This window comes from Enterobacter cloacae complex sp. IR5384, assembly GCF_049237265.1.
Classification (GTDB): Bacteria; Pseudomonadota; Gammaproteobacteria; order Enterobacterales; family Enterobacteriaceae; genus Enterobacter; species Enterobacter cloacae.
On the sequence record NZ_JBMKHJ010000001.1, the window covers coordinates 223,161 to 280,831 of the forward strand.

A 57,671-nucleotide genomic window follows, 5' to 3' on the forward strand; every position below is an offset into this window, starting at 1 on the left:
TCATCAGAATGATTTTGATTATGAATTTAATACCACTTTTATTGATGGTTTGGAATTCGCTATCTACGAACGTGTAGATAATTATTTTGTTCTGGTTGATTTTTTCAAGTCATATGAAGAGGCATGTGATGATGCAAAAAAAATCATAGATGACCATCCTGATATTAAAAAAATGTTTTCTGTTAGCTAACTAACGAATTAACTAACTAACTAAATTAATCACAATTAACACCTTTTAGGGTGGGGAAAAACTCACCCTGAGGAAATGAAAATGCAAAATTCCGTCGCAATTAATCAGCCATTTAAAACGCCTCAAATGCTGTTCGGTTCTGACAACATTAATGACTTTGGCAACCGCGTACAAAGCTGCCGGATGGAAGGTGATTCAATGCAGCCGACCATCGAACCATGCGAGGTTGTGGCTTTCGTTGATTGCGGTGGCCGTGCGCTTACCCCGGGCATTTATGTTTATACGATGGATGTATTTGGTCGTCCTTGCCTTTTTATTAAGAGAGTAGAGCCATTATCTGATGGCTCATTAAAAATCATCTCTGATAACCATCATTACGAAACTTTCACCCTTAACACTGATGAACAGAAAGAAATCAAAATTCACGGTCGGGTAGTAGCTTCTTTAGCTGTGAGGCGCTTCGTATGACTTTCATCATTGATAAATCGGCATATAGAACAGCATGCCTTTATGCGGCCTGCGGTTACGAGGTAATCGCTCGTCTTTATCTTAAAAAAGCATATGGTCGTTAATTATGGGTGTTTTAAAAAGACAGGATATTCAGGAAGTGAATATCAAAGCGGAGAAGTTGTCAGGCTTGACGCAAACATTATTTGAATATCACGACAAACTGGACCATTTCCAACTTAAAACTATTTGCTCTCTTGTTTATGACATTGCTGGCGAAATTCATGACTGGACCGAAAAAGAAGAGGAAATAGTTATGGGTTTGGAGGAGGAAAAGCGCAATGGATAAATTAATCGAGACATATCGACGCCGAATTTTAAAGGCAGCTTTATTACGCCACCAGCGAAAAACGGGCAGTAACTGCCTTGTTATTAAGCTCAATAAAGGCGGCATTAACACGGTCGAATTAACAGAGATTTTACTTGATGGATTATTACGAAAATTCGAAAGGCTTGCGTTCAGTGAGTACGGAAATGTCGATGGTGTAAAAGCCATCAGGGGAATTTACAGCGGCGCTGTTGATGTAAATGGCAGCGGTGAATTCCTTACGGATAGCGGAAAGGAGTTAATCGACGAGCTCATTTCTGAGCTGGTCGAGTTCGTCAAAAAACAAAAAGTGGAGGCTCCGAAAACGGAGGGTCATGAAATGGGGGGATCTGATGGCACTTACAGCGATACGAATTCCTGAGTGGGTTCACCTCAAAGCAGCACACGTTTTAAGCCAGTTCAGAACAAGGCGCATTCACCCCTGCCGTATGCACGGCTCCGGTAATTTGAGCCTCAAGGTTAATCACCGATGGCGGCTGCTGTCCCGCGATGGCGGCAAGAACTGGGAAGTCATGAGTCACGAACGATACAGCAAAGTTAAGGACCGGAAATGAACGATAAACGCATCAGCACCACCTCAATTGACAGCGCCTTTGCCAAGGAGCTGCAGCCCGTTTACGTCGTATCTCGACACGGCTACTCGCGCCGTTTCCTCAGCAGGAGCGCAGCGATCAGTAACCTTGCTCACTACATGGTAACCAAAACTTTTCATCGTGCCGGTTTGAACACCAACGAACCAGACGAACCTGTTTTCAGCAATGGTGTGCTCGTCAACCGCATGGGCCAGCACACACAGCAATATCTCTTTGCACATAACCGATGCATGCGGCGCATTCGCCGAATTCTGGAGCGTAAGCGCGAAGCACGTAAGTGGCTCGGAAAGTGGGACGCCATGCATGACCGATTCGTGAGAGAGCAGGCAGAACTGCAGGCCTGTAAACCAGAGGGGCTGCGCTGATGATTGCTTACTTACGCGTTGTTCTCTCGCTGGTAATTGTCGCCAGCGTTTATGGCCTTTTCGTTCCGATCCTCATTTCGATGAAGGACACCACAGCAGTGTTATCCGGTTTTGCCCTGGCGATCATGACCCCGCCGTGCATCTACGCCATTTGTAAGGGTCTTGTTGTAACCGTAACTAAGGAAAAGAAATGAAAAAAGCAATTATGGCTTCAATTATCGCGCTCTCTGCCATCGGTCTTGTAGGTTGCGATCGTGTCGAGCCCGGCAACGTGGGTATCAAGGTGAATAAGCTGGGAGACGACAAAGGTGTCGGAGAAGTGGTTGGAGTAGGCCGCTATTGGACCGGCTGGAACACAGAGGTCTACATCTTCCCAACCTTCAAACAGATGAAAACCTACGACGACGCATTCAATTTCCAGATGAGTGACGGCACTACGATCGGCTATCACATTGGTGTCGCCTATAAAGTTGATCCAACCAAAGTGACGACGGTCTTCCAGACCTATCGCAAAGGTGTGGACGACATCACCGATACCGATCTGCGCCAGAAGATTGCCGATGCCCTTAATCGTCTCGCAAGCCGCATGAGTACCGATAAGTTCATTGACGGCGGGAAAGCTGAGCTGCTTGAAAACGCTCTGAAAGAGATCCAGTCCGACATGGGGCCGGTAGGAATCCAGGTTATCAGCCTTTCTTACGTCGGCCGTCCTGAGTACCCGCCGACAGTTATCGACAGCATTAACGCCAAAGTCACCGCCAACCAGAAGACCCTGCAGCGCGAGCAGGAGGTGAAACAGCGTGAAGCCGAAGCAAACATGCTGCGCGCTGAAGCGGATGGCCAGGCAGACGCAAAGTTGAAGTTGGCGGAAGCGGAAGCGAAGTCTATCCAGATTCGTGGGCAGGCCATGCGCGAAAACCCTGAAGTGCTTCAACTGGAGGCCATCAACAAATGGAACGGCACTCTGCCCCAGTACATGACCAGCGGCGCCAATACTCCATTTATCCAGGTTAAGTGATTCACCAGCCCGGCGTAAAGCCGGGCACTCAGAAGGATATCGAGCATGAACACAGTAACGATCAATAACAAACGGCTGCCGGCAGTCGAATATCGCGGTCAGCGCGTTGTGACGCTGGCGATGATTGATGAAGTCCACCAGCGACCAGAAGGCACCGCCCGTGCAGCATTTAATCGCAATAAAGACCGCTTTGTTCGCGGTGAGGATTATGAAGAATTAGGTGCAGACACTATACGTACGGACCTTCCCGTTGGAGTTTTTTCGAAATTTGCGCCATCAGGAATTGTCCTCTTCGAATCAGGGTACCTGATGCTGACGAAACCATTTAATGATGATCTGGCCTGGAAAGTACAACGCGAGTTGGTAAGTGGTTATTTCCGTCATCAGCAACCACAACCATTGACTGAAATCGAAATGATCGCCGCTATGGCCGCCGATGCCGTTCGCCAGCAAAAACGCCTGAATCATGTTGAAGAGCAGATCGAAACGGTCACCGAAGCGGTGGAGAACATCAAGCGCGGCACCATGCGCGCCGGATATGTCGGTTACCGCCAGGTGGTAGCCAAAAGCGGAATGAGTGACGCGAAGTGCCGGAATTTGGTCAATGCCTACCGCATCCCGACAGACACGCACGAATTTATGACTCCAGACGGGCTTTTGTCACGTAGGGCTATCGTCGAACTGGAGCCATTCATGACCGCGTTTCGCCAGATGATGTCAGAGGCTGAACCGCGCGGCACCCGCTGGTATCACCCTAAAATGGGTCTGTTCCAGGCGATTGGGTGGGAGGGTTAATAATGCACAAATTCTACGTCGAGACAGACAATCTGAACACAATCAGCGAATGCCTGCAGCAGCTCGTTAACGCAGAAGAAGCGCAGCTCAGCATTGAAGAGCAGCTGGCGAGATCGAACAGCTGCAGTGACTGGAGCGCATGGCGGAAAAAGGCAGAAAACGCGCTACGGGTGATCAAAGGTAAGCGCCGCATCATCACAGCTCGTCTGGCTGTCCTGCGCCATGAGGAGAAGGAACGCAACCTGCAGCTGCACCAGCAGCACAATGATTTTCTGGTTCAGGCTCTTCGCGAAATTGTAACGCCCTCTTCTTTCGCGCGGTGCGTTCGCCTGGCTAAAGAAAAAGTGGAGGAGAACCATGCAAACCAGTGCTGAAATTATTCTTCTGGTGCCGAATGACTGGGTTAGCGAAAAGGTTCTGATTGCGGTTACCGGGCTTAAGCCCGGAACCATCACCCGAGCCAGAAAAGAATCCTGGATGCTTGGCCGCGAGTACCTGCACATCTCACCCGATGGCAATCCAAAGCCTTCGAGCGAATGCATGTACAACAGAAAAGCCGTTGATCAGTGGATCGAGGCTCAGAAAAAAAATCAACCAGGTGCGAAGACAGCATGAAAAGCAGTACACTCGTCAACGCTCCTGGACGTCAGGAGGGATTAATGGCTAATGCATCATACCCGACAGGCGTCGAAAACCACGGCGGTTCACTTCGCATCTGGTTTGTATATAAAGGCAAGCGAGTCAGGGAAAACCTCGGTGTCCCTGATACTGCCAAAAATCGCAAGATAGCCGGCGAGCTTCGTTCTTCAGTTTGTTTTGCGATAAGGATGGGGAATTTTAACTATGCGGAAAAATTCCCAAACTCACCGAACCTTGCCCGGTTCGGTCAGGATAGAAAGGAAATTACTGTGCTGGAGCTTACCGAAAAGTGGTCTGAGCTGAAGAGGATGGAAATCAGCTCTAACACTATGAGTCGGTACGAATCCATCATAAAAAACATGCTTCCGCGCATCGGCGAAAACAAAATGGTTTCTGCGGTGACCACTGAGGATTTGCTGTACGTGAGAAAGGAGTTGCTGACGGGTTTTCATGTAATGAAGAAGGATCACCGGACACAGGTTAAAGGCAGGAAGTCTTCGACCGTGAATAATTACATGATGCTGATGGCCGAGATCTTCCAGTTCGGAGCGGATAACGGTTACGCAAAGGAAAACCCGTTTAGCGGAATTAACCGCCTCAAAAAAGCGAAAGGTGAACCAGATCCACTCACGACAGAAGAGTTTATCCGGTTTATCCAGGCTTGCGGCCACCAGCAGATGAGAAATCTCTGGTCGCTGGCAGTCTATACTGGAATGAGGCATGGGGAGTTGTGCGGTCTGGCGTGGGAAGATATCGATCTGCATGCCGGAACCATCACAGTGAAACGCAACCTTACCCAGACGAATGAGTTCACCCTGCCAAAAACCGACGCAGGCACTGACAGGGTGATTTATCTCATTCAACCAGCTATTGATGCCCTGAGGAATCAGGCCCAGCTGACGCGCCTTGGCCGGCAGTATGAGATTGAAGTGAAATTGCGGGAATATGGCCAGTCAGTCATACACCCCTGCACTTTCGTTTTCAGTCCTCAATGCGTCAAGCATGGGCCTCGTAGAGGATATCACTACGCGGTTAATTCGATTAATAAAATTTGGGCCCCGATAATCAAGCGCGCCGGAATACGGTACCGCAACGCCTACCAATCACGACATACTTATGCGTGCTGGTCATTATCAGCTGGGGCAAACCCAAACTTTATAGCAACTCAGATGGGACATACCGATGCACAGATGGTTTACAAGGTGTATGGAAAGTGGATGTCAGAGAAGAGTACCGAACAGGTTTCCCTGCTCAACCAGGCGCTTTCACGCTTTGCCCCATCACTGCCCCAAAGCATGGTAGTAGCACAGTAGTAATCTGTAAATTCAAGTGGTTAGCAGTCATATAGCTACATTTGTATAACACGGGGCACAAAATGCCCTCGACCATAAAGAGCGCTTATGTTGTGATCGGGGTTCAATAAATCACTAAACAAGGTATACTCCGGAGTTGTTTATTGTACTAAACGCTCCTGTGAGAGGATGCTACTGCGCACCTATGACTCGATTCGCTTCTCCTGTTCTGCATACGTTGCTGGATACCGACGCGTATAAACTGCACATGCAGCAAGCCGTTTTCCACCATTACTATGATGTTGATGTTGCGGCGGAATTCCGCTGCCGTGGCGACGACTTGCTCGGTATCTACGCAGATTCCATTCGTGAACAGGTCGATGCTATGCAGCATCTGACGTTGCAGGACGACGAATACCAGTGGCTTTCCGGCCTGCCTTTCTTTAAAGCGGACTATCTGAACTGGCTGCGCGACTTCCGTTATAAGCCAGAGCAGGTCACCGTCACGAATGATAACGGCAAGCTGGATATTCGCCTTGAAGGCCCATGGCGTGAAGTGATCATGTGGGAAGTTCCGCTGCTGGCTGTGATCAGCGAGCTGGCTCACCGCTACCGTTCGCCGGAAACAGGGGTGACTCAGGCACTGGCCGCGCTGGAAAACAAACTCTCAGGGTTTGCCACCCTGACGGATGGGCTGGATATGTCCCGCTTCCGTCTGATGGACTTTGGCACGCGTCGCCGTTTCTCCCGCGACGTTCAGCAGGCCATTGTTCAGCGTCTGCAGCAAGAGTCGTGGTTCGTGGGCACCAGTAATTACGATCTGGCACGTCGTCTGAACCTGACACCCATGGGTACCCAGGCGCATGAATGGTTCCAGGCGCATCAGCAGATCAGTCCAGATCTGGCCAACAGCCAACGCGCCGCACTGGCCGCGTGGCTTGACGAGTATCCGAATCAACTCGGCATCGCCCTGACCGACTGCATCACCATGGATGCGTTCCTGCGTGATTTCGGCCCTGAGTTCGCTGAGCGTTACCAGGGGTTACGTCATGACTCCGGGGATCCGGTTGAATGGGGTGAGAAGGCGATAGCGCATTACGAAAAACTCGGCATCGACCCGATGAGCAAGGTGCTGGTCTTCTCCGACAACCTCGATCTCGCGAAAGCGGTTGAACTCTATCGCCATTTCAGTACCCGAGTGAACCTGAGCTTCGGGATTGGCACCCGTTTAACCTGCGACATCCCTCAGGTAAAACCGCTGAATATCGTGATAAAACTGGTGGAATGTAACGGCAAGCCGGTAGCCAAGCTCTCCGATAGCCCGGGTAAAACCATCTGTCATGATAAAGCGTTTGTCCGCGCGTTACGCAAAGCTTTCGATCTCCCTCAGGTCAAAAAAGCCAGTTAAGCGCTTAAGGGAGCCAAATGGCTCCCTACTTCTTATTTATTTCTTAATTCTTCTCTTTTGACTGCGAAATTTACTTGTCTGATAGCGGATGGCAGGTAACATAGATATCCCCCCATTTGGGTGGACAAGTGTTTATTTTTTCCGACTATTAACAGAGAGAATATTATGAGCGTTGTGCCTGTAGCCGACGTACTCCAGGGCCGTGTCGCCGAAGACCTAGAAGTCACCGTGCGCGGATGGGTGCGTACCCGCCGAGATTCTAAAGCTGGCATCTCCTTCCTTGCCGTCTATGACGGTTCCTGCTTTGATCCTGTACAGGCCGTCATTAATAATTCTCTGCCCAATTACAATGATGACGTTCTGCACCTGACAACCGGTTGTTCCGTAATTGTTACCGGCGTGGTTGTCGCATCACCGGGTCAGGGTCAGAGTTTCGAAATTCAGGCCACTGCCGTTGAAGTAACTGGCTGGGTTGAAGATCCTGATACCTACCCGATGGCCGCAAAACGTCACAGCATCGAATATCTGCGTGAAGTGGCTCACCTGCGTCCACGCACCAACCTGATTGGTGCGGTGGCCCGTGTCCGCCACACGCTGGCGCAGGCACTGCATCGCTTCTTCGATGAGCAGGGTTATTTCTGGGTATCTACCCCGCTGATCACCGCCTCTGATACCGAAGGCGCTGGCGAGATGTTCCGCGTTTCTACGCTGGATCTGGAAAACCTGCCGCGCACGCCAGAAGGTAAAGTGGACTTTGACAAAGACTTCTTTGGTAAAGAAGCCTTCCTGACGGTATCCGGCCAGCTCAACGGCGAAACCTACGCCTGTGCGCTGTCTAAAATCTATACCTTCGGCCCAACCTTCCGCGCGGAAAACTCCAACACCAGCCGTCACCTGGCAGAATTCTGGATGCTGGAGCCTGAAGTGGCTTTCGCAGATCTGAACGATGTCGCTGGCCTGGCGGAAGCCATGCTCAAGTACGTCTTCAAAGCGGTACTGGAAGAACGTGCTGATGACATGAAATTCTTCGCTGAGCGTGTCGATAACGAAGCGATTGCACGTCTGGAGCGCTTTGTTTCCTCCGACTTTGCCCAGGTGGATTACACCGATGCGGTCGCTATTCTCGAGAAATGCGGTGAGAAATTTGAGAACCCGGTTTACTGGGGCGTGGATCTCTCTTCCGAGCATGAGCGTTACCTGGCTGAGAAGCACTTTAAAGCACCGGTTGTTGTGAAAAACTACCCGAAAGACATTAAGGCGTTCTATATGCGCCTTAACGAAGACGGTAAAACCGTTGCCGCAATGGACGTACTGGCGCCGGGCATTGGTGAAATTATCGGTGGTTCCCAGCGTGAAGAGCGTCTGGATGTGCTGGATGCGCGCATGCAAGAGATGGGGCTCAATCCGGCGGATTACAGCTGGTATCGCGATCTGCGCCGTTACGGTACTGTGCCACACTCAGGCTTTGGTCTGGGCTTCGAACGTCTGATCGCCTACGTCACAGGTGTTCAGAACGTACGTGACGTTATTCCGTTCCCACGTACGCCGCGTAATGCCAGCTTCTAAGTAACCAAAATCATAATGGCCAGCATTTGCTGGCCATTATTTTATTCTGCTCTGTCAATTTTCGTCAGCGTAAAGTAAGCACCTTTCAACTTTAACCCCGTCACAACCACTAGTTGTTACGTTTTGTTTCCACGAAATATCTACGAACAAAAAAAAACCCTATTCTTATTGCGATTATTTAATCCTCAATCAATAGCACAAATTTCAACCAAAATCACAGCCATCCAGAAGTCCTTTTTGGGTCATAAGAAAAAATGAGTCGTTGAAGGTGCGCATATACGAATTGCCTTTATCTAAATTAATTATAAGTAATTCATATATATAGGAATCTACTTGCCGTTTAATTCGCCAGGTCTTTCTGAAATTTGAGGTGGTTCACAAAGTTCCGAAAAATACACATTTAGTTACATATAATTTCTTTTTGTTACTCAATCTTGAAAACTGTAGCACTTTCAGGCTAGCGAAACGGTTCTATGAATGGAAAGATGCCTGACAGATACATAAAGACACCAAACTCTCATCAATAGTTCCGGAAATATTTATTGACGGAATTTATTGGCGGCAGTGGCGAGTGTCATAAAAAAACCAATGAGGGTAATAAATAATGATGAAGCGCAATATTCTGGCAGTGGTAGTCCCTGCCCTGCTGGTAGCCGGTGCAGCTAACGCTGCAGAAATCTATAACAAAAACGGCAACAAACTGGATCTGTACGGGAAAGTGGTTGGTGAGCACGATTTCGTGACCTCCGGTGACAACACAGACAGCAGCGATGCGACCTATGCTCAGATCGGTTTCAAAGGCGAAACCCAAATCAATGACCAACTGACCGGTTACGGCCAGTGGGAATACCGTGCTCTGGCAAGCCAGCCAGAAAGCAGCCAGACTCAGCGTACCCGTCTGGCGTTCGCTGGCCTGAAAGCTGGTGATGCAGGTTCCATCGACTACGGCCGTAACTAAGGTATCGTTTACGATGTAGAATCTTACACCGATATGGCGCCATCCTACTCAGGTATGACCTGGGCTAACTACTCTGATAACTTCATGACCGGCCGTACCACTGGCGTTCTGACCTATCGTAACTCTGACTTCTTCGGTCTGGTTGATGGTCTGAGCCTGGGCCTGCAGTATCAGGGTAAAAACGATCGTACCGACGTTAGAACCGCTAATGGTGACGGTTTTGGTACCTCTGTTGGTTATGAATTCGGCGAAGGTTTCGGCCTGATCGGCGCATACAGCAACTCTGACCGTACTAACCTGCAGACCGCTGACGGTAAAGGCGAGAAAGCGGAAGCATGGGCTGTTGGTGCTAAGTACGACGCGAACAACATCTACCTGGCAACCACCTACGCTGAAACCCGCAACATGACCCGTGAAGAAGACGGTTCATTCGCAAACAAAACTCAGAACTTCGAAGTTATCGCTCAGTACCAGTTCGACTTCGGTCTGCGTCCATCCGTGTCCTACGTTCAGTCTAAAGGTAAAAACCTGGCTCAGCGCGGCACCTTCGCGGGCGGCGATGCTGACCTGCAGAAATTTGTTGAACTCGGTGCGACTTACTACTTCAACAAAAACTTCAACATCTATGTTGACTACCAGCTGAACCTGATCGACGACACCGACTACTCTCGTAGCGTGGGTATCGTGAACGGTAAAGACGACCAGGTTGCAATGGCTGTAACTTACCAGTTCTAATCAGTACACCACTTTGTTATATGCTTAATGAACAGGGCTTCGGCCCTGTTTTTTTATGCCTGACAGAAAATAATGGCGACTTTTGAAAAGCCGCACGCTTTTCGTCGCAAACGGTTGGCATTTTGTAAATCTACCGTTAACCTGATAGCGGATTTCACTTCTGTAATCACAATGGAACTTCGTCATGTTTGAGAACATTACCGCCGCTCCTGCCGACCCTATTCTGGGCCTGGCCGATCTGTTTCGTGCCGACGACCGCCCTGGCAAAATCAACCTGGGTATTGGTGTATATAAAGATGAAACCGGCAAAACCCCGGTACTGACCAGCGTAAAAAAAGCTGAGCAGTATCTGCTGGAAAATGAAACCACCAAGAACTACCTCGGTATTGATGGTATCCCTGAGTTTGGTCGTTGCACGCAGGAGCTGCTGTTCGGTAAAGGTAGTACAATTGTGAGCGACAAACGCGCGCGCACAGCACAAACGCCTGGCGGTACCGGCGCACTGCGCGTGGCGGCGGATTTCCTTGCAAAAAATACCGCTGTTAAGCGCGTATGGGTAAGCAACCCAAGTTGGCCGAACCATAAGAGCGTCTTTAACTCTGCGGGTCTGGAAGTGCGCGAATATGCCTACTACGACGCCGCAAACCACGCTCTGGACTTCGACGGTCTGCTGGCGAGCCTGAGTGAAGCCCAGGCGGGCGACGTGGTCCTGTTCCACGGCTGCTGCCACAACCCAACCGGCATTGATCCGACGCTTGAACAGTGGGAACAACTGGCGAAACTGTCTGTCGAAAAAGGCTGGCTGCCGCTGTTTGACTTTGCTTACCAGGGCTTCGCCCGTGGTCTGGAAGAAGATGCTGAAGGTCTGCGCGCTTTCGCAGCCGTCCATCAGGAGCTGATCGTTGCTAGCTCCTACTCCAAGAACTTTGGCCTGTACAATGAGCGTGTTGGTGCCTGCACGCTGGTCGCAGCAAACGAAGAGACTGCCGATCGTGCGTTCAGCCAGATGAAATCAGTTATCCGCGCTAACTACTCTAACCCACCAGCACACGGTGCCTCTGTCGTTGCCACCATCCTGAGCAACGATGCGCTCCGCGCGATTTGGGAACAAGAGCTCAACGATATGCGTCAGCGTATTCAGCGCATGCGCCTGCTGTTTGTGAACACCCTGGCAGAGAAAGGTGCAGACCGTGATTTCAGCTTTATTACTAAGCAGAACGGTATGTTCTCTTTCAGTGGCCTGACCAAAGAACAGGTTCTGCGTCTGCGTGAAGAGTTTGGCGTGTACGCCGTGGCCTCTGGCCGCGTGAACGTTGCAGGTATGACCCCTGACAACATGGCGCCACTGTGTGAAGCGATTGTCGCCGTACTGTAATGTAATTAGCGCCCACAAAAAAGCCTGCACTATGCAGGCTTTTTTTATTATCCGGATTTACCAGACAGGCATTTCATCCTGAAGGAAGGGGTTATGCACCCGCTCGTAGCCCAGCGTCGACATCGGGCCATGTCCAGGGATAAACGTCACGTCATCACCCAGTGGCAATAACTTCTGTTTAATCGACTGGATCAGCTGTCCGTGGTCGCCACGCGGGAAATCGCTGCGTCCTACGCCACCTTTGAAGATCACATCGCCGGAAATCAGCAGACGGGACTGGTCATCAAAGAAGACAATATGGCCTGGCGTATGCCCAGGACAATGCAACACCTGTAAAGTCACATTCCCTACGTTCACACGCTTTCCTTCGTTTAACCAGCGATCGGGCGTCAATGGCTGACACTCATCGAGGCCAAACATGCGGCTTTGGGCTGGCAATCCCTGCAGCCAGAACTCATCTTCTTTTTCCGGACCGATCACCGGCACTCCATAGTGCTGTGCCAGCTCCGCCGCTGCGCCGACATGGTCAAGGTGACCATGCGTCAGTAAAATCTGCATCAGCGTCACACCGCTTTCTGCAACTTCCTGTTTGATCTTCTCAGCGTCACCGCCGGGATCGACAAGCGCGGCCAGTTTGGTTTGCTCACACCAGATCAATGAACAATTCTGGGAGAACGCCGTAACCGGAATAATACGATAGTTCATACTGCTCCTGTGTTTCGTTATTACCAGTGCCGAACTGGACCGGTATCAATATGCACAAAGTTACTACTTGGGTAATATCCTACACCACCTGCGCGCATAGATAACGCAGCTTTGCGAATATTGGCTAACGAAACGCCTTCAATATGGAAATCCATTGCCTGTCCCCTGGTGTGATAGCTTTTTTTCGCTACCCCACGGCTGCGGGCGCGCAATTCATTATTGGTATCAATGGAACGATAACCGGAAATGAGTTGCACCGGCTTGCTGGTACCCAGCAGGCCCTGAAGGCGGAACAACTGGTCAAATAATCCTGGGTCGATGGCTTTTACTTTATTCGCGCGGAAATCACGGAAAAAATGGTTAAGTCTTGCTAATTCATCCTGAATATAGCCTCTGCCATCGAAGAATTCCGCTTTTAGCGACTCACCAGTATGCAGATTGTTGAGCGTTAAAATACGCGGACGAGGTGTCGAGAGGGTGGCAAATGCTGGCGTCGGCAGGATGGCCGCTGCGCCGAGCGCAACGCCACCTAACGCCAGCAGTTTGCGGCGATTAGCGTCAAATTTGTCCATGATAATCAGGTCTACAGGTCAAAGAAATCGTAATATGCTTAGCGCACGAAGGGCACCTTAACTGGCAAAGCCGACGACGTCAAGGCACCCAACCCCAGCAAACACGCGGCTTCCAGCCATATCGCCACGTATTTGCCCTAACTTACGACAACCTATTTTCCCGAACTGCTTCATTTACCTGATTAATTGTTCAGCTTTTGGCAAAATTTGTGCGCCGGATCGCGCCGTGAGATCATAATTGTAAATATCTGTACGATACTGGGTACGTCCATCTTCGCCAACAAACGCCGTCAGATAGTAAAGATTGACCGGTATATTGTGTCGAATGTTAACGTAACGGGTGTCCCCCTGCTTGAGGGCATCGGAAATCCGCGTGTCGTTCCAGCCCGCATCCTGCAACAGCATATTCGCCAGTTCCGATGCCTTATTCACACGAACGCAGCCTGAGCTGAGCGCACGGGCATCTTTCTGGAACAGGTTATGGTTCGGCGTATCATGCAGATAGATAGCGTCCGAACTTGGCATGTTGAATTTATAGCGCCCCAGCGAGTTATGCGCACCCGGTGCCTGCTGGAAACGGAATGGCAGGTTCGACGGCGTAATTGTTGACCAGTCAACCATCCACGGATCGATCGTCTCTTTGCTGTTCCAGCCGCGGATCACCGTATAGTTATGACGCTCCAGATAGCCAGGATCGTTCCAGACCTTAGGCAGAATATCCTTGCGCGCCAGCGTCGGTGGCACGTTCCACGGCGGGTTTACCACCACGTTATTCAGGGCGCTGCTCATCATCGGCGTTTTACGGTCAGGACGTCCGACAATCACGCGCGACGCCAGCACTTCGCTACCGTTCTGATAATAAACCAGCGAATACGCTGGAATATTCACCATAATCCCGGTCGACAGTGTTCCCGGCAGAAGACGTAAACGCTGGATATTCAGCGCCAGCACCCCAGCACGCTGGGCAGGCGAGACGTTCAGCCAGTCGCGGGTTGATGGACCGATCACCCCGTCTGCGCCCAGCCCCTGCGCGGCCTGGAACTGCTTAACCGCCGCGACCAGTTCGCGATCGTAGGCGGCGGGTTTGTTGCTCTGCGCAACGGCCTGTTTCTCTTTTACCGGGGCCGACGGGCTGACGACCGCGCTTTGCGTATCGTCGCCAGGCAGCGCAATCTTAGGACCGCTTTCGAGAATGCCGGAGCGTTTCATAATTTCGCGGATCGCCGGGACATCGCTGCTCCACTGTCCCGGACGAAGCGTGGTTGTGCCACGCACCTGAGGCCACGGGCGGGAATCCGCAACCAGCTCAAGCAGCGACTGATGCATGGTGGCATACTGCGGATGGGCCGGTGCCAGGCTTGCGATAAAGCGCGGCAGGTCACCGTTATCCAGCGCCAGTTGCCACTGGTTAATGACCGACAGCGCCGGCGTCGCCAGCTTGTACGGTTTTTGACTGTATAACCAGCGGTTGCCATTGACCGGAATGCCCGCCACGAACTGGAGGTAGCCCATCATGGCATCAGACAGCACCACATCACGCGCCTGACCGGTAACGGCTGGATCGGTAAGGAGCTCAACCCAGGTGGTGAATTGCGGCTGAAAACCTGCAATGGCGACTTCCGCCAGCTGCTGCTGAAAAGCGCGCACGGCGTCCCGGTTTTCCCACATCGGCTTCATATCACGCGCGGCATAAAGCAGCGTAAGCTGGTTAATGTAAGCAGGCGTGTATCCTGCAGGAAGCCCGGTAAGAAGCTGCTGGCGGAGCGCGCCGGTGTCGATACCTTCGGGTAGCGGTCTGGTACCCGCTAAAATGGCCGTCGCCGGAGATTGATCCAGCGGTTGTGACAGCGACGTCGGCTGCGCACCCATCGTCGCGGAACTGTCTGACGGTACAACTTCAGGCTCATCGGCCTGAGCGCTTAACAGTGGAGCAAACATCACCGCCAGACACAAACTCAACGCTGACAGCTGATGACCACGATTTTTCTTTAGCAACATCCCTTGCCCCCTGTTTTCTCACGACATGCCCATCACACTGGGGCTTTTATTCATTATAGGAAGGCACAAACGCAGTTGCCTTACCTTATGTAAAGAAGTTTAAAGATAACGCAGCCGTAAGCATAAGTTAAGCGTAAAAAAAAGCGGCGCTAATGCGCCGCGCTTTGTAACAACACGCCTCAGGAGGCGTCTGCCGTGCCCGGTAAGGACTCCGGCGGCTGCGGAGCAAAGCCACGCAGGCCTACAACGTGAACGTGCTCGCTGTTCTGGAACACTTTACGCACCAGTTTATAGGTTGTGCCTTTTTCCGGACTAATATTTTCCGGTGCCGCAATGATGAGCTGCATATCCAGACGTTCGCAGAGCTCAAACAGCGTGGCGATGGAGCGGGCATCCAGACGCGCTGCCTCATCAAGGAACAGCAGACGGCAAGGGGAAATATCTTTGCCGCGCAGACGACGCGCTTCATCTTCCCAGCTCTGTACGACCATCACCAGAATCGACATCCCGGTACCGATAGCTTCACCGGTCGACAGTGCGCCGGATTCCGCACGCAGCCAGCCGTCTGAACCACGGTTAACCTCAACTTCCATCTCCAGGTAGTTACGGTAATCCAGCAGCTCTTCACCGATGGTTTGCGGCGTACGTTGCCCCATATCAATCTGCGGATTCAGACGCTGATACAGCTTCGCCAGCGCTTCAGAGAAGGTCAGACGGTTGCTGTTAAACAGATCCTGATGCTGTTCATGCTGCTCAGAGAGCACATCCAGCAGCGTAGAGTGCGCTTCACGGACGTTTACATTCAGACGTACGCTGTTCACCTGACCAAACGATACGCTCTGCAGACCCTGGTTCAGCTGGCGAATACGGTTCTGCTCGCGCTGAATGGTCTTGCGGATGATGTTCGCCACGCTACGGGAGCTGATAGCCAGCTTCTGCTCACGGGAGGTTAGCTCTTCCGTCAGGCGCCCCAGTTCAATTTCCATCTGTTCAATGGCTTCGACCGGATCGTCGGTACGGATGATGTCCTGACGAATACGCTCACGCAGATGCTGGTATACCGCAACGAAGAACTGAATTTTACGCTCAGGACGCTTCGGATCTTCAGACATACGCAGCACATCGCGCAGATGTTCGTTATCGGCCACCGCCAGACGCAGCGCACCCAACGCCTTATCCGACATGGATCGCAGTTCATCCGCAGAGAGGTACGCCAGTTCACGACGATGCAGACGGCGTTCAACATTATTGTCTTTCACCATGCGCATCACCGCGCACCAGCCAGCCTTCGCAGATACCACCTGCTCACGCATTTCATGGTAGTCGCGCTCCAGCTTGCGCAGGCGGCGGGTCAGGTTATCCATCTCCGCTTCACAGAAGGTCAGCGCTTTTTCCAGCTGATTACGACGCGCACGGTTATTGCTCAGCTGGGCATGCAGCTCATCACGACGAACACGCGCCCGCTCTTCTGCCCCGCTGTCGGCACGGACGCCGATGTCCTGCAGCTCTTTTTGCAGATCGTTTAACAGCTCTTTCTTGGTATCAAAGGAGCTTTTTAGCGAGGCCAGAACCTGGTTGTACTGGTTCAACTGGGCCGCGTGGCTACGCATCGCTTCACGGGCACGCGTACGTTCCGCTTCAGCCTGCTCAAGGCGCTGGCGTAATTTCTCGTTCAGATCGCTGTTACCGCTCAGCATTTCCGCCGAGTCAGAGTAGCCGAAGTGAGCGCGACGCTGCACTACTTCCGTCAGGGCAAACGCCTGCTGGCGTGCTTCACGCTGCACCTGCTGGGACCAGGCATAATCTTCTTTTAGCTGCTCAAACTGCTCTGGATCGCTCTGAAGCACCGAAACGACCGGCTCCAGCTTCGCCAGCTGATTACCGTGTTGCTGCACGAAGCGCGCAGCCTCCTGCGCTTCATCCAGACGTTCCTGGATTTCATCCACACGGTCAGCCAGCGTATCGTCCGCCAGCAGATTCAGACGCGGCAGAATGCGGTTAAGGGCAGCAACGCCCTCTTTCGCCTGTTCAAACTGAACGCGGCTCTGCTGGTTGTCATTTTCATGGCTGGCAATTGCGCGCTCAAGCTCGCCACGGCGGGTGTTGAGCTTGCGAATTTCCGCTTCCGGGTCAGCCTCAAAGGCCACTCCCAGATGGCTACCGATAAAGCGGCTAAATGCCTGATGCAGGCGCTGGGTTTTCTGCACGTCAAACGACAGCGTCGCAAAACGTTCAGACAGCGTTTCACGCTCAGCGTGAAGGCTCTCAATACGGCTTTCACGCGCGGCGCGGCCGAACAGAGGAAGTTCCGGGAAGCGCGAGTAACGCCACTGACGGTCAGCGATTTTCACCACTACCGCTTTTTCCAGCTCGTCAACGCTGAACACGCTGTCATCGAACGACTGCGGATCCCCTTCGATCAGATAGAGATCTTCCGGGCAATCTTCCAGCCCTTCTAGCTGTTCGGCAATCAGAGACAGATCCGGCACCACAATAGCGTTACGCGACGGGCCATACAGCGCGGAGAAGTACGGCGCATCGTCCAGACCCACGTCATCATAAATTTCTGACAGCAGTACGCCGCCGAAACGCTCCGCCAGCGTATTCAGACGGGCATCTTCCGCACCGCCCGGCTGGCTTAAGCGTTCAATCTCTTCGTCAACCTCGCGCTTGCGTGCGCCAACTTCATCACGCTCAACAATCGCCTCGCGCTCGCGCTCCAGCAGCTGTTGCAGATATTCGGTCACTTCCTGGCTGGATTCGAACGTTTCACCGCACTGTTCGCTGAGCTGGTTCAGGCTGCTTTGCGCCGCCAGCCAGACGGGTGCGCGTTGCAACAGCGTCTGCGAGCGGGACTGAAGCTGCTCCAGCTCCTGACGCAGCGTCATCCGCTGTTCGCTGGCGCTGGATACCGTATCGGAAAGGGCGGCGATACGGGCTTCAAGCTCCTGGTGCAGAGCCTCAAGATCGTCAATATCGTAATGTTTACCCTGACGCTTACAGAACTCGGCCAGCAGACGCTCGGCCTCCTGCTGCTCGCGCAGACGCTGTTCCAGCTCGTTCAGACGCATACGCAGCGGTTGCACCTGTTCGGCCAGATGACGCTGGTTGACGCCGTCGCGCAGCAACTCGCGGGCTACGTCCCACGCTTCGTTTCGCGCCAGCGGGCCGTTAATCGCCACCACCAGCTGATAAGCTTGTTCAAACTGGCTGTGCGCGGTCTGCGCGACGCTCATTTTCTGTTCCAGGGAGAGCAGTTTTTCCGTGGCTTCCTGCTCTTTCGCCTGGAAGGTGTCAAGCCATTCATCGGCGCTGTCCGGCGTCAGGTCAGGCAGATGGCATAGCTCTTTCGCACGCTGCAATGCCTGCAGGGCCTGGTTGTACTGAATCGCTCGCGTCTGCTGTACGTCCAGCGCCTGCTGGTAATCGGCGAGCTGGCTTTTCAGCTCATCCACTTCCAGTTCGGCGGCTTCGGCACGCGCTTCGTTCTCTTCCTGCATGTCGGCGGCTTCGGCCACCACTTCGTTTTGCTCTTCGAGACGAATTTGCAGTTCATCGAGATCGGCTTCGTAGCGCTCGATTTTTTCCTGCTGGCGCAGCGCGGTCTGAACCAGGTTCAGGTGATCGCTGGCGGCCTGATAATCGGCTTCCAGATCGCCCTCAGCCCCGTTGTGTTCGCCCAGTTCACGGGCCATTTCAACGTGCTTATACTGCTCAGCCACCAGCTGTTTACGGGAGGTGAACAGCTCGCGGCGGTACTCTAATGCCTGATCGAGATGCACGCGGCGCTCGTTGGCGTGACGCATATAATCCGCCGCCACATAGTTGGTGGCTTCACTGATCAGGTGTTTAAACAGATCGCGGTCAGACTGGGTAACGCGAATCGCTTCCAGCGTCATGCGGTTTTCACGCAACGCGGCTTCCATGTCCTGGAAGGCCTTACGCACGCCGCTGTTTTCCGGCAACAGGTAGTCGCGCAGGGAGCGGGTAATGGCGCTGGAGATCCCACCGTACAGGGAGGCTTCAATCAGACGGTAATATTTGCTGCGGTCGGATGCGGTACGCAGACGACGCGCCACCACGCCCAGATCGAACATCAGGGAGTGGTAATCGGTAATTGAGTTGAACTGCTTGAACTGCACGCCTTCGATAGCTTCGAGCTTGTCTTTCAGCTCCTGCAGCGTCAGTACGCGCGCCTGGCGCTCATTGAGCGTTTCCGTCAGCAGCGCCGTTGGCTGCATTGAGGTTGGCAGCCCCTGAATCGCGAACGGCTTGATATCCACTTTTCGATCGCGACCGGCGACCTGCTGCAGACGCACGCCCACCACCACACGCTGGTGACGGGAGTTGATCACATCCAGCACCGAATAACAGACGCCAGCTTTGAGCTTACCGTGCAGGCCTTTATCGCGGGAGCCGCTTGTCGCCCCCGCTTCGGTGGTATTACGGAAGTGCAGCAGCGTCAAATCAGGGATCAGCGCCGTCACAAAGGCCGCCATGGTGGTGGATTTACCCGCACCGTTACCGCCGGAGAGCGTTGTCACCAGCTCATCGAGATCAAAGGTTCGGGCAAAGAAACCGTTCCAGTTAATCAGCGTTAGTGAGCGAAATTTACCGCGTTCAATCATTACTCTTCCTCCCCGCTATCCGGCTGATTGTCTTCAGGCTCGTCATTGAGCTGCAAATGGTTTTCCACCGGCATCGCCTCACCGTCGCGGATCATGCGAAGCTGCGCTTCACGCGCGTCGTCGCCCGCACGCACGTCGGCACCGAAGCGGAAAACAGATTCCGTAATGCGGAATTTGCTGCTGTCGTGGCCCATAAACCAGACCATCCCCAGACGACGCAGACGGTTCAGAGAAGAGCGAACTTTTTCCTGCAATTTCTGACGATCGAGATCCGACCCCGTTGAACGGTTGTTCACAAGCTTCAGCAGCTTGCTTTCGTCTGCCAGCGTCAACAGCTCATCGTAAAGCTCCTGCTGGGTGAAGATCCCTTCATTTGCCAGACGTTCCGGGCTGAGGTAGAGGTAGCACAGAATTTTGCCGACCATCATATCCAGCTCGGAGAGCACGGAGCGCGGAATAAGCGTGGTGGAACGCGGACGCAGGTAGAAGAAACCTTCCGGCGCGCGGATAAGCTCAACGTTATAGCGTGCGTAAAACTCTTCCAGATACTCCTGGAAGTCCATCAAAAAGGCGTGATTATCCAGCTCGTCGAGGCCAATATGACGACCGGCACGCAGCTGGCTGTCCAGCGCCGGAAATAACGGATTCGCCAGCGCCTGTGCCAGCTTTAATGGCATCACTTGTTCAATATTTGTCAATGACATGCGCCTGTACCTTGGCTCCGTAATCGTTAATCGGCTGCCACTTCGGCGGCAGTCCGGTGAAATCTGCTTGCGCGATACCCAGGCGAACCGCCTGGTCTACCACAATGCGGGCAACGTCGAAGTGGCGCGCGCGAGGATATTGCGCCAGATAGTCGCGCACCACGAGACCAAGATCCAGCGGTACCTGTCTGGTTTTGTAGACAGCGAGCTGTTCTTCGATCATGGCCGCAAGTTGCTCACGAATTTCGTTGAATTCTTCGTACTCCAGATCCGGTGGCAGCTCACCGGTTACCTCTTCATCACGCAACGCCATCTCTTCGTCACGCATATCGAGCAGACGATCGGCATTGGCGTAGGTTAGCGCCCACGGCGCATCGAAGTAGGTTTGAACAGACTGACGCAGACGCTGAGCAAAGACGCGGTTTTTATCCATATCGATGGCGGTACGGATAAATTTATGTACATGACGATCGTAACCGATCCACAGGTCAATCGATTGCTGGCCCCAGCTAATGATGCGATCGAGCTTGCTCTGCAAATCAAAGACCAGACGGTCGATAAAATGCAGATCGTCATGTGCCATGGTCGCATCCTGAATGCGCAGCAGGTTGGCCTGGAGTTTATCGCCTGCAGCCTCCAGCGTATCCTGCAGTTCACGCAGCGTGCCGGAGGTTTCCGACAGCAGCAACTCACAGCTGGAGATGGCCGCACGCCAGTCTTTATTCAGCAATTGCGCGATATCATCTTTCACCTGCTGCTGCTGTTCGTCCATCAGACGCTGGGTCAGATCGATACTGTCAAAAATCTCCGCTACCGAATATTTCAGCGGCGCGTAGACGTTACGGTGCCAGTGGAATTCATCACCGTTTTCATCCGCGGCATCGGCTGCACGCTTGAGTTCACCCGCCACAATCGAGAGCTGCATGGAAAGACGCAGCGTGGAAAACTCACGCTGGCGGATGTAGTAATCGGTAATGCCGATGCCCAGTGGCGTCAGTCGATAAATGGCGTTACCTTCCGCCTGCTCGCTGGTAAAGCGGTTCAGCAGACGTTGACGCACCATATCGTTGATTGCGTTGTTGGCACGCACGCTAATGGTTTCGCTGGTTTGCTCAAACGCATCACTCACATGGCGGAACGCATCCACCAGTTCACCCTCGCTCATTTCGCCATCGAGCCGTTCGCCGTTCAGCGTGGCAACCGCCAGCAGGAAAGAGAGTCTGTCTACCGGCAGCGAGATGGAGAAATCATTTTTCCTGGCCCAGGCAACCAGTTCGGGGACTGTCTGGGAAAATTCACTCATAGGTTATCCTTGCATCTGCGGCTTGTGCGCGGTGACGTGAATATAGCGGCCAAGACTGATAAACGGTTCCTGACGGCAATACCGCGTTTCTAATTCTGTTAAGGTGTCAAAACAGTCACGCTGTTTGTGTTTTTCACGCAGATAATCATGAAACACCCTGACGCCCGTCTTCCCGGTTATCTGCCAGCCAATCTCTTCCAGCCAGCCGTAAACCTGCTGGGGATCGCGCGGATAGTCCGGGGAAAGCGTGCGCTTTTTCTTTTTCGGCATTCCGACCTGAACATAGTCGAAGTTGCCCGCAACCATGTTGTGCATCAGGAAGCCGTTAGCATTGTAGAACATCAGCGACAGCGTACCGCCCGGGCGTAGCATCGACCACAGGGTTTGTAACACGCTTAACGGATCGGCTACCCATTCCAGCACCGCATGAAACAATATCAGATCAACCTGGGTTTCCAAATGCTGTGCGATGTCCTGAGCGGCGCATTGTACAAAATGCATGTTGTCGCTCACACCTTTCTCCTCTGCTGCACGCGTGGCACGCGCAACCATCTCAGCAGAAAGATCGCAAAGTGTGACGTGATGACCGCGCTCAGCCATTTTTATGGCCGTCTGCCCTTCACCGCCTCCGGCGTCAAGCACGCGCAACGTTTGACCGCCATACGTGGCCAGAATGGTGTCCAGATCCTGCCAGAGGATCGTCTGACGTAACTGCCCTTTTGTGGTGCCGTATATGTTGCGCGAAAACTTTTCCGCGATGTCATCAAAATTGCGATCCCGCATTGGGAGAGTTCCACTCGCTAACTGCAAAACCGCTATTTTGTCACACCCGCGCGGAGAATGAACCTCTCTGGTGTAATATCACGGGTATTCGCCTGCTATATGGTTAAAAAAGGAACCAAAAAGGATGCTTTTTACCCTGAAGAAATACATTGGAGGCATGATGCTTCCCCTTCCGCTACTGCTGCTCATCATCGCGCTGGGGCTGGGGCTGGTGTGGTTTAGTCGCTTTCAGAAAAGTGGCAAAACGCTGATCACCTTCGGCTGGCTGGTACTGCTGCTGCTGAGCCTGCAACCCGTCGCAGACAAACTGTTACGTCCCATCGAAAACACCTACCCAACCTGGCAGGGAAACCAGAAAGTGGAGTACATCGTGGTGCTGGGCGGTGGGTATACCTGGGATCCAAACTGGGCCCCCAGCTCTAACCTGATCAATAACAGCCTGCCGCGCCTGAACGAAGGTATTCGCCTGTGGCTGGCTAATCCGGGATCGAAAATGATCTTCACCGGCGCGCCAGCCAAAACCAACCCGGTCAGCACGGCTGAAGCCGGCGCCAGGGTGGCAGAATCCCTCGGCGTGCCGCGCTCCGCTATTATCACGCTGGACAGTCCGAAAGATACCGAAGAAGAAGCCGCCGCGGTGAAACAGGCTATTGGCGATGTTCCGTTCTTACTGGTGACATCTGCTTCACATCTGCCAAGGGCAATGATTTTCTTCGAAAAACAAGGACTGCACCCGCTTCCCGCGCCGGCGAACCAGATGGCCATTAACGCCCCGCTCAACCCATGGGAACGGGTGATCCCGTCCCCGATGTGGTTGATGCATAGCGATCGCGTCGGCTATGAGACGCTGGGACGCGTCTGGCAGTGGCTGAAAGGCTCCTCAGGCGAGCCAAGGCAGGAGTGATTTTGTCGCAAGGTCAAAGTTGGCGCGGTTGAAACGTCCGGTATTCACCAGCTGCGCCACTTCATCCCACAATAAATAAAGCCAGCGCCGCCAGAGAAACGCCTCCGCAACGGGCGCGCGCTGCAGATAGTGCCACAGCAAGCCTTCAGCGGCCGCGCTATCGCTGAGCCTGAACAGGTCATACTCGCGCGGAGCCCAGAGCATGACCCCTGGCCCCAGCATCGCCAGAAGCTGATCGCTACGAGAATCTTTAAGCATGCTACGCAGGGTAAAATTACCGTGTATCAACACGCAGTTGTCGTTAAAGCCCTCAAATAGCGCCGGTAAACACTCCCGGGTGCGGAACAGGATACGTTTATCCTGCATGGTCAAGCCGGTGTTGTTGAACTGATTAAGCGTTCCCCACAGCACCTCCACCCGCTGGCGATACCACAGGGGCCAGAGATTTTCCTGAGTGCTGTCGACGGGTCCCACAAGGCCACGGCTATCCTGCCGGTGCCAGGCCAGCAGAGCCTCCACAATCTGGTCTTTCAGCTGTTCCCAGCGCTCCGGTGTACGCGCCGGGGCTTCAACGGATACTCCGCGTAAACGCTCAATCAGCAGAACATCCGGACCGGGGTGCTCTTCATGCGTCATCACTCCGTAAACCGTCGGCATACGCACGGTTCCTTGCCGCGCGAGCATTGAAATTTTCCAGGCGAGCTGCCTGGCCACACCCGGCGAGGTAAAGCTTCGGGCCATCAGCGGCATTGGGTTTCCCTGACTGTCGTACAACGACCAGAGCGCGGTATCTGCCTTTTCACTTACACATTCCACCCGGCTTAACTTCTCGCCAAGCAGGTGACTCAGTTCGGCACGCAGCTGTTCCATATGAGATTACCCCCATTAAGACTACTGCTTTTATAATGAGCGCGCAGGACGCAGATGTCACCCTGCGGAGATCAATTATGGAAAAGATAAGAGTAAATAAACGGAGGAGTGCATCCCTCCCAAAAGAGGGATGCCGCAAGGATTAACGCAATTCAGCGCGAACGCGCTCAAGATCTTCTGGGGTGTCTACGCCTGTACCAGGCACCACTTCGGCGACGGCAACGTGGATCTTTTCGCCGTACCAGAGCACACGAAGCTGTTCCAGCATTTCAATATGCTCCAGCGGACTCGGTGTCCAGGTTACATACCGGCGAATAAAGCCAGCGCGATAGCCGTAGATGCCAATATGGCGCAGGAAGGTATCGCCAATGGTCTCTCTGGACACCGCAAAGCGATCGCGATCCCACGGGATGGTGGCACGGGAGAAATAGAGCGCATAGCCCTCCGCATCCGTCACAACCTTCACCGCGTTCGGGTTGAACGCTTCTTCCGCGTGGTGGATAGGTACCGCGAGAGTTGCCATGCCAACCTGACGCTGCGCCAGGTTTTCCGCCACCTGACGAATAATCGCCGCCGGGATCATCGGCTCGTCGCCCTGCACGTTAACGATTACCGTATCGTCGCTGAATGCGCATTTCTCAACCACTTCAGCCAGTCGTTCAGTACCAGACTGGTGATCGGCGCGGGTCATGCACACTTCCCCGCCTGCGGCTTCAACCGCACGCGCAACATCAGGATGATCGGTGGCCACGATAATACGGTCAGCGCCGGACTCACGGGCGCGTTCAAGGACATGCACAATCATTGGCTTGCCGTTGATATCTACCAGCGGCTTACCCGGCAGACGCGTTGAGGCGTAACGGGCAGGAATAATGACGACAAAGCTCATGGTTTGCTCTCTTCAGCTACCAGGGAGCGGGCTTCGTTTTCCAGCAGTACCGGAATACCGTCACGCAGCGGGAAAGCCAGGCTGTCCGGTTTGCAAATCAGCTCTTGTTTGTCCTGGCTATAGTAGAGTTTGCCGTTGCACACCGGGCAGGCAATAATTTCAAGTAAACGGTGATCCATAGTTCCTCCGTATGGGTAATCGCTAAAGCTTATCACATTCCCTTTTCAGGGCGTGCCTGTTTCCCAGCCACTTCGACAGGATATAAAGAGCCCGTCAGGCACGCGGCCCAGCGTCACTTCGCAGGCCTTCTGCCAGCAGGCGAAATCATTGATGGCGGATGTTAACCCTTTTTCCAGGGTCGCGGTTACCCTGACGCCCTCTTCCAGATACAGCGCAATGACCTCTAGCGTGCCGGTTTTACGGTGCATTTTGGCATCCATGCGCCCTACCAGTTGTCCCTTGTGCAGCAGGGGCAAAACAAAGTAACCGTACTGGCGCTTTGGCGCGGGAGTATAGCACTCCAGCCGGTAGCTGAAATCAAACAGCTGCTCGGCCCGTTTTCTGTCCCAGACCACCGGATCAAAAGGTGACAGCACCGCGCTATGGGTTGCCTGAAGTTTACCTGCTTCAGCTTGTGGCAGCAGCGGGAGTAAATCCGCATGCAGCCACATCTCGCCCAACTTCTCTACAGAGACCGGGATAACCCGCTGTTCACGCTGCCAGTTATCCAGCAACGGTTTCAGCGCGGGCTGTCGGAGACGGTAATAATCGGCCAGCCATTGCGGACGGAAAATACCCAGACTGCGGGCGCTGTTTTCAAGCATGACGGCTTCGGCTGCCTCTTGTGTGAGCAGGTCGCGCTCGTCGTCCCAGTGAGGCATCACCCGCTGCGTCAGGTCGTACACCCGTTGAAAATTACGCCGCTCGACTACCATCACCTTGCCTGATGTAAACAACCCTTCGAGATGGCGCTTGTGCGGTTTCCATTCCCACCAGCCGCTTGCCCCTTTTCGTGGATGTTCAAAATCCGCGGAACGTACTGGCCCCTTTTCCGCGATATGGGCAATGAGCTGCTCAATCTCAGCCGCATGCTCGTGCATCCACGCCTGCCGGTATTTCCAGCCCATTTTTTCCGGGGCGAGCATACGGTGGCGAACCAGGGCAAAATCGCTGCGGGGCAGGAAACAGGCTTCATGTGCCCAGTATTCCATCAGCTCTCCCTTGCTGAGCGCATCATCGAGCCACTGAGGCGGATAATTGCCCAGCCGGCTGAACAGCACCAGGTAGGGGCTACGAGCCACAATGTTGATGGTGTCGATTTGCAACAACGACATGCGTTGCACGGTAGTGAGGATATCGGCAGGCTGCGCGCGGCGACGGGGCTTTTTAAGAAGTCCTTGCGCGGCAAGGTGCAAGTTACGTGCGGCTGAAAGCGAGAGTTGCGGTAAAGACATGCGTTTTCCTGTCAGTCAAAGCGCCACCAGAACCGCGTAAGCTCTTAATGCACCAACGCAATCAGTTCCTGGAGCAAGTGTTCCGGCTGCTCGCCGCTGAGTTCAGCGTCAACCGGCAGATACCACCAGTTTTCTTTCGCAAAAGCGCGGCATTTCACCGCATCTTTTTCGGTCATGATTAATGTCTGACCGGATGTTGTCAACGCGTCTACCTGCTCCGCCACCAGCGCCTGGTGATCGGCCAGCGGAACACGTTTTTCAAGGCGGGCACCACACTGTTCCAGCGTTGCGAAGAAACGCGGAGGATGACCAATACCTGCCATCGCGACCAGCGCGGGTAGCCGGGAAACGGCCTGTCGTTCACCGGTCAACAGGTTAATCGCCATGCCTGGCTGGAGTTGCATCGGGATCTCCCCCGGCTGTGCCACACCGCCGTTAACAATCACCGCATCCACGGACTTCAGGCGCGAAGCGCGTTCACGCATGGGGCCTGCAGGCAGCCACCAGCCGTTGCCAAAACGGCGGACGCCATCAATGACCACAATCTCTTTATCACGCGCCAGCGCGTAATGCTGCAGACCGTCATCGGTAATAATTATTTGCACGTCGTGTTCGGCAAGCAGCGCCTGAACAGCATCACTACGCACCGGAGAGACTGCGACAGGCGCGCCAGTGCGCTGATAAATCAATACCGGCTCATCCCCCGCCTCGGCGGTCGTCGTGTCCGGCGTCAGGAGCAGTGGATAGTGCGCCGCTTTGCCGCCGTAACCTCGCGACACCACGCCGGGGCGGATGCCGCGCTTTTGCAGTTGCTCAACCAGCCAGATGACCACAGGGGTTTTGCCGTTCCCCCCTGCCGTGAGGTTGCCCACCACGACAACCGGCACCGGTGCACGCCACGCCCGCTTTAGCCCCAGACGGTAAAGCAGACGAATAATGCCGCTCACCAGACCATACAGCCAGGAGAGCGGCAGAAGCAGCAGCCACAGCGGAGACTCACCGGACCAGATGCGGGCAATCATTCGCCGAACTGCATCTTATGGAGCTGAGCGTAAACACCACGCTGTGCCAGTAAATCGGTATGGCTACCGCGTTCTACAATGACCCCATCCTCCACAACGACGATTTCGTCAGCCTGTTCAATCGTTGACAGGCGGTGCGCAATCACCAGTGATGTACGGTTCTTTTGCAGTTCATCCAGCGCAGACTGAATTGCACGTTCAGATTCTGTATCCAAAGCAGAGGTTGCTTCGTCAAGGATCAGAATAGGGCTGTTACGCAGCAGTGCACGGGCGATGGCGATACGCTGGCGTTGACCACCGGAGAGCAGAACTCCATTCTCACCGATGATGGTATCCAGGCCGTTGTCCATCTTGTTAATAAAGTCCATGGCATAGGCCATGCGAGCGGCTTCTTCAATCTGCTCGCGGCTGTACTCTTCAGTGCGCGCATAGGCAATGTTGTTCGCAACAGTATCGTTGAACAGATGCACGTTCTGAGACACCAGCGCAACCTGGTTACGCAGCGACTGCAGGGTGTATTCCCGCAGGTCGTGACCGTCTAACAAAATTTCACCCTGATCGATGTCGTAGAAACGGGTAATCAGGCTGGCAATCGTCGATTTACCCGAACCGGAACGGCCGACCAGTGCAACGGTTTTGCCTGCCGGAATGGTCAGGTTGATGTTACGTAATGCTGGAACTTCACGGCCAGGGTAAGTGAAGGTCACGTTGTGGAATTCGACATCGCCCTTTGCGCGCTCAATGACGCGGGTACCTTCGTCTTTCTCTTGCTCGGAATCCAGGATGCTGAACAGCGTCTGGCATGCAGCCATCCCGCGCTGGAACTGGGCGTTAACGTTGGTCACCGACTTCAGCGGACGCATCAGCGCAATCATAGAAGAGAACACAACGGTGATGGTCCCCGCCGTCAGCGTTTCCATTACGCTCGGGAAGCTTGCCGCATACAGGACGAATGCCAGAGCCAGAGAGGCAATCAGCTGAATAATGGGGTCAGAGATTGAAGAGGCCGAGACCATTTTCATCCCCTGCAGACGCATTTTGTTGCTGACTTTATCGAAGCGCTTTGTTTCGACCTCCTGCCCGCCGAAAATCAATACCTCTTTATGTCCTTTCAGCATCTGCTCAGCGCTGGTGGTCACCTGCCCCATCGTATTCTGCATATTCTTACTGATATTGCGAAAACGCTTTGAAACGACGCGGATCGCGACAGAAACAACCGGTGCCAGCACGATGAGGATCAGCGACAGCTGCCAGCTGTAATAGAACATCATCACGAACAGACCGATAATTGACGCACCTTCACGCACAACGGTAATCAGTGCGCTGGAGGAAGAGGATGCCACCTGTTCTGAGTCATAGGTAATACGTGAAAGCAACGTACCCGTCGATTGTTTGTCAAAGAAGGCCACCGGCATGCCCATCATGTGGCTGAACAGCCGACGGCGCATTGTCATGACCACTTTTCCTGACACCCAGGAGATGCAATAACTGGAAATATAGCTGGTGATACCGCGTAAGATCATCAGTCCGATCACCACCAGAGGCATCCATAGCAACACTGAGCGATCCGTTTTACCAAAACCGTCATCCAGTAACGGTTTGAGGAGCGATAACATAAAAGTATCGCTGGCTGCGTTGAGAACTAACGCTATACCCGCCACGATTAAACCTGCTTTAAAAGGTGCAATCATCGGCCAGAGTCGGCGGAAGGTTTGCCACGTGGAGAGATCTTTGTCGTTATGCATTCAAAAAACCAGCATCTGTTGAAATAGCCGCATATTCTACCCGTTATCGACGGGCGCGCCAAACCACTGATGATACCAACGCGGTAAATATTGCTCCCGCAACCGTCGGATTTGCCAGGCATGTTGCGAAAACGTCACCGATATTTGGCCCGAATGTGGGGTATCGTGCCAGACATAGCCCTCTTTTCGATAACGCTTCACCACCTTCACTGACGGGAATCGCCACGCATTGTAACGGGCCGCAGAATCCAGCGCGATATCGCCTCCCACCCGTTGTACCAGCGGCAACGATGAGGAGGTATTACTGCCATGGTGCGGCACCTGTATCACCGTTGACGTCAGATAACGCCAGTAATGGCTAAGCATAGCCTGTTCCGCTTGCGCTTCAATGTCCCCTGTCAGCAAAACACTCTGCTCACCGTCATCAATTTTAACCACGCAGGAGCGATTGTTACCCTGGGCAGAGGGTCCAGCCGGTGGCCAGTGAACGGTCAATGTTAGCCCCTGCCATTTCCACTGCTGCCCGCGAAAGCAGGAAAGATGCTGCGCCCACCCCAGCGGGCTGCGTACCCATAAGCCGGGCCATGCCGCCTGCAGCGATGCCAGACCACCTGCATGGTCCAGGTGCTCGTGACTGAGAATAACGCCCTCTGGTTGCAGGTGATGCCAGCGTAACCAAGGAATAATCAACTGCTGCGCACTGTCTCCCCCAGGCCAGCCGGGACCGGTGTCGTATAGAAGCGCTTTACCCTGCCGCTCAATAACCATTGATAGCCCCTGCCCCACATCCAGCATATGCAACGTCCAGCTATCGGTTTTCTCCGTTCGCATGAATGGGGATGCCAGCACGACAGTTCCTGTCAGACACACCGCCGGCATGCTTTTCCAGGAGCGAAAGCGCCAGCCGATAATGGCCAGCCAGGGCAGCAATGTCAGGTACTGCCAGCGCTCATCGACATCCTGCCAGCCATCAGGCAGACGCTGCAGCAGCCAGAACAAACCGGCCAGGGACTTATCTGCCGCAAACCATACGCCAGTCTCCAGGGAGACCAGCGGGAGCAGGTGCAGTAGCATACCGAGCAGGATCAGCGGAACCGAGATAAAGGTCACCAGCGGAACGGCAAAGAGATTGGCCACCAGCGAAGAGACGCTGAAGCCATGGAACATCAACACCTGCAAAGGCAGGAGCAGAAGCAACATTCCGACCTGCAGATAGAGTAAATTTATCAGGGGTCGCACCCGGCGAGTCCAGCGCCAGCTGGGGAGTGGCAGCCACTGAAACCAGAAAATCAACGCCGCGACAGCAAACGCTGACAACGCCAGGCTTTGAGAAAGCACCGCCAGCGGATCAACGATGAGTATCGCTGCAATACAGCTACACCAGACCTGCCATGCAGACCACTGACGCGCGCCGATCCGCAGAGCGGCCAGCACCGCAAGCGCGATGACCGTGCGTAATGCTGGCGGCTGCAAACCCGTTAGCCATGCGTAGAAGGCCGCAAAAAACAGTCCCGCAAGCAGGGGCATCTGCCAGCGGATCCACTGACACGGCAGTAAAAACTGTAAACCCCTGGCAAGCAACCAGACGATGGAGGCCGCCAGCGCAATGTGCAAACCCGAGATCGCCATCAGATGCGACGTGCCGGTTTCACGCATCAGTGTTTTTATTTCCCGGGGCACTTCCAGGCGCTCGCCCATCCCCAGCCCCAGGATCACCGCTCCCCATCGATAGGCTGAAAGGGTGTCGTGCAGCGATGACAGATAGCGGGCACGCAAGCTGCAGCGTTCATCAATAATTTCTGCCCGTGTAAAACGTCCGCTCAACGTTTGATGGCGGGCAAAAGCATTTCGCTGAGGATCATATCCTCCGTCGTTCAGTTCACCATGTACAGGCCTGAGCCTGAGCGTCATGGCCCAGCGCTGACCCGCGCAGGCCTTTTGCGGCAGGTAATTGCCATACAGCACGATGCCCGTCGATGCCCACCAGCGTTTGCCATTAAGTGCAACGAGTTTCCCCTGATGGACTGTTGCGCCATCGGTGGCGGTGATCTCTACCTCAGCCTTGACTGCACCGGTGGTTAGATGCTGCATCGGCCAGACGCTTTCCTGCGCTGCCAGAATACCCCACGCGCAAAATAACAACCCCATACCGATACACTTCAGACTGAAGCTTCGCTGTAAGCCCAGCAACACCCCACCGGCAACCATGATCCATACAGTATGCCGTGCAGGTAGTTCAGGTAACCAGAGTAGCGGCACTATCGCCAGAATGGCGCACAGACTTAGTGTGGGAATTCCCATTACGACCTCCCTGTTTCAGGGCGGCAGTATGTAAGAAGAGGGAGAGAGGCGTCAGTTGAATAAAATGCAGGTTACAGCGCGCGCTGCACTGTTTTTGTCGGTTTGCAGAAAACGACACGGGGATTGCGGCACGGCTTCAGAATAAAAACGATAAGTACAAAAAAAGCACCCGGAGGTGCTTTCTTTTGAACCCAGTTTAACCTGATGGCTAAACTCAGTTGCCGTAAATATTGGCGCGATCGCGCAGTTCTTTACCCGGCTTAAAGTGTGGAACGTACTTACCTTCCAGCTCGACTTTATCGCCAGTCTTCGGGTTACGCCCGGTACGTGGAGCACGATAGTGCAGAGAAAAACTACCGAAACCGCGGATTTCAATGCGCTCGCCCTGGGCAAGAGTGGTGGCCATATGCTCCAGCATCTCTTTTACGGCATCTTCCACTGCTTTAGCTGGGATATGCGGTTGCTGACTGGCAAGTCTTTCAATCAATTCTGACTTGGTCATGATTCCTCCGGTTCCTTTCAAACCAATTAGCTGAACAGCTCATTAAACAAGGGCGGCCGTAGCCGCCCTTTGTTATTGATTACAGGACGAATCCTGCAATCTGTCAAGTTTGCTCCTCATCCTTCGCGCGATAAATGCGTTACCGCTCAAAGGATGCTGAGGACTTGATATTACTCGCCTTTAGCTGCTTTGAAAGCTTCAGCCATTGCGTTGTTAGAGAAGTTTGCATCTTCCTGTTTGTTAACAGTAGCGATTGCATCTTTCTCGTCAGCTTCGTCTTTCGCACGAACAGACAGGCTGATTGCACGGTTCTTACGGTCAACACCGGTGAACTTAGCTTCAACATCGTCGCCAACGTTCAGAACCAGAGTGGCATCTTCAACGCGGTCACGTGAAGCTTCAGAAGCGCGCAGGTAACCTTCAACGCCGTCAGCCAGTTCTACGGTTGCGCCTTTAGCGTCAACTGCAGTCACTTTACCGTTTACGATTGCGCCTTTCTTGTTCAGTGCAACCCAGTTGTTGAACGGATCTTCTGCGAGCTGTTTAACGCCCAGAGAGATACGCTCACGCTCTGCGTCAACCTGCAGAACAACTGCTGCGATTTCGTCGCCTTTTTTGTATTCACGAACTGCTTCTTCGCCTGCAACGTTCCAGGAGATGTCAGACAGGTGAACCAGGCCGTCGATGCCGCCGTCCAGGCCGATGAAGATACCGAAGTCAGTGATAGACTTGATTTTACCTTCAACACGGTCGCCCTTGTTGTGGGTTTCCGCGAACTGCTGCCATGGGTTGTTTTTGCACTGCTTCAGGCCCAGGGAGATACGACGACGTTCTTCGTCGATATCCAGAACCATAACTTCCACTACGTCACCAACGTTAACAACTTTGGATGGGTGGATGTTTTTGTTGGTCCAGTCCATTTCGGAAACGTGTACCAGACCTTCAACGCCTTCTTCGATTTCAACGAAGCAGCCGTAGTCAGTCAGGTTGGTCACGCGGCCAGTCAGTTTGGTACCTTCTGGGTAACGCTTAGCGATAGCTACCCATGGATCTTCGCCCAGCTGTTTCAGGCCGAGGGATACACGAGTACGCTCGCGGTCGAACTTCAGCACTTTAACAGTGATTTCGTCGCCCACGTTCACGATTTCGCTTGGGTGCTTAACGCGTTTCCACGCCATGTCGGTGATGTGCAGCAGGCCATCAACGCCGCCCAGGTCAACGAATGCGCCGTAGTCAGTGAGGTTCTTAACGATACCTTTGACTTCCATGCCTTCCTGCAGGTTTTCCAGCAGCTGATCGCGTTCTGCGCTGTTTTCGGATTCGATAACGGCACGACGGGAAACAACAACGTTGTTACGCTTCTGGTCCAGCTTGATTACTTTGAACTCAAGCTCTTTGCCTTCGAGGTGCAGGGTGTCACGGACTGGACGAACGTCTACCAGAGAACCTGGCAGGAACGCACGAATACCATTCAGCTCAACAGTGAAGCCACCTTTAACTTTGCCGTTGATAACACCGACCACAGTTTCAGCTTCTTCGTAAGCTTTCTCCAGCGTGATCCATGCTTCGTGACGTTTAGCTTTTTCACGAGACAGCAGGGTTTCGCCGAAGCCGTCTTCTACTGCGTCCAGAGCAACGTCAACTTCGTCACCTACCTGGATTTCCAGCTCGCCCTGGGCGTTTTTGAACTGCTCTGCCGGAATGGCGGACTCAGATTTCAGACCGGCGTCAACCAGTACTACGTCTTTGTCGATAGCAACAACAACACCGCGAACGATGGAACCCGGACGGGTTTCGATTTCTTTTAAGGATTCTTCAAACAGTTGAGCAAAAGATTCAGTCATGTTTAATCTTCAGGTTAATATTAACGTCCACCTGGCTCCGTGCCGGATGGGGTTGTTTCACATACCCGCCGTCAATCCATTGCAGCGGGGGTACTGCTAAATCGGTCGCAATTACGCGAGTGCCAGTTTTTGGCGCGCATATTGTAGCGCTTTTTCAATCACTTGCTCAATAGTTAAACTGGTGGAATCCAGAACTAATGCATCTTCTGCAGGAACAAGTGGGGCGACGGCGCGGTTACGGTCGCGGTCATCGCGCTCTTTTATCTCGGATAAAAGGCGATCAAAGTTAACACTAAACCCCTTCTCCTGCAACTGAAGCATGCGGCGTTGAGCCCGTTCTTCCGAGGAGGCGTCAAGGAAAATTTTCACTGGCGCATCAGGGAATACCACCGTCCCCATATCTCGTCCGTCAGCGATCAGGCCGGGTGCTTCACGGAAAGCACGCTGACGGCGTAACAGGGCCTCACGAACGCGCGGGAAAGCCGCCACCTGAGAGGCAGCGTTCGCAACCTCCTGCGTACGAATTTCGCCGCTCACATCTTCCCCTTCCAGGATCACTTCGAGGTTGCCATCGGTCGAGACAAAACGCACATCCAGATGCGCAGCCAGCGGAACCAGCGCCTCTTCAGACGCAACATCAACATGGTGATGCAGCGCTGCCAGCGCCAGCACGCGATAGATAGCTCCCGAATCTAAAAGATGCCATTGCAATGCTTCCGCCATCGCCTTGCACAGAGTTCCTTTCCCTGCGCCACTAGGCCCATCAATGGTGATTACCGGGGCAACTGCCGTCATCTTTTTCTCCTTAATAAAGGCATACCGTTAACATGAACGCCGCGCATTATACGCGCCAACGTGCGCAACTGTTACCTTTGCGTGCAAATTACGGAATTAATGAAGCAGAGTGTAGAAGAAATGTGCGGGAACAAACGTCAGAAAACGTAAGGAAATGCCGCATCGGGTGATGCGGCATCTTGTCATCAGGCTAATGTACTGATACTGATGCGGGCCAGCTGTTCGAAATAGTCCGGGAAGGTTTTCGCCGTACATTTCGGATCGAGGATCGTGACAGGTGTATCGGACAACGCCACCAGCGAGAAGCACATCGCCATACGGTGATCGTTGTAAGTTCCGATTTCCGCGAACTGCAGTTTTGCCGGAGGCGTTACGCGAATGTAGTCTTCGCCCTCTTCCACTTCGGCGCCTACTTTACGCAACTCGGTGGCCATCGCGAACAGACGGTCGGTTTCTTTCACGCGCCAGTTGTAGATGTTACGCAGCGTCGTGGTACCTTTTGCAAAGAGCGCAGCGGTGGCAATGGTCATTGCCGCGTCAGGAATGTGGTTCATGTCCATATCGATGGCGTTGAGTTCACCACGTGTACAGGCGATGAAATCCTCCCCCCAGGTCACCACCGCACCCATTTTCTCCAGCACATCAGCAAAACGAATATCGCCCTGCACGCTGTTACGGCCAATACCGGTCACTTTCACCGTACCGCCTTTAATCGCGCCTGCCGCCAGGAAGTAAGACGCAGATGAGGCGTCACCTTCAACCAGATAGTTACCCGGAGACTGATACTGCTGTGCACCGCGAACCACGAAGCGCTGATACGCGTGGTTTTCCACCTCCACACCGAAGGTTTTCATCAGATGCAGGGTGATATCAATGTACGGCTTAGACACCAGGTCACCCTTGATGGTGATGACCGTATCCTGCGGTGCCAGCGGTGCAGTCATCAACAGTGCCGTCAGGAACTGGCTGGAGACGCTGCCGTCCACCTCGACGTTGCCGCCGGTAAAGCCACCGCGAAGGCGCAGTGGTGGGTAATTCTCTTGCTCCAGATAGTCAATCTGGGCACCGCCCTGACGAAGGGCATCCACCAGATGACCGATCGGACGCTCTTTCATGCGCGGCTCGCCGGTCAGAACAATATTGTTGCTGCCCAGGCACAGAGCTGCCGCCAGTGGGCGCATGGCGGTTCCCGCGTTACCCAGAAACAGCTCCAGTTCCTCGGCTGAACGTAGCGCACCGCCATTCCCCGTCACTTCACAGCGGGTACGGTCGTCAGACAGCGTGTAGTGAACTCCCAACGCTTTCAGCGCATTGAGCATATGGCGCACGTCATCGCTGTCCAGCAGGTTCGTGAGGACGGTGGTGCCGTTTGCCAGAGCTGCCAGCAGCAGAGCGCGGTTCGAGACACTTTTTGAACCAGGCAGATTGATGGTGCCATCTACCCGCGCGATAGGTTGTAACGTCAGGGATTCCATGAAACTTAACTCTCAACTCAACATAATAAAAACCCCGCAGCAGGGCTACGGGGGTGAAAACAGCGCAATCAACCGTGGCGACGTTCGAAGTCAATCATGAAATCGGTCAGGGCTTTAACGCCTTCCAGCGGCATGGCGTTATAGATGGAGGCGCGCATGCCGCCTACCACACGGTGACCTTTCAGCGCATGCAGACCTGCGGCGAAGGACTCTTCCAGGAAAACTTTATCCAGGTTGCTGTCCGCCAGCTGGAACGGCACGTTCATGCGGGAGCGGTTGGCTTTCGCCACATCGTTACGATAGAAATCACTCTTATCAATGACGCCGTACAGCAGTTCAGCTTTCTGCTGATTGATCTTGTCCATCTGCGCCACGCCGCCGTTTTGCTTCAGCCATTTAAAGACCAGGCCGGAGAGATACCAGGCAAACGTCGGTGGGGTGTTGAACATGGAGTCGTTATCGTTCAGCACAGTGTAATCAAGAATCGACGGGCAGGATTTATGCGCTTTACCCAGCAGATCGTCACGTACGATGACGATAGTCAGGCCTGCAGGGCCGATATTTTTCTGCGCACCCGCATAGATGACACCGTAGCGGCTGACGTCAATCGGCGCAGAGAGAATGGTAGAGGAGAAGTCAGCGGCAACCACCACGTCTTTACCGAAGTTCGGCGTCTCGTCGATGGCAATCCCGTCAATGGTTTCGTTCGGGCAGTAGTGCAGATACGCGGCGTTGTCAGAGAGCTGCCACTCGCTCATTGGCTTAACGGCACGCAGGCCATCAACGGTCACTTTGGCGTCGATAACGTTTGGCGTGCAATACTTATGCGCCTCTTTCACCGCGCTGGCAGCCCAGTAGCCAGCGTCTACATAGTCTGCCGTGGTTTTGTCACCCAGAATATTCAGCGGTACGCCAGCAAACTGGCCGCGTCCACCACCGTGGCAGAACAATACTTTGTAGTTCGAGGGAATGTTCAGCAGATCGCGAAAATCCTTTTCTGCCTCTTCCGCCACCTGAATAAACTCTTTACCTCGGTGGCTGATTTCCATCACCGACGTACCCAGACCGTTCCAGTCACAAAGTTCCTGTTGAGCCTGTTTAAGCACGTCTGCCGGTAACATTGCCGGACCTGAACTGAAATTAAAGACTTGAGCCATTTCCCCTCACCACGCTAAAAGCCATAAGTTATAACTGTGGATATCGGTTTTATCATTCAGTGACACGCGCCGCAATGTCTAAAACTTATGACCGGTGAAATGTGCCCTTCGTCACACAATACAATCTGTCGCCTCGCTGTCACAAAACCGACAAAATGGCTGTCAGACAAGGCGTTTGGCCCGGCTAACCTTCGACCATTCCGGATTTGTACAGCGGGGACATAATTGATGATCGCCCACGTGCATGGCAACGACATGGCTACATCTTACACAGGCATATTCGCCGGATTCCGGTACCGTTTTAAACCGCTCGATCAACATATCCGGCAGAATACAGAGCCCTGGCTTAACCTCGTCGTCAGGATAGTAATACACGCTGATTTGCCCATTCGTTTCCATTATCGCCAGACGCACTTGCCCAAGCTGCTCCACGCTGTTCAGCCGCAGCTCCATAAAGAACTCAAATTCGGTCATATTGGCGCTTTGGACATTTTCCCAGGCCAGCTGTCCGTTCTCAACGATAACGACGGGTTTCCCTTCAAGCATGTCTTCCAGCTTTTCGCTTTTCGACATCAGCCACATGACCAGCCGGTAAAGCAGCGCCAGCGTGACGAAGACAATAAACACCGGCACCATTGGCACATCATCGTAAAAAGCGACATCCCCCGCCGCTGAACCCAGCGTCAGAATGATCAGCACCTCAAACAGCGACATCTGCCGTACGCCACGCCGACCGGTGATTTTAAGAAACAGGAAGACCAGGACGAAGGTATACAGACTACGCAGCGCCACTTCGCCTAAAAATTCGGGTGGGACTTTATCAAACGCCATCCTTTGCAGATCGAATGCTTTCATTTTTTTTATGCCTTAACAGTCAGTTACTGACAGTAAGCATAGCCCAGTCTTTTATTTTCGCCGGAGATAGCACCCGTCACGCAAAACCCGTATCATTGCGCGCTTTACGTACGATAAAAGTGAACGCCATGACTCAAACGTTTATCCCCGGCAAAGACGCCGCCCTGGAAGATTCCATCGCTCGCTTCCAGCAGAAACTGACCGACCTGGGCTTTAATATCGAAGAAGCCTCCTGGCTTAATCCAGTGCCTCACGTCTGGTCCGTGCATATTCGCGATAAAGACTGTGCACTGTGCTTTACCAACGGTAAAGGCGCGACGAAAAAAGCGGCGCTGGCTTCTGCGCTGGGTGAGTATTTTGAACGTCTGTCGACCAACTACTTCTTCGCCGATTTCTGGCTGGGTGAAACCATCGCTAACGGCCCGTTTGTTCACTATCCCAATGAAAAATGGTTCCCGTTGACCGAAGACGATGAACTGCCGGAAGGCATTCTGGATGCGCGTCTGCGTGCGTTCTACGATCCAGAAAATGAACTGACCGCCAGCATGCTGATCGATCTGCAGTCGGGTAATGAAGAGCGTGGGATCTGTGCCCTGCCGTTCACCCGTCAGTCTGATGAACAGACCGTGTACATCCCGATGAACATTGTCGGTAACCTGTATGTCTCTAACGGCATGTCCGCCGGTAATACCCGCAATGAAGCGCGTGTGCAGGGGCTGTCAGAAGTGTTTGAGCGCCACATTAAAAACCGCATCATTGCTGAATCCATCAGTCTGCCTGAAATTCCGGCCGACGTGCTGGCGCGCTATCCGGGCGTGGTGGAATCCATTGCTAAGCTGGAGGCAGAAGGCTTCCCTATCTTTGCGTATGATGGCTCGCTGGGCGGTAAATACCCGGTTATCTGCGTTGTGCTGTTTAACCCAACGAACGGCACCTGCTTCGCCTCCTTCGGCGCACATCCTGACTTCGGCGTGGCGCTGGAGCGTACCGTCACCGAGCTGCTACAGGGCCGTAGCCTGAAAGATCTCGATGTATTTACTCCACCAACCTTTGACGACGAAGAAGTGGCCGAGCATACCAACCTCGAAACCCACTTCATCGACTCCAGCGGTTTGATCTCCTGGGATATGTTCAAGCAGGACGCAGACTATCCATTCGTCGACTGGAGCTTTGCCGGTACGACCGAAGAAGAGTTCGCTACCCTGATGGCCATCTTCAACGCGGAAGATAAAGAAGTCTACATTGCTGACTACGAACACCTGGGTGTTTACGCCTGCCGTATTCTGGTGCCGGGCATGTCCGATATCTATCCGGCTGAAGATCTGTGGCTGGCAAACAACAGCATGGGTGCGCACCTGCGTGAAACGCTGCTGGCCCTGCCGGGGAGCGAGTGGGAAAAAGAGGATTATCTGAACCTGATCGCCCAGCTGGACGACGAAGGCCATGATGACTTCACGCGCGTACGTGAACTGCTGGGTCTGGCTACCGGTAAAGACAACGGCTGGTATACCCTGCGCATCGGCGAGCTGAAAGCGATGCTGGCGCTGGCTGGCGGCGATCTGGATCAGGCCCTGGCCTGGACCGAGTGGACCATGGAATTCAACCAGTCAGTGTTCTCTGCCGAGCGCACCAACTACTACCGCTGCCTGCAAACCCTCCTGCTTCTTGCGCAGGAAGAGGATCGTGAGCCGCTGCAGTACCTGAACGCCTTCGTGCGCATGTACGGTGCAGAGGCGGTAGAAGCCGCCAGCGCGGCCCTGAGCGGCGAAGCACCATTCTACGGACTGCAGGCGGTAGACAGCGATCTGAAAGCCTTCCCTGCGCATCAGTCGCTGTTGAAGGCCTATGAAAAACTGCAGAAAGCAAAAGCCGCTTACTGGTCAAAATAAGCGCATATAACATTATCAGCAGTAGGCGTATTTAATCGTCTGGGCTATATTACGGGGCAATTTCATTGCCCCGTTTTTTATTTTTTTCGGCAATGAACGTTGAATGTAATAATAAAGTTAAATATGGGTAAATATAATAATATTTACCTGGGCTTTACTGTTACTTTTTATGGCAAATACTCCATATTAATTAACTGTTTCAGAGGTGGCCGACCGAAAAAATTCAACTCTTTTCATAACTTTTAAAATTTATTTTTATACGGATAATCAAAAACTTACACCGCATTTGTCGTAAAACCATACACACTGCGGGCCTATAAGCCAGGCGAGATATGATCTATATCAATTTCTCTTCTATAATGCTTTGTTAGTATCTCGTCGCCGACTTAATAAAGAGAGAGTTAGTGTGAAAGCTGACAACCCTTTTGATCTTTTACTCCCTGCTGCGATGGCCAAAGTGGCCGAAGAAGCAGGTGTCTATAAAGCAACGAAACACCCGATGAAGACGTTCTATCTGGCGATCACGGCCGGTGTGTTCATCTCTATCGCGTTCGTCTTCTACATCACTGCCACCACCGGTACTGCCGCGATGCCTTACGGCATGGCCAAATTGATTGGCGGCATTTGCTTCTCACTGGGTCTGATTCTGTGCGTTATCTGCGGCGCCGACCTCTTCACCTCAACGGTGCTGATTGTCGTAGCAAAAGCCAGCGGAAGAATTACCTGGGGTCAACTGGCGCGCAACTGGCTTAACGTCTATGTTGGTAACCTGATTGGCTGTCTGCTCTTTGTTTTGTTGATGTGGCTCTCTGGCGAGTATATGACCGCCAACGGTGGCTGGGGACTGAACGTCCTGCAGACCGCGGACCACAAAATGCACCACACATTTATCGAAGCGGTTGCACTTGGCATCCTCGCGAACCTGATGGTCTGTCTGGCGGTATGGATGAGTTACTCCGGCCGTAGCCTGATGGACAAAGCCATGATTATGGTTCTGCCGGTTGCGATGTTTGTTGCCAGCGGCTTCGAGCACAGTATCGCGAACATGTTTATGATCCCAATGGGTATTGTAATCCGCAACTTTGCGAGCCCGGAGTTCTGGACTGCAGTTGGTTCAACCCCGGAAAGTTTCTCTCACCTGACTATTATGAATTTCATTACTGATAACCTGATCCCTGTCACTATCGGGAACATTATCGGTGGGGGTCTGTTAGTTGGGTTGACATACTGGGTCATTTACCTGCGTGGCGACGATCATCATTGATGGTTATCTCAGGCAGTAAATAAAAAATCCACTTAAGAAGGTAGGTGTTACATGTCCGAGCTTAATGAAAAGTTAGCCACAGCCTGGGAAGGTTTTGCAAAAGGTGACTGGCAGAATGAAGTAAACGTACGTGACTTCATTCAGAAAAACTATACCCCGTATGAAGGTGACGAATCCTTCCTGGCTGGCGCAACTGAAGCGACCACCAAGCTGTGGGACAGCGTAATGGAAGGCGTAAAACTGGAAAACCGCACTCACGCGCCAGTTGATTTTGACACCTCCGTTGCTTCCACCATCACTTCTCACGATGCTGGTTACATCAACAAAGCCCTTGAGAAAATCGTTGGTCTGCAGACTGAAGCACCACTGAAACGTGCGATCATCCCGTTCGGTGGTATCAAAATGGTTGAAGGTTCCTGCAAAGCGTACAACCGCGAGCTGGACCCAATGCTGAAAAAAATCTTCACCGAATACCGTAAAACCCACAACCAGGGTGTATTCGATGTTTACACCAAAGACATTCTGAACTGCCGTAAATCCGGTGTTCTGACTGGTCTGCCAGATGCCTACGGCCGTGGCCGTATCATCGGTGACTACCGTCGCGTTGCGCTGTACGGTATCGACTTCCTGATGAAAGACAAATACGCGCAGTTCGTTTCCCTGCAGTCCGATCTGGAAAACGGCGTAAACCTGGAAGCGACTATCCGTCTGCGTGAAGAGATCGCTGAACAGCACCGTGCGCTGGGTCAGATCAAAGAGATGGCTGCTAAATATGGCTGCGATATCTCTGGTCCTGCAACTAACGCTCAGGAAGCTATCCAGTGGACCTACTTCGGCTACCTGGCCGCAGTTAAGTCTCAGAACGGTGCAGCAATGTCCTTCGGTCGCGTATCCACCTTCCTGGATGCGTACATCGAACGTGACCTGAAAGCAGGTAAAATCACCGAGCAAGACGCTCAGGAAATGATTGACCACCTGGTCATGAAACTGCGTATGGTTCGCTTCCTGCGTACCCCAGAGTATGATGAACTGTTCTCTGGTGACCCAATCTGGGCAACCGAATCTATCGGTGGTATGGGTGTAGATGGCCGTACTCTGGTTACTAAAAACAGCTTCCGCTTCCTGAACACCCTGTACACCATGGGTCCTTCTCCGGAGCCGAACATTACCGTTCTGTGGTCTGAAAAACTGCCTCTGAACTTCAAGAAATTCGCCGCTAAAGTGTCCATCGACACCTCTTCTCTGCAGTATGAGAACGATGACCTGATGCGTCCGGACTTCAACAACGACGACTACGCTATCGCATGCTGCGTAAGCCCAATGGTTGTTGGTAAACAAATGCAGTTCTTCGGTGCGCGTGCAAACCTGGCGAAAACCATGCTGTACGCTATCAACGGCGGCGTTGATGAAAAACTGAAAATGCAGGTTGGTCCTAAGTCTGAACCAATCAAAGGCGATGTGCTGAACTATGACGAAGTCATGGATCGCATGGATCACTTCATGGACTGGCTGGCGAAACAGTACGTTACTGCACTGAACGTTATCCACTACATGCACGACAAGTACAGCTACGAAGCCTCTCTGATGGCGCTGCATGACCGTGACGTTATCCGTACCATGGCGTGTGGTATCGCAGGTCTGTCCGTTGCTGCTGACTCCCTGTCTGCTATCAAATATGCGAAAGTTAAACCAATTCGTGACGAAGACGGTCTGGCTATCGACTTCGAAATCGAAGGCGAATATCCGCAGTTTGGTAACAACGACGCTCGCGTTGATGACATGGCGGTTGACCTGGTTGAACGTTTCATGAAGAAAATTCAGAAACTGACCACTTACCGTAACGCTATCCCGACTCAGTCTGTTCTGACCATCACCTCTAACGTTGTGTATGGTAAGAAAACCGGTAACACCCCAGACGGTCGTCGTGCTGGCGCGCCATTTGGCCCAGGTGCTAACCCAATGCACGGTCGTGACCAGAAAGGTGCGGTTGCCTCTCTGACTTCCGTTGCAAAACTGCCGTTTGCTTACGCGAAAGATGGTATCTCTTACACCTTCTCTATCGTGCCAAACGCGCTGGGTAAAGACGACGAAGTGCGTAAAACCAACCTCGCGGGTCTGATGGATGGTTACTTCCACCACGAAGCGTCCATCGAAGGTGGTCAGCACCTGAACGTGAACGTCATGAACCGTGAAATGCTGCTCGACGCAATGGAACACCCTGAGAAATATCCTCAGCTGACCATCCGTGTATCTGGCTACGCAGTACGCTTTAACTCCCTGACTAAAGAACAGCAGCAGGACGTTATCACCCGTACTTTCACTCAGTCCATGTAACTGGAATTGACTGAAATCACGCGTTAAAAAGCGTACAATAAAGGCTCCACGTCAGTGGGGCCTTTTTCTTCCCCACCCCAGTCTCTTTTGGCCGCTATCTATACTGAATGGATAACAGCCAAAACAGACTCGACATAGCCTTTGAGCTGTGCATCAACACAGGCCCCGGGATGGGCCAAATTCGGAGATATCACCGCAATGTCAATTATTGGTCGCATTCACTCCTTTGAATCCTGTGGCACTGTTGATGGCCCGGGCATCCGTTTTATCACCTTTTTCCAGGGCTGCCTGATGCGCTGCCTGTACTGCCACAACCGTGACACATGGGATACGCACGGCGGCAAAGAAGTGACCGTTGAAGATCTGATGAAAGAGGTGGTGACTTACCGCCACTTTATGAACGCGTCCGGCGGGGGCGTCACCGCATCCGGTGGTGAAGCCATTCTTCAGGCGGAATTTGTGCGCGACTGGTTCCGCGCCTGCCACAAAGAAGGCATACACACCTGCCTCGACACGAACGGGTTTGTGCGCCGCTACGATCCGGTCATCGATGAATTGCTTGAAGTCACCGACCTGGTCATGCTCGATCTCAAACAGATGAATGATGAGATCCACCAGAACCTGGTTGGCGTATCCAACCACCGTACGCTGGAGTTCGCCAAATATATTTCAGCCAAGGGCATTAAAACCTGGATCCGCTATGTCGTGGTTCCAGGCTGGTCTGATGATGATGATTCCGCACATCGTCTGGGCGAATTTACCCGCGATATGGGCAACGTCGAGAAAATTGAGCTTCTGCCCTACCATGAACTGGGTAAACATAAATGGGTGGCGATGGGTGAAGAATATAAGCTTGATGGCGTTAAGCCGCCGAAGAAAGAGACGATGGAGCGCGTGAAAGGTATTCTGGAACAATACGGACACAAGGTCATGTATTAAAGAAGAGGCCCGGTGAGAACCGGGCCTTTTTGTATTTTATTTAAAGACACCATTAATAATGGAAGTCACAATCGCAGTACTCAGCGCAACCAGGACCAGATCGTCACCGACCACGCGCCACTCATAGCCAGGATAGTTAGGGAGCTGGCCCAGCATGGAGGCTGGCACGGTTTTCTTCGCAATACCTGGAGGCAGTGGTTTGCCGCGCGCGAGGTTTTTAGCGATGCCCGGAGGCAGCGATTCATATCCCGTTAATCCATAGTTCACTGCCAGATGGCGAGCATGATCGAAGCTCACGCGAGCATCGACATCATCGCTGACGCTTTTATTCGATTTACCCGGGTTGTCCTGACCACTTTTTTTATTGCCATGAGTATCGGACATTCCGTTGCCATGATTGCCGGAATTCCCGTTGCCGTGATTACCGCCATTACCTTGTCCGCCACTGTTACCGTGACCACCACCGCCATTCCCGTTTCCAGGGTTAGCCATGACCGGTGCTGTAGCAAACGTTAAAGACAACACTACTGCCAGTGCGGTAGTGGTTAAACGACGTGTAGCCATGATTGCTGCCTTTTAGTGTTAGAACTCACCTGAATTATCGCCTGGCGTGATAAACAAACAATGCGTAAAATTCTTATATGTGATGGGGACAAAAAAGCCAGTCAATGACTGGCTTTTAATTCATCAGGCATGCGCCACTGGCGTGGGATGTTCGCCCGCTTTGCGCAGCAGCATTAAGAGATAAATAAACGACACGCTGGCAATCATGATAAACAGCAAATTGTCGGAATAATTCTGCATCAGCATCGCGGTGAATGTCGGCCCCAGCAAACTGCCTATGGTATAGCTTAATAACAGCGCCTGGTTCATCGCCACCAGCTGGTGATGTTCAACTTTTTCACAAGCCCAGGCCATCGCGACCGGATAAAGTGTGAAGCCTGCCGCCCCCAGAATAAACAGCGCTGGCGCCATCGCGGCATTGCTGAGCATGGCAAGGCAACCCATGATCACCACGAAGACCTGAACGCGCAATACCAGCAGACGCCCAAAACGGTCTGCCAGACGGCCAATCGGCCACTGTCCGACGATGCCCGCGCTGACCATTACCGCCATCCAGAAGCCGATCCCGGAATCACTGACGCCCTGATGGTTCAGGTAGAGCGGCATCAGACCATAAAGCGACCCCAGAACAATTCCGGAGATGATGCAGCCGTTCACGCCCAGACGCGCCTGTCGCAGTCTCAGCATCGGCCAGACGTGGGTCGCTTCCTGATGCTCACTGTTTTGATTCACAATGCGTGTAAAGAGCAGCGGCAGGATCGCCGCCAGGACCATGCCCGTTACCCACGGCAGAACGCTCATCAGGTCGGTCGGCAGTTTGCTGACCATTAATTGCCCAAGCACGGTTCCGACGTAATAGACCATCATATACGCTGCCAGCAGACGTCCCCGGTTGCGCGAGGTACCGCTGCACATCAGCGCACTTTCCACCACGACCCAAATCATCGCGCAGCCTACGCCAGCGATAAAGCGCCAGATCATCCAGCTCCAGAAGCCGACCATCAGGCCCAGCCCGGCACAGCCGGCAGCGAAAATCAGCGAGGCCAGATAATAGCTGCGGTTAAAGCCAACGCGTTTAATCAGGCTCCCCGTCATCAGCGTGCCCAGCAGGTTCCCCGTGAAAAAGGACGAGCTGACCATACCCACCTGCCAGGTTGGTAAGTTTTCATGGGCAAGCCATAGCGGGACGAGCGTATTCAACACTGCGATCGCCAGGGTCAACAAAAGCAGGCCACAGAGCAACAGGAGCACTGGCCGGGTATAGATGGTCATGGATTAAAAACCGTGAGGAAGTTCAGATTTCGTGCGCATCATGCCACTGGCAAAAACAAAGTCAATCCACCGATTCAGGCGTCACGCACGATATGTGCCATGTCGATTTAAAAAACTCATCCTGCTAATGCAAAGTCTGCTACTGATATTAATTATCTGGTTGTTTTTATTTATTTCAGGGGATTTTTAATACCAAACATCAGTTGAAAAATTTCATGATGGAAAAAAGAAAAGCCGGGCGCTATGTCCCGGCTTTTTATAACGAAAAATCAAATCAGCTGGCGATAGCCATGCCTACCGTCATATGCAGGCCGTAAAACACACCGCGACCGATCAACTCCCCTGCCAGCACCAGCACAAAGGCCACTGACAGTAACGGCAGTGCGGGCTGATAACCTTTAAGCTGAGGGGCAATCCAGCACACCAGCGCAACAGCCAGCAACATCACACGCCAGGCCATCAGAGAACCGCAATCTGGCACCAGGGCTGAGGCCTGCTGAATGGAGCTGTGAATGGTTGCCAGCTCAGCGCCCTGCATCAGCGCAACCATCGTGCTCACCACCAGCGCCAACAGCGAAACGGCGGGAAGCAGACGCATCGCCCAACCGTCCACACCCGCCACGCGCAGCAGCAGGTAGCCCAGCAGCGGCCCACCGATAAACATCGTCAGGAAGAAACTCATTGGCGTCCAGACGCTATACCAGGTGGGAACGGTATCGATGGTGTTATAAACCCGCACCATCATCCACACGAAGACCACGCCCAGCACCATTGTCACGATCAGCCACACGTTGCGCAGCCCCGCAGGAAGCTTTTTCAGGGCTGCCAGCAGCCACCCCAGCCCACCGACGGCAAAGAAGATCGCCCCGCTGGCAATTTCGTTACTCAGTGAGGATGCCCCCACGCGATTGAGAGAGTTGAACGCGCGTATTGGCGAGCCGAGGTGCAGCGTAGAGGCAATAAAACCGATCCCCATCAACACCCACAGACCAAACATACTCAGCACCACGCGCTGCTGCTGTTCAGCTTTCAAATCGCCTTTCAGTAACGCCAGCGCGAGCACAATAAAACCACCCGCCACGCACTGCCCAAAGACCGTGAAGATCATCAGCGGCCATTCATGCCATCCACTTCCCATCTCACACCTCCTTCGGGTTTGCCAGATAGCCGGTGGTATCTCCCGTCGGGCGGCTGTTGGCGTTAGGTTTAATCACAATGCTCGGCTTGGTGAAGTGCGCGGACGGCAGTGGCGCGACGGCCGCAAGCTGGCCGTGTTTTTTACGCAGCTCGTCAATCGGGCCGAAGTCCAGCGCGCGCAGCGGACAGGACTCCACGCAAATCGGCTTTTTGCCCTCTGCGACGCGGTCATGGCAGCCGTCGCACTTGGTCATGTGGCCTTTGGCAGCGTTGTACTGCGGCGCACCGTACGGGCAGGCCATATGGCAGTAGCGGCAGCCGATGCAGACATCCTCATTCACCACCACAAACCCGTCGTCACGCTTGTGCATTGCCCCGCTCGGACACACTTTGGTGCAGGCCGGATCTTCACAGTGGTTACAGGCAATCGACAGGTAATAGGCAAAGACGTTCTGATGCCAGACGCCGTTATCCTCCTGCCAGTCGCCGCCCGCGTATTCGTAGATCCGGCGGAAGCTGACGTCCGGGGTCAGGTCTTTGTAATCCTTGCAGGCCAGCTCGCAGGTTTTGCACCCGGTGCAACGGCTGGAATCAATAAAAAATCCATACTGGGTTGTCATCGGTTACTCCTTACACCTTCTCAACCTGAACAAGGTTTGTGTGGGACGGGTTGCCTTTCGCCAGCGGCGATGGGCGCTGCGTGGTCAGTACGTTAATACTGCCAGCCTGGTCGATGCGGTTTGCATCCGGGCTGTACCACGCGCCTTCCCCCAACGCGACAACACCAGGCATCATGCGGGGCGTCACTTTGGCTTCGATATGCACCTCGCCGCGACCGTTAAAGATACGCACGCGATCGCCATTGCTGATACCTCGCGCTTTCGCATCCATCGGGTTAATCCACATCTCCTGGCGGCAGGCGGCTTTCAGCACATCAACGTTGCCGTAGGTGGAGTGAACGCGCGCTTTGTAGTGGAATCCGGTCAGTTGCAGCGGGAATTTTGCGGTCAGCGGATCGTTATAGTTTTCAAACCCGGGCGTGTAGATCGGCAGGGGATCGATAACATCCCCTTCCGGCAATTCCCAGGTTGCGGCAATGTTTGCCAGCTCTTCGGAGTAAATCTCGATTTTGCCCGATGGCGTGGTCAGCGGATTCGCCTGCGGATCGTCGCGGAAGGCTTTGTACGCCACGTGGTGCCCTTGCGGATCGCGCTGTTTATAGATGCCCTGCTTGCGGAAGGTATCGAAATCCGGCAGGTCAGGGATCGCTTTACGGGAAAGTTCATGCAGATGACGCATCCACTCTTCCTGAGTGCGGCCTTCTGTGAACTGTTGTTCGACACCAAGACGTTTCGCCAGCTCAGAGGTCATCTCATAGATGGTTTTGCACTCGAAACGCGGTTTGATGGCCTGGTCGGTAAAGATCACGTAGGACATGTTGCCGCAGGAGGCATCCAGCGCGAAATCCATCTGCTCCGAGGCGGTGCAATCCGGCAGCAGAATATCCGCATATTTCGCCGATGAGGTCATGTGGCAGTCGATCACCACAATCATCTCGCACTTCTTGTCATCCTGCAGGATTTCGTGGGTGCGGTTGATCTCCGAGTGCTGGTTAATAAGGCAGTTACCGGCGTAGTTCCAGATCATCTTGATCGGCACATCCAGCTTGTCTTTGCCCCGTACGCCATCGCGCAGGGCGGTCATCTCCGGCCCGCGCTCAATGGCGTCGGTCCACATAAACATGGAGATACTGGTCTGAACCGGGTTTTCCAAGGTTGGCATCCGTTCAAACGGCAGCGAATAGGAACCTTCGCGCGCGCCACTATTCCCACCATTAATACCCACATTACCGGTCAGAATGGAGAGCATCGAAATAGCACGAGTGGCGATTTCGCCATTCGCGTGACGCTGTGGCCCCCAGCCCTGGCTGATATAGGCCGGTTTCGCTGAACCGATTTCACGCGCCAGCTGGACAATACGTTCCGCCGGTATCCCGGTGATTTTTGATGCCCACTCCGGGGTCTTCGCCACGCCGTCACTGCCCTGGCCCAGAATATACGCCTTGTAATGCCCGTTGGCAGGGGCACTGGCGGGCAGGGTTTTCTCGTCATAGCCGACGCAGTATTTATCGAGGAATGGCTGATCGACAAGGTCCTCGGTGATCATGACCCACGCCAGCGCGCTGACCAGCGCCGCATCGGTGCCCGGGCGAATAGGGATCCACTCATCTTCCCGGCCTGCCCCCGTATCGGTATAACGCGGATCGATGATGATCATCCGGGCGTTAGATTTGGCGCGAGCCTGTTCAAGGTAATAGGTTACCCCACCGCCGCTCATACGCGTTTCACCAGGGTTGTTACCGAAAAGCACCACCAGTTTACTGTTTTCGATATCGGACGGGCTGTTACCGTCTGCCCAGCCACCGTAGGTGTAGTTCAGACCGGCAGCAATCTGTGCAGAAGAGTAGTCACCGTAGTGATTGAGATAACCGCCGCAGCAGTTCATCAAGCGCGCCACCAGCGTTTTGCCCGGTGGCCAGGAGCGGGTCAGCGTTCCCCCGAGCGTTCCGGTGCCATAGTTCAGGTAGATGGATTCGTTACCGTACTCTTTTATCAGACGCTGCATATTGCTGGCGATGATATCGTAAGCTTCATCCCAGCTGATGCGCTCGAACTTCCCTTCCCCGCGCTTACCGACGCGTTTCATCGGGTACTTCAGACGGTCCGGGTTATAAACCCGGCGGCGCATTGAGCGGCCACGCAGACAGGCGCGAACCTGATGCAAGCCGTCGTAGTTATCGTCACCGGTATTGTCGGTTTCGACGTATTTGATCTCGCCATCCACCACATGCATACGTAATGGACAACGGCTACCACAGTTTACGGTACAGGCGCTCCACACTACGTTTTCCGGGGCCGTAGCCGGGGACAACGCATCCGCCGCCGACGCCAGTCGGGTAAAAGGGAGAGTGAAGGCACTGCTGGCAACGGCGAGACCGCCAATTGCCGTGGTTTTCATCAACCCACGGCGAGTGACCTCGGCAGCCATTAACGCTTCAGGCGCTTTGATTTTCATAAAGACTCACTTTGGTTGCTCACAAAGAATAAGGGGCGGAATTAACCGCGATATAGTTTTATATATAACGAGCTAATGCATTATGCGTGTTTTATGCTGGCTTTCATTCGCAGGAGTATTACTACTTTAGAGGGAGGGGGTATTGCGTCGTATCAAACCGAGGGTATAAAAAAAGCGCCAAAAGGCGCTTTTTTGTTGTAAGGCAAAGAATTAGCCGATGTACTGCTGGCCTTTCATGTATGGGCGCAGAACTTCAGGGATCTCAATACGTCCGTCTGCCTGCTGATAGTTTTCCAGCACGGCAACCAGCGTACGGCCAACAGCCAGACCAGAGCCGTTCAGGGTATGCACCAGACGGGTTTTCTTGTCGGACTTGCTGCGGCAGCGTGCCTGCATACGACGCGCCTGGAAATCCCAGACGTTAGAGCAGGAGGAGATTTCACGGTAGGTGTTCTGCGCAGGTACCCACACTTCCAGATCGAAGGTTTTGCAGGCGCCAAAGCCCATATCACCGGTGCACAGCGCCATACGACGGTACGGCAGACCGAGCAGCTCCAGCACTTTCTCCGCGTGGCCGGTCATCTCTTCCAGCGCGTCCATGGACTCTTCCGGACGAACGATCTGTACCATTTCAACTTTATCGAACTGGTGCATACGGATCAGACCACGCGTGTCACGGCCGTAAGAACCCGCTTCAGAGCGGAAGCACGGAGAGTGCGCCGTCAGTTTGATTGGCAGGTCGTCTTCGTCGATGATCTCATCACGCACGAGGTTGGTCAGCGGCACTTCCGCGGTTGGGATCAGCGCGTAGTTGCTGCTGTCGGCTTCCTCGTCCAGCGGACGGGTATGGAACAGATCGCCTGCAAATTTCGGCAGTTGTCCGGTACCGTACAGAGTATCGTGGTTAACCAGATATGGAACGTAGGTTTCGCTGTAACCGTGCTGCTCGGTGTGCAGATCCAGCATGAACTGTGCCAGCGCACGGTGCAGATGAGCAATCTGACCTTTCATCACCACGAAGCGAGAACCGGTCAGCTTCACGGCTGCCGCAAAGTCCAGGCCCGCGTGCATTTCGCCCAGAGTAACGTGATCGCGAACCTCGAAGTCGAACTCACGAGGCGTACCCCAGCGTTTCACTTCAACGTTGTCGTTTTCGTCTTTACCGACAGGAACGCTGTCGTCAGGAATGTTCGGGATAGCCAGGGCGATATCACGAATTTCGGCCTGAAGAACGTCCAGCTCAGCTTTCGCCTGGTCCAGCTCTTCACCCAGTTTGTTCACTTCCAGGCGTAATGGCTCAATATCTTCCCCGCGCGCTTTCGCCTGGCCGATGGACTTCGATCGAGAGTTACGCTCTGCCTGCAGATTTTCAGTTTGTACCTGCAGAACTTTACGACGCTCTTCAAGAGCGCGCAGCTTATCTACATCCAGCTTAAAGCCCCGGCGTGCCAGTTTTTCAGCGACTGCGTCTGGCTCATTACGCAGCAGATTGGGATCGAGCATGCTTATCCTGTGCTTATCGAATTAAAATAGGAAAATGTGGCCACAGCCTGCAGCCACAGGGATACAATGCCAACATTACCGCAACGACTGAACTAACGGTAGCGTTTTATAGGGCTATTTTGATCCTGTCCGGCGAGCCAGGCGAGCTTTTCGCCAATCTTGCCTTCAAGACCTCTGTTTGTGGGGTGATAATAGCGGGTTTGTGCCATTTCCTGCGGGAAATACTCCTCTCCGGCCGCGTAAGCGTTGGGTTCATCGTGAGCGTAACGATACTCCTGCCCGTACCCCATCTCTTTCATCAGCTTCGTTGGCGCATTACGCAGATGCACCGGCACATCGTAGTCCGGGCGCTCACGCGCATCCGACATGGCCGCTTTGAATGCGGTATAGACGGCATTACTTTTCGGCGCGCAGGCCAGATAGACAATCGCCTGAGCAATAGCGCGCTCACCTTCTGCCGGCCCGACGCGAGTAAAACAATCCCAGGCCGAAAGCGCCACCTGCATGGCGCGCGGATCGGCATTGCCAACATCTTCTGAGGCAATCGCCAGACAGCGACGCGCGACGTACAGCGGATCGCCACCGGCAGTGATAATGCGTGCATACCAGTAAAGCGCGGCATCCGGCGCGCTGCCGCGTACCGACTTATGCAGCGCCGAGATCAGATCGTAAAAGCGATCGCCTTTGTTATCAAAACGGGCGCTACGCTCACCGGCAATTTCGGTCAACAGTTCCGGTTTTAATACCCGTTTGCCGGCGTCGTCGACTTCGGCCATATCGGCCATCATTTCCAGGGTATTCAGCGCCCGCCGCGCATCGCCGTTGACCAGCTCCGCAATTGCCCGACGCGTGTCGTCAGGCAGGACAATGTCCTGTCCGCCATAGCCGCGGGCTTTGTCGTCCATCGCCTGGGTGAGGACGTTTTCAATATCCTCGGTGGTGAGCGATTTAAGCAGGTAGACGCGCGCCCGGGAAAGCAGTGCCGAGTTGAGTTCAAACGACGGGTTTTCGGTGGTGGCACCAATGAAAAAGATGGTGCCGTCTTCGATGTGCGGCAGGAATGCATCCTGCTGACTTTTATTAAAGCGATGGACTTCGTCCACAAAGAGGATGGTTCGTCGCCCGGCGTTACGGTTCTGGCGCGCGCGCTCGATTGCCTCGCGGATCTCCTTCACACCGGATGTGACGGCCGAGATGCGCTCGACGTCCGCGTTAGCGTAGCGGGCGATCACTTCAGCAAGCGTGGTTTTACCGGTACCGGGTGGTCCCCAGAGGATCATCGAGTGCAGATGCCCGGCCTCAATGGCCCGCGGCAACGGCTTACCCGCAGCCAGCAGGTGCTGCTGGCCAATATACTGAGCTAAATTTTCTGGCCGCATACGCGCGGCCAGAGGTTGAAACGCATTATCTGAAAAATCGAGCGACAGGTTGCCCACTCATGCCTCTTACTTACGTTGGTCGTCCACCGTTACGCCCTGCGGCGGGGTAAAGGTAAATTTAGATGCATCGACAGCGCCATTTTGCTGTGATTTGAGCTGATAGCTGCTGCGCTGATCGTCCTGCTCAACGGCGCCGAACTGATTGATGGTACCGTTGGTGCTTACATTGATGGTGAACTGCTTCAGGTTGCCGTTGCTGCCTTTTGGCGTCAGGACAAACTCATCACCGTTCTGTTTAATATTATACTGCTGCCAGTCGCTGGCCTGGTTACGGGCAATCAGCATAAAGGGCGTGTTGCTGGTCGCATCTTTCAGCCAGGTGGCGGTTGCCTGCTCAACAAACGGGTTGAAGAACCACAGGGTTTTGCCGTCAGAGACCAGGATGCTCTCATCCGGCTGAGTCATGTGCCAGTTGAAAAGATTTGGGCGTTTTACCCACAGATCGCCCTGGCCTTCCTGCACCGCATTACCGCTGCCGTCAGTCACTTTTTGCGTGAAGCTGGCGTGGAAGCTGCTCACTTTATCCAGGCGGCTTTTAAGGTCGCTGGCCGCATCAGCCCAGACGCTGCTGGCGACAAAACTGGTGAGTAATGCACAGGCGATTGCGATTTTTTTCATTGTTGTTCCTTAAAATACGTCATCCCGAAATGGGGTTTCCGTTTTCTATTCTGGACCTGCCCGCAGGCAGGTGACAGAAGAAAATGCTTAAATTTGGCTGATTTACCCTTCTTTGCACACGCTGAAGATCAATCAAACGGCGGCGGAGCCAGCACCTCACGGTTACCGTTATGCCCCTGCTCACTGACAATGCCCTGAGCTTCCATCTGCTCAATGATGCGCGCCGCGCGGTTGTAGCCAATACGGAACTGACGCTGAACGCCGGAGATCGACGCTTTGCGTTTTTCGGTAACAAAATTAACCGCCTGGTCGAATAACGGATCCAGCTCTTCGCCGCCGTCAAAGCCACCGCCGCCGCCTTCGCTTTCGCTGTCGGAGGTAATGCCGTCAACGTATTGTGGACGACCGCGCGCTTTCCAGTCCTGCACCACGGCATGCACTTCCTGGTCGCGAACGAATGCGCCGTGAACGCGCACCGGAGAGGTGGAGTTCGGGCCGGAGTAGAGCATATCCCCCATCCCCAGCAGCGATTCAGCACCGCCCTGATCAAGGATGGTACGCGAGTCAATTTTGCTTGATACGGTAAAGGCGATACGGGTCGGAATGTTGGCTTTAATCAGACCCGTAATGACGTCCACAGAAGGACGCTGCGTCGCCAGGACGAGGTGAATACCGGCCGCACGCGCTTTCTGTGCCAGACGGGCAATCAGCTCTTCCACTTTCTTACCGACGGTCATCATCAGGTCGGCGAACTCATCCACCAGCACGACGATGTAAGGCAGTTTTTCCAGCACCGGATGTTGGGCATCCATGCTATCGCCCGGTTTCCAGTATGGATCGGGAATTGGACGACCCATCCGCGCCGCCTCGGCGATTTTCTCGTTATATCCGGCAAGGTTACGCACGCCCAGAGCCGACATCAGCTTGTAACGGCGCTCCATCTCGTTGACGCTCCAGCGCAGAGCGTTGGCCGCGTCTTTCATGTCGGTCACAACTTCCGTCAGCAGATGCGGGATCCCCTCATAGACCGACAGTTCCAGCATTTTCGGATCGATCATGATGAAACGGACATCTTCCGGCTGCGCTTTGTAGAGCATGCTGAGGATCATGGCGTTCACACCCACCGACTTACCGGAACCGGTTGTACCCGCGACCAGCAGGTGAGGCATTTTCGCCAGATCGGCTACCACCGGCTCACCCGCGATATCTTTACCCAGCACCACGGTCAGTGGTGAAGGGTTGTCGCGGAATTTGGTGTTGTCCAGCACTTCACGCAGGTAAACGGTCTGACGTTTTTTGTTCGGCAACTCAAGACCGACATAAGGTTTACCAGGTATGACTTCAACCACACGAACCGCAACGGTCGACAGAGAACGCGCCAGGTCGCGGGACAGGTTTGAAATACGCGCGGCTTTAACGCCAGGCGCCAGGTTGAGTTCGAAACGGGTAATGACAGGGCCTGGAGAGTAGTTGACCACGTCCGCTTTAATGCGGAAGTCAGCCAGACGCGCTTCTACCAGACGGGCCATTTGCTCCAGCGCGAAGGTATCGACCGGCTCAACTTCTGCTGGCGGCGGCGTTAACAGATCCAGCGACGGCAGAGGCGTGCTCGGACGTTGCAACGGACGACTGTCACCGTTACGCATCAGCAGCGGATGAATGAGACTTTCCTGCGGCTGTGCCTGAGGCTGCTGGAACCGTGGCTGCTGTGGCTGCTGTGGCTGCGCATAAGATTGTGGCGCAGGCTGCTGCGGCTGGGCGTAAGCCTGTGGCGCAGGGGCCGGCTGCTGACGCACCGGCTCGGCTTCCGGCATGACGCTCGGCGTGAACAGCGGTTCGCTCGGACCATCATCCACCAGATCTTTCATCGGTGAGAATTCGAAATCCGACAGCGAGAACGGGTTCGCACCAGCAGGTTGCTCACCTGAATAGCGTTGCTGCTGGGTGGCCGCAAACTGGCGTGCTAATTCTGCCTCTGCTGCATCATCATCGTCCGCCTGAGCAGGATGATCGTGCTGATACTCCTCGCCATAGCGCTGATGCTGCTGTGCGGCGAACTGACGCGCCAGTTCGTCCTGCTGCATTTCATCTGCATCATCGTCGTAATCAGATTCACGGGCTTTCTCCTCAGCCATACGCTGAGAAGGCAGCTTAATGCCATAGGATGCCAGCTCGCGGCGGGTTGGCACACGCACGCGGTTAGGACGCGGCAACTGCGGGCCAATCCCCTCTTTTACCTGAGGACGTGGTGTTCCACCTGTCGCCAGGCTAAAGACCGGCGCCGCAGCCGAAGCGGCTGCTGTAGCTTGTTTCACGCTCTCTGCCACTGGTGCAACCGCAGGGGTTGAAGTAACCGGCGGTGCGGAGACAGAAGGTGTATTCACAACAGGCTCTTGCACCGGCTCGGGAACAGGCTGATACCATGCTGCCAGTTGCTCGCGCTCACGGGCACGGCGCTCTTCAACCTCTTCGAAATAGTACATTGGCGGACGAGACGGTTTGACCTCTTCCACCACCTCAGGTTCTGGTTGAGGCGCGACGTAAGGCTCAGCAGGCGGAACAGGCTCAGGGACATACTCCTGATACGGTTGCGCGACGGGCTGCTCGTCGTACGGGTACCCCTGCGGCTCATGAACGGGCTCAGGCTGATAAGGTTGCTGCCACGGTTCCTGCTGGACCGGCGCATAGCTTTCTGGCTCTGGTGCGATAACCGGCTCTGGCGTATGAACGCCAGGCGCCGTTTGCCACTCTACCTGAGGCTGTTGAATAGCGGACTCGGGAGCGGGAACCGACGCAGACGGCATAACGGCTTCCGCTGGTGCTGCATAAGCCTGCGCCGCCGTGGTCGCGGCTGGCGCGGCGGCAACCGGTGCGGTAACAGAGTGACCGTTTAGCAGTGGATCGTATTCATCAAAATCGCCCGGCATGGCGCGACTGCCAGAGAAAAGCACATCATCAGGATCGACGGCGGCACCGGCTGAACGGTACTCAACATGATCGTCTTCGTCCATGCGTTTACCGGAGAAGAGCGCCGCATCGGTTTTACGGCCCAGCGGGTTGGCAAATTTCTCGGCGACGCGCTGACGGCGTGCCAGTGCTCCACGCAAAATACGTGCACGACGAGATTCACGACGCTGTACGGGCGCATCGTCTTCCTCTTCGTACTCATCTTCATATTCGTCTTCATCGACCCATGTGTCGTCACGACGGGTACGGTTGCTGGCAAAGGTCAGAATAGTGAGGACAAAACTGCCGATCTTCTCGGCAATGCTCACCCACGACCAGCCGGTGAACAGCGTTAATCCTGCCGCCCAGATACACAGCAATGCCAGGGTACCACCTCTGCTGTGAAGCATAGGCTG

49 protein-coding genes and 1 pseudogene (2 of these 50 cut by a window edge) are annotated in these 57,671 nt (G+C 53.8%); 21 read left to right on the forward strand and 29 right to left on the reverse strand.

Annotated features, from left to right (window positions below):
• From ACOTX3_RS01190 to ACOTX3_RS01265, 16 genes and pseudogenes are all read left to right on the forward strand, one after another.
• Positions 1–190 carry the 3' portion of a hypothetical protein gene (locus ACOTX3_RS01190; protein ID WP_126510676.1) on the forward strand. Its footprint begins 104 nt before the window's first position, so only the last 190 of its 294 coding nucleotides appear in the window; its start codon lies off the left edge, out of view; the stop codon is at positions 188–190.
• A gap of 81 nt (positions 191–271) precedes the next feature.
• Positions 272–658 carry a S24 family peptidase gene (locus ACOTX3_RS01195; protein WP_126510677.1) on the forward strand — a complete coding sequence of 129 codons (387 nt, stop codon included), beginning with the start codon at positions 272–274 and terminating at the stop codon, positions 656–658.
• A gap of 106 nt (positions 659–764) precedes the next feature.
• Positions 765–986, forward strand: coding sequence for a hypothetical protein (locus ACOTX3_RS01200; RefSeq protein ID WP_127869021.1), 222 nt, complete (start codon positions 765–767; stop codon positions 984–986).
• Positions 979–1,386 (forward strand): hypothetical protein, encoded by a 408-nt coding sequence (locus tag ACOTX3_RS01205; RefSeq protein WP_058682872.1) that lies wholly within the window; start codon positions 979–981, stop codon positions 1,384–1,386. Before ACOTX3_RS01200 ends, ACOTX3_RS01205 begins: the two co-directional genes overlap by 8 nt.
• The gene (locus tag ACOTX3_RS01210; protein ID WP_072200442.1) at positions 1,358–1,579 is read left to right on the forward strand and encodes a hypothetical protein; all 222 of its coding nucleotides are present in this window, start codon (positions 1,358–1,360) and stop codon (positions 1,577–1,579) included. The genes ACOTX3_RS01205 and ACOTX3_RS01210 overlap by 29 nt, the downstream gene beginning before the upstream one ends.
• Positions 1,576–1,983, forward strand: coding sequence for a hypothetical protein (locus tag ACOTX3_RS01215; protein WP_032635102.1), 408 nt, complete (start codon positions 1,576–1,578; stop codon positions 1,981–1,983). Before ACOTX3_RS01210 ends, ACOTX3_RS01215 begins: the two co-directional genes overlap by 4 nt.
• Complete coding sequence (locus ACOTX3_RS01220) at positions 1,983–2,177, forward strand: hypothetical protein (protein ID WP_032635101.1); 195 nt, start codon at positions 1,983–1,985, stop codon at positions 2,175–2,177. Before ACOTX3_RS01215 ends, ACOTX3_RS01220 begins: the two co-directional genes overlap by 1 nt.
• Positions 2,174–3,001, forward strand: coding sequence for an SPFH domain-containing protein (locus ACOTX3_RS01225; RefSeq protein ID WP_042889584.1), 828 nt, complete (start codon positions 2,174–2,176; stop codon positions 2,999–3,001). The genes ACOTX3_RS01220 and ACOTX3_RS01225 overlap by 4 nt, the downstream gene beginning before the upstream one ends.
• A gap of 45 nt (positions 3,002–3,046) precedes the next feature.
• Positions 3,047–3,796 carry an ORF6N domain-containing protein gene (locus ACOTX3_RS01230; RefSeq protein ID WP_058679238.1) on the forward strand — a complete coding sequence of 250 codons (750 nt, stop codon included), beginning with the start codon at positions 3,047–3,049 and terminating at the stop codon, positions 3,794–3,796.
• Positions 3,797–3,798: 2 nt separating this feature from the next.
• Positions 3,799–4,170 carry a hypothetical protein gene (locus ACOTX3_RS01235; protein WP_063926589.1) on the forward strand — a complete coding sequence of 124 codons (372 nt, stop codon included), beginning with the start codon at positions 3,799–3,801 and terminating at the stop codon, positions 4,168–4,170.
• Positions 4,154–4,411 (forward strand): excisionase family protein, encoded by a 258-nt coding sequence (locus tag ACOTX3_RS01240; protein ID WP_058657756.1) that lies wholly within the window; start codon positions 4,154–4,156, stop codon positions 4,409–4,411. Before ACOTX3_RS01235 ends, ACOTX3_RS01240 begins: the two co-directional genes overlap by 17 nt.
• Positions 4,412–4,455: 44 nt before the next feature.
• Complete coding sequence (locus ACOTX3_RS01245; RefSeq protein WP_058679236.1) at positions 4,456–5,748, forward strand: tyrosine-type recombinase/integrase; 1,293 nt, start codon at positions 4,456–4,458, stop codon at positions 5,746–5,748.
• A 184-nt stretch (positions 5,749–5,932) separates the two neighbouring features.
• Positions 5,933–7,135, forward strand: coding sequence for a nicotinate phosphoribosyltransferase (gene pncB / locus ACOTX3_RS01250; protein WP_058679235.1), 1,203 nt, complete (start codon positions 5,933–5,935; stop codon positions 7,133–7,135).
• 165 nt (positions 7,136–7,300) lie between these two features.
• Positions 7,301–8,701, forward strand: coding sequence for an asparagine--tRNA ligase (gene asnS / locus ACOTX3_RS01255; RefSeq protein WP_029882977.1), 1,401 nt, complete (start codon positions 7,301–7,303; stop codon positions 8,699–8,701).
• A 604-nt stretch (positions 8,702–9,305) separates the two neighbouring features.
• Positions 9,306–10,394, forward strand: a pseudogene (locus ACOTX3_RS01260) (porin).
• A 184-nt stretch (positions 10,395–10,578) separates the two neighbouring features.
• Positions 10,579–11,769: an amino acid aminotransferase gene (locus tag ACOTX3_RS01265; RefSeq protein ID WP_029882979.1), complete on the forward strand. Its 1,191-nt coding sequence runs from the start codon at positions 10,579–10,581 to the stop codon at positions 11,767–11,769.
• Between the two features lie 57 nt (positions 11,770–11,826).
• Here the strand turns inward: ACOTX3_RS01265 and ACOTX3_RS01270 are convergent, their stop codons facing one another.
• The 7 genes from ACOTX3_RS01270 to cmoM form a co-directional block, all read right to left on the reverse strand.
• The gene (locus ACOTX3_RS01270; RefSeq protein WP_058679357.1) at positions 11,827–12,474 is read right to left on the reverse strand and encodes an MBL fold metallo-hydrolase; all 648 of its coding nucleotides are present in this window, start codon (positions 12,472–12,474) and stop codon (positions 11,827–11,829) included.
• A gap of 20 nt (positions 12,475–12,494) precedes the next feature.
• Positions 12,495–13,046, reverse strand: coding sequence for a YcbK family protein (locus ACOTX3_RS01275; RefSeq protein WP_013097290.1), 552 nt, complete (start codon positions 13,044–13,046; stop codon positions 12,495–12,497).
• A 174-nt stretch (positions 13,047–13,220) separates the two neighbouring features.
• Positions 13,221–15,044 (reverse strand): L,D-transpeptidase, encoded by a 1,824-nt coding sequence (gene ldtD / locus ACOTX3_RS01280; RefSeq protein WP_058679356.1) that lies wholly within the window; start codon positions 15,042–15,044, stop codon positions 13,221–13,223.
• A gap of 179 nt (positions 15,045–15,223) precedes the next feature.
• Positions 15,224–19,672 (reverse strand): chromosome partition protein MukB, encoded by a 4,449-nt coding sequence (gene mukB, locus ACOTX3_RS01285; protein ID WP_020689707.1) that lies wholly within the window; start codon positions 19,670–19,672, stop codon positions 15,224–15,226.
• Positions 19,672–20,376 (reverse strand): chromosome partition protein MukE, encoded by a 705-nt coding sequence (mukE, locus tag ACOTX3_RS01290; protein WP_013097294.1) that lies wholly within the window; start codon positions 20,374–20,376, stop codon positions 19,672–19,674. Before mukE ends, mukB begins: the two co-directional genes overlap by 1 nt.
• Entirely contained in the window at positions 20,357–21,679 is a 1,323-nt protein-coding gene (gene mukF / locus ACOTX3_RS01295) for a chromosome partition protein MukF (protein WP_013097295.1), read from the reverse strand. The genes mukE and mukF overlap by 20 nt, the downstream gene beginning before the upstream one ends.
• 3 nt (positions 21,680–21,682) lie before the next feature.
• Positions 21,683–22,462, reverse strand: a complete 780-nt coding sequence (gene cmoM / locus ACOTX3_RS01300; protein WP_013097296.1) for a tRNA uridine 5-oxyacetic acid(34) methyltransferase CmoM — start codon at positions 22,460–22,462, stop codon at positions 21,683–21,685.
• A gap of 124 nt (positions 22,463–22,586) precedes the next feature.
• Between cmoM and elyC the strand changes: the two genes are divergently transcribed.
• On the forward strand, positions 22,587–23,366 hold the full coding sequence (gene elyC / locus ACOTX3_RS01305) for an envelope biogenesis factor ElyC (RefSeq protein ID WP_058679355.1): 780 nt from the start codon (positions 22,587–22,589) through the stop codon (positions 23,364–23,366).
• On the opposite strand, the gene ACOTX3_RS01310 is transcribed toward elyC, so the two are convergent.
• The 13 genes from ACOTX3_RS01310 to ACOTX3_RS01370 form a co-directional block, all read right to left on the reverse strand.
• On the reverse strand, positions 23,343–24,236 hold the full coding sequence (locus ACOTX3_RS01310; protein ID WP_013097298.1) for a YcbJ family phosphotransferase: 894 nt from the start codon (positions 24,234–24,236) through the stop codon (positions 23,343–23,345). The genes elyC and ACOTX3_RS01310 overlap by 24 nt on opposite strands.
• A 142-nt stretch (positions 24,237–24,378) precedes the next feature.
• A complete protein-coding gene (gene kdsB, locus ACOTX3_RS01315; protein ID WP_045902756.1) occupies positions 24,379–25,125 on the reverse strand; it encodes a 3-deoxy-manno-octulosonate cytidylyltransferase in 747 nt (248 codons plus the stop codon).
• On the reverse strand, positions 25,122–25,304 hold the full coding sequence (gene ycaR / locus ACOTX3_RS01320; RefSeq protein ID WP_013097300.1) for a protein YcaR: 183 nt from the start codon (positions 25,302–25,304) through the stop codon (positions 25,122–25,124). Before ycaR ends, kdsB begins: the two co-directional genes overlap by 4 nt.
• A 45-nt stretch (positions 25,305–25,349) precedes the next feature.
• The gene (locus tag ACOTX3_RS01325) at positions 25,350–26,579 is read right to left on the reverse strand and encodes a winged helix-turn-helix domain-containing protein (RefSeq protein WP_058679354.1); all 1,230 of its coding nucleotides are present in this window, start codon (positions 26,577–26,579) and stop codon (positions 25,350–25,352) included.
• Between the two features lie 44 nt (positions 26,580–26,623).
• Complete coding sequence (gene lpxK / locus ACOTX3_RS01330; RefSeq protein WP_058679353.1) at positions 26,624–27,601, reverse strand: tetraacyldisaccharide 4'-kinase; 978 nt, start codon at positions 27,599–27,601, stop codon at positions 26,624–26,626.
• Positions 27,598–29,346 (reverse strand): lipid A ABC transporter ATP-binding protein/permease MsbA, encoded by a 1,749-nt coding sequence (gene msbA / locus ACOTX3_RS01335; RefSeq protein ID WP_127869020.1) that lies wholly within the window; start codon positions 29,344–29,346, stop codon positions 27,598–27,600. Before msbA ends, lpxK begins: the two co-directional genes overlap by 4 nt.
• A gap of 36 nt (positions 29,347–29,382) precedes the next feature.
• A complete protein-coding gene (locus ACOTX3_RS01340) occupies positions 29,383–31,647 on the reverse strand; it encodes a ComEC family protein (protein ID WP_127869019.1) in 2,265 nt (754 codons plus the stop codon).
• A 214-nt stretch (positions 31,648–31,861) separates the two neighbouring features.
• Complete coding sequence (gene ihfB, locus ACOTX3_RS01345) at positions 31,862–32,149, reverse strand: integration host factor subunit beta (protein ID WP_003858233.1); 288 nt, start codon at positions 32,147–32,149, stop codon at positions 31,862–31,864.
• Between the two features lie 170 nt (positions 32,150–32,319).
• Positions 32,320–33,993, reverse strand: a complete 1,674-nt coding sequence (rpsA, locus tag ACOTX3_RS01350) for a 30S ribosomal protein S1 (RefSeq protein ID WP_008499966.1) — start codon at positions 33,991–33,993, stop codon at positions 32,320–32,322.
• A gap of 111 nt (positions 33,994–34,104) precedes the next feature.
• Positions 34,105–34,788, reverse strand: a complete 684-nt coding sequence (gene cmk, locus ACOTX3_RS01355; protein ID WP_013097305.1) for a (d)CMP kinase — start codon at positions 34,786–34,788, stop codon at positions 34,105–34,107.
• Between the two features lie 185 nt (positions 34,789–34,973).
• Positions 34,974–36,263: a 3-phosphoshikimate 1-carboxyvinyltransferase gene (gene aroA / locus ACOTX3_RS01360; RefSeq protein WP_058679350.1), complete on the reverse strand. Its 1,290-nt coding sequence runs from the start codon at positions 36,261–36,263 to the stop codon at positions 34,974–34,976.
• Between the two features lie 68 nt (positions 36,264–36,331).
• A complete protein-coding gene (gene serC, locus ACOTX3_RS01365) occupies positions 36,332–37,420 on the reverse strand; it encodes a 3-phosphoserine/phosphohydroxythreonine transaminase (protein WP_028028021.1) in 1,089 nt (362 codons plus the stop codon).
• Positions 37,421–37,582: 162 nt separating this feature from the next.
• A complete protein-coding gene (locus tag ACOTX3_RS01370) occupies positions 37,583–38,275 on the reverse strand; it encodes a DUF421 domain-containing protein (RefSeq protein ID WP_013097308.1) in 693 nt (230 codons plus the stop codon).
• Positions 38,276–38,403: 128 nt separating this feature from the next.
• On the opposite strand from ACOTX3_RS01370, the gene ycaO reads away from it, so the two are divergent.
• From ycaO to pflA, 4 genes are all read left to right on the forward strand, one after another.
• Positions 38,404–40,164: a 30S ribosomal protein S12 methylthiotransferase accessory factor YcaO gene (ycaO, locus tag ACOTX3_RS01375; RefSeq protein ID WP_038981416.1), complete on the forward strand. Its 1,761-nt coding sequence runs from the start codon at positions 38,404–38,406 to the stop codon at positions 40,162–40,164.
• Positions 40,165–40,570: 406 nt separating this feature from the next.
• Positions 40,571–41,428, forward strand: a complete 858-nt coding sequence (gene focA, locus ACOTX3_RS01380) for a formate transporter FocA (RefSeq protein ID WP_013097310.1) — start codon at positions 40,571–40,573, stop codon at positions 41,426–41,428.
• A 51-nt stretch (positions 41,429–41,479) separates the two neighbouring features.
• Positions 41,480–43,762 carry a formate C-acetyltransferase gene (gene pflB, locus ACOTX3_RS01385; RefSeq protein WP_013097311.1) on the forward strand — a complete coding sequence of 761 codons (2,283 nt, stop codon included), beginning with the start codon at positions 41,480–41,482 and terminating at the stop codon, positions 43,760–43,762.
• A 198-nt stretch (positions 43,763–43,960) separates the two neighbouring features.
• A complete protein-coding gene (pflA, locus tag ACOTX3_RS01390) occupies positions 43,961–44,701 on the forward strand; it encodes a pyruvate formate lyase 1-activating protein (RefSeq protein WP_014831281.1) in 741 nt (246 codons plus the stop codon).
• A 36-nt stretch (positions 44,702–44,737) separates the two neighbouring features.
• Here the strand turns inward: pflA and ACOTX3_RS01395 are convergent, their stop codons facing one another.
• From ACOTX3_RS01395 to ACOTX3_RS01435, 9 genes are all read right to left on the reverse strand, one after another.
• Complete coding sequence (locus ACOTX3_RS01395; RefSeq protein WP_058679349.1) at positions 44,738–45,265, reverse strand: anti-virulence regulator CigR family protein; 528 nt, start codon at positions 45,263–45,265, stop codon at positions 44,738–44,740.
• 123 nt (positions 45,266–45,388) lie between these two features.
• Positions 45,389–46,537, reverse strand: a complete 1,149-nt coding sequence (locus ACOTX3_RS01400; RefSeq protein ID WP_013097314.1) for an MFS transporter — start codon at positions 46,535–46,537, stop codon at positions 45,389–45,391.
• A 274-nt stretch (positions 46,538–46,811) separates the two neighbouring features.
• Entirely contained in the window at positions 46,812–47,675 is an 864-nt protein-coding gene (locus ACOTX3_RS01405; protein ID WP_058679348.1) for a dimethyl sulfoxide reductase anchor subunit family protein, read from the reverse strand.
• A 1-nt stretch (position 47,676) separates the two neighbouring features.
• Entirely contained in the window at positions 47,677–48,294 is a 618-nt protein-coding gene (dmsB, locus tag ACOTX3_RS01410) for a dimethylsulfoxide reductase iron-sulfur subunit DmsB (RefSeq protein ID WP_029882994.1), read from the reverse strand.
• Between the two features lie 10 nt (positions 48,295–48,304).
• Positions 48,305–50,749, reverse strand: a complete 2,445-nt coding sequence (gene dmsA, locus ACOTX3_RS01415; protein WP_013097317.1) for a dimethylsulfoxide reductase subunit A — start codon at positions 50,747–50,749, stop codon at positions 48,305–48,307.
• 210 nt (positions 50,750–50,959) lie between these two features.
• Positions 50,960–52,252 carry a serine--tRNA ligase gene (gene serS / locus ACOTX3_RS01420; protein ID WP_008499983.1) on the reverse strand — a complete coding sequence of 431 codons (1,293 nt, stop codon included), beginning with the start codon at positions 52,250–52,252 and terminating at the stop codon, positions 50,960–50,962.
• Positions 52,253–52,344: 92 nt separating this feature from the next.
• Positions 52,345–53,688: a replication-associated recombination protein RarA gene (rarA, locus tag ACOTX3_RS01425; RefSeq protein WP_013097318.1), complete on the reverse strand. Its 1,344-nt coding sequence runs from the start codon at positions 53,686–53,688 to the stop codon at positions 52,345–52,347.
• Positions 53,689–53,697: 9 nt separating this feature from the next.
• Entirely contained in the window at positions 53,698–54,309 is a 612-nt protein-coding gene (lolA, locus tag ACOTX3_RS01430) for an outer membrane lipoprotein chaperone LolA (RefSeq protein WP_013097319.1), read from the reverse strand.
• Positions 54,310–54,437: 128 nt separating this feature from the next.
• Positions 54,438–57,671 carry the 3' portion of a DNA translocase FtsK gene (locus ACOTX3_RS01435; protein ID WP_127869018.1) on the reverse strand. The gene runs 462 nt beyond the window's last position, so the window shows 3,234 of its 3,696 coding nt (coding positions 463–3,696); its start codon lies off the right edge, out of view; its stop codon occupies positions 54,438–54,440.

What these genes read in the sequence shown, in the direction of transcription:
- ACOTX3_RS01195 (WP_126510677.1), top strand. Translation starts at nt 272, where the DNA reads ATGCAAAATTCCGTCGCAATTAATCAGCCATTTAAAACGCCTCAAATG.
- ACOTX3_RS01200 (WP_127869021.1), top strand. Translation starts at nt 765, where the DNA reads ATGGGTGTTTTAAAAAGACAGGATATTCAGGAAGTGAATATCAAAGCG.
- ACOTX3_RS01205 (WP_058682872.1), top strand. Translation starts at nt 979, where the DNA reads ATGGATAAATTAATCGAGACATATCGACGCCGAATTTTAAAGGCAGCT.
- ACOTX3_RS01210 (WP_072200442.1), top strand. Translation starts at nt 1,358, where the DNA reads ATGGCACTTACAGCGATACGAATTCCTGAGTGGGTTCACCTCAAAGCA.
- ACOTX3_RS01215 (WP_032635102.1), top strand. Translation starts at nt 1,576, where the DNA reads ATGAACGATAAACGCATCAGCACCACCTCAATTGACAGCGCCTTTGCC.
- ACOTX3_RS01220 (WP_032635101.1), top strand. Translation starts at nt 1,983, where the DNA reads ATGATTGCTTACTTACGCGTTGTTCTCTCGCTGGTAATTGTCGCCAGC.
- ACOTX3_RS01225 (WP_042889584.1), top strand. Translation starts at nt 2,174, where the DNA reads ATGAAAAAAGCAATTATGGCTTCAATTATCGCGCTCTCTGCCATCGGT.
- ACOTX3_RS01230 (WP_058679238.1), top strand. Translation starts at nt 3,047, where the DNA reads ATGAACACAGTAACGATCAATAACAAACGGCTGCCGGCAGTCGAATAT.
- ACOTX3_RS01235 (WP_063926589.1), top strand. Translation starts at nt 3,799, where the DNA reads ATGCACAAATTCTACGTCGAGACAGACAATCTGAACACAATCAGCGAA.
- ACOTX3_RS01240 (WP_058657756.1), top strand. Translation starts at nt 4,154, where the DNA reads ATGCAAACCAGTGCTGAAATTATTCTTCTGGTGCCGAATGACTGGGTT.
- ACOTX3_RS01245 (WP_058679236.1), top strand. Translation starts at nt 4,456, where the DNA reads ATGGCTAATGCATCATACCCGACAGGCGTCGAAAACCACGGCGGTTCA.
- pncB (WP_058679235.1), top strand. Translation starts at nt 5,933, where the DNA reads ATGACTCGATTCGCTTCTCCTGTTCTGCATACGTTGCTGGATACCGAC.
- asnS (WP_029882977.1), top strand. Translation starts at nt 7,301, where the DNA reads ATGAGCGTTGTGCCTGTAGCCGACGTACTCCAGGGCCGTGTCGCCGAA.
- ACOTX3_RS01265 (WP_029882979.1), top strand. Translation starts at nt 10,579, where the DNA reads ATGTTTGAGAACATTACCGCCGCTCCTGCCGACCCTATTCTGGGCCTG.
- ACOTX3_RS01270 (WP_058679357.1), bottom strand. Translation starts at nt 12,474, where the DNA reads ATGAACTATCGTATTATTCCGGTTACGGCGTTCTCCCAGAATTGTTCA.
- ACOTX3_RS01275 (WP_013097290.1), bottom strand. Translation starts at nt 13,046, where the DNA reads ATGGACAAATTTGACGCTAATCGCCGCAAACTGCTGGCGTTAGGTGGC.
- ldtD (WP_058679356.1), bottom strand. Translation starts at nt 15,044, where the DNA reads ATGTTGCTAAAGAAAAATCGTGGTCATCAGCTGTCAGCGTTGAGTTTG.
- mukB (WP_020689707.1), bottom strand. Translation starts at nt 19,672, where the DNA reads ATGATTGAACGCGGTAAATTTCGCTCACTAACGCTGATTAACTGGAAC.
- mukE (WP_013097294.1), bottom strand. Translation starts at nt 20,376, where the DNA reads ATGTCATTGACAAATATTGAACAAGTGATGCCATTAAAGCTGGCACAG.
- mukF (WP_013097295.1), bottom strand. Translation starts at nt 21,679, where the DNA reads ATGAGTGAATTTTCCCAGACAGTCCCCGAACTGGTTGCCTGGGCCAGG.
- cmoM (WP_013097296.1), bottom strand. Translation starts at nt 22,462, where the DNA reads ATGCGGGATCGCAATTTTGATGACATCGCGGAAAAGTTTTCGCGCAAC.
- elyC (WP_058679355.1), top strand. Translation starts at nt 22,587, where the DNA reads ATGCTTTTTACCCTGAAGAAATACATTGGAGGCATGATGCTTCCCCTT.
- ACOTX3_RS01310 (WP_013097298.1), bottom strand. Translation starts at nt 24,236, where the DNA reads ATGGAACAGCTGCGTGCCGAACTGAGTCACCTGCTTGGCGAGAAGTTA.
- kdsB (WP_045902756.1), bottom strand. Translation starts at nt 25,125, where the DNA reads ATGAGCTTTGTCGTCATTATTCCTGCCCGTTACGCCTCAACGCGTCTG.
- ycaR (WP_013097300.1), bottom strand. Translation starts at nt 25,304, where the DNA reads ATGGATCACCGTTTACTTGAAATTATTGCCTGCCCGGTGTGCAACGGC.
- ACOTX3_RS01325 (WP_058679354.1), bottom strand. Translation starts at nt 26,579, where the DNA reads ATGTCTTTACCGCAACTCTCGCTTTCAGCCGCACGTAACTTGCACCTT.
- lpxK (WP_058679353.1), bottom strand. Translation starts at nt 27,601, where the DNA reads ATGATTGCCCGCATCTGGTCCGGTGAGTCTCCGCTGTGGCTGCTGCTT.
- msbA (WP_127869020.1), bottom strand. Translation starts at nt 29,346, where the DNA reads ATGCATAACGACAAAGATCTCTCCACGTGGCAAACCTTCCGCCGACTC.
- ACOTX3_RS01340 (WP_127869019.1), bottom strand. Translation starts at nt 31,647, where the DNA reads ATGGGAATTCCCACACTAAGTCTGTGCGCCATTCTGGCGATAGTGCCG.
- ihfB (WP_003858233.1), bottom strand. Translation starts at nt 32,149, where the DNA reads ATGACCAAGTCAGAATTGATTGAAAGACTTGCCAGTCAGCAACCGCAT.
- rpsA (WP_008499966.1), bottom strand. Translation starts at nt 33,993, where the DNA reads ATGACTGAATCTTTTGCTCAACTGTTTGAAGAATCCTTAAAAGAAATC.
- cmk (WP_013097305.1), bottom strand. Translation starts at nt 34,788, where the DNA reads ATGACGGCAGTTGCCCCGGTAATCACCATTGATGGGCCTAGTGGCGCA.
- aroA (WP_058679350.1), bottom strand. Translation starts at nt 36,263, where the DNA reads ATGGAATCCCTGACGTTACAACCTATCGCGCGGGTAGATGGCACCATC.
- serC (WP_028028021.1), bottom strand. Translation starts at nt 37,420, where the DNA reads ATGGCTCAAGTCTTTAATTTCAGTTCAGGTCCGGCAATGTTACCGGCA.
- ACOTX3_RS01370 (WP_013097308.1), bottom strand. Translation starts at nt 38,275, where the DNA reads ATGAAAGCATTCGATCTGCAAAGGATGGCGTTTGATAAAGTCCCACCC.
- ycaO (WP_038981416.1), top strand. Translation starts at nt 38,404, where the DNA reads ATGACTCAAACGTTTATCCCCGGCAAAGACGCCGCCCTGGAAGATTCC.
- pflB (WP_013097311.1), top strand. Translation starts at nt 41,480, where the DNA reads ATGTCCGAGCTTAATGAAAAGTTAGCCACAGCCTGGGAAGGTTTTGCA.
- pflA (WP_014831281.1), top strand. Translation starts at nt 43,961, where the DNA reads ATGTCAATTATTGGTCGCATTCACTCCTTTGAATCCTGTGGCACTGTT.
- ACOTX3_RS01395 (WP_058679349.1), bottom strand. Translation starts at nt 45,265, where the DNA reads ATGGCTACACGTCGTTTAACCACTACCGCACTGGCAGTAGTGTTGTCT.
- ACOTX3_RS01400 (WP_013097314.1), bottom strand. Translation starts at nt 46,537, where the DNA reads ATGACCATCTATACCCGGCCAGTGCTCCTGTTGCTCTGTGGCCTGCTT.
- ACOTX3_RS01405 (WP_058679348.1), bottom strand. Translation starts at nt 47,675, where the DNA reads ATGGGAAGTGGATGGCATGAATGGCCGCTGATGATCTTCACGGTCTTT.
- dmsB (WP_029882994.1), bottom strand. Translation starts at nt 48,294, where the DNA reads ATGACAACCCAGTATGGATTTTTTATTGATTCCAGCCGTTGCACCGGG.
- dmsA (WP_013097317.1), bottom strand. Translation starts at nt 50,749, where the DNA reads ATGAAAATCAAAGCGCCTGAAGCGTTAATGGCTGCCGAGGTCACTCGC.
- serS (WP_008499983.1), bottom strand. Translation starts at nt 52,252, where the DNA reads ATGCTCGATCCCAATCTGCTGCGTAATGAGCCAGACGCAGTCGCTGAA.
- lolA (WP_013097319.1), bottom strand. Translation starts at nt 54,309, where the DNA reads ATGAAAAAAATCGCAATCGCCTGTGCATTACTCACCAGTTTTGTCGCC.